Below are 57,671 nucleotides of genomic sequence, written 5' to 3'. Positions count from 1 at the left end.
AACCGTGAGTACACCGACCCGCGCACCGGTCAGCCGGGCAGTGGTCCGTACTACGACGGCACCATCTCGCACCGGGTGATCAGCGGTTTCATGGTCCAGATGGGCGACCCGACCGGCACCGGCCGGGGCGGACCGGGCTACAAGTTCGCCGACGAGTTCCACCCGGAGCTGCGGTTCGACCGTCCGTACCTGTTGGCGATGGCGAACGCCGGGCCGGGCACCAACGGCTCGCAGTTCTTCATCACCGTGTCCCCGACGCCGCACCTCAACAACCGGCACACCATCTTCGGCCAGGTTGCCGACGAGGAGTCGGTGAAGGTAGTGGATTCGATCGCGAGCACCCCGACCGGTCCGAGCGACCGTCCGCTCCAGGACGTCGTCATCGAGCGGGTCGAGATCGAGCGGTCCGCTTCCTGAGTGACTGGCGAGGTACCTTTGCTCGCATGATTGAGCGCTCCGGAGCACGGCCGGTGCCGGTGGACCGTGTGGTGGTGGCGGGAGGGTCGGCCCGGTGAGCGAATCTCCGCCGACCACCCCGGTCTGCTACCGGCACCCCGGCCGGGAGACCTACGTCCGGTGCACCCGCTGTGACCGGCCGATCTGCCCGGACTGCATGCGGGATGCCTCGGTCGGGCACCAGTGCCCGGAGTGCGTCGACGAGGGGCGTCGCAGTGTCCGGCCGGCGCGTACCGCCTTCGGCGGCGGTACGGCCGGCCGGCACGGCTATGTCACAAAGGCGCTGATCGCGCTGAACGTGCTGTTCCTGCTGGTCTCCATCGCCTCCGCCCGGGGCGGGGACGCGGCGGTGGGCGGCTCCGGCTTCGGCGGCCTGATGGGTGGCAGCACGCCGCTGACCGAGTGGGGTGCGGTGCTCGGCCGGGCCTACCTCTCCGACTACACGCTGGGAGGGATCGCCGAGGGCCAGTGGTACCGGCTGGTCACGGCGATGTTCCTGCACTACGGCGTGCTCCACCTGCTGCTCAACATGTGGGCACTGTGGATCCTCGGCCGGTCGCTGGAGGCCAACCTCGGGCGGGCGCGGTTCGCCGCGCTCTACCTGATCGCGGGCCTCGGCGGCAACGTGGCCGCCTACCTGTTCAGCAGCCCGCGGGCGGCCACCGTCGGCGCGTCGACGGCCGTGTTCGGTCTCTTCGCCGCGCTGATCATCATCGAGCGCAGGTTGGGCCGGGACATTTCCCGGATCATCCCGATCCTGGTGATCAACCTGGTGTTCACGCTGGCCGTGCCGGGCATCTCGATCCCCGGGCACCTGGGCGGGCTGGTGGTCGGCGCGTTGATGGCGTTGGTGCTCGCGTACGCGCCGCGTGGTCGGCGCACGCTGGTGCAGGTCACCGGTGGGGCGCTGATCCTGCTGATCCTGCTCGCGCTGGTGCTCTTCCGGACCGCCGCCCTGCTCACCTGACCGGGCGGGCGGCACCTCACCTGACCGGGCGGGCGGCGCGCAGGACGGTGGCCACCTCTTCCGGGGTGGCCCCCAGGTCGTACCGGCCGAACAGGTGCAGCGAGTTGCCCGCGTCGATCTCCAGGGTTTCGCTGGTCAGCCCCAGTCGGGGTCGCCGGTCGACGGCGATCGCCTCGACCGCCGACCACTGCAGCAGCCGCCGACCGGCGAAGCCGTGGATGACTGTGAGCCCGGCCGGATCCACCGCCAATCGGACCGGGGCGACCAGGTCACGTACCGCCCAGCCGGCCAGCGCGGCGGCGGCCAGGACGGCCAACGCCAGGCGGACGGCGTCGCCGTCGGCGAAGAGCAGACCGAGCGCGACGAGCAGGACGGCGCCGGCCAGCTTCGCCGCCGGCAGGCTCGACGGCACCCGCCACTCCTGTGCCGGGGAGGTCTCATTCACCCGCCCAGCATGCCAGCGGCCGTCGGATTCCGGCACCTCGTGCGGGTGTGGCCGGACGACCGGTCGATGGACGACGTAGGATCGGGGCAGCCCAAGTTACCGGGGAGTAAACATGAGTGACGCGGTCATCGTCGGCGCGGTACGTACCCCGGTCGGGCGGCGCAAGGGCAGCCTCGCCAGCGTCCACCCGGTCGACCTCTCGGCGCACGTGCTGCGCGCCCTCGCCGAGCGCACCGGGCTCGACCCGGCCCAGGTCGACGATGTCTTCTGGGGCTGTGTGTCCCAGGTCGGCGAGCAGTCGTGGAACATCGCCCGCAACGGCGTGCTCGCCGCCGGCTGGCCGGAGACGGTGCCCGGCACCACAGTCGACCGGCAGTGCGGCTCCAGCCAGCAGGCCCTGCACTTCGCCGCCGCGACGGTGCTCTCCGGTCAGGCCGACCTGGTGGTCGCCGGCGGCGTCGAGTCGATGACCCGGGTGCCGATGGGTTCCAGTGTGGCCGGCGGCATGCCGTTCAGTGACCAGTTGCGCGCCCGTTACCGGGGCGTCGAGGGCTTCGCCGACGACGCGCCGCTGCCGTTCAACCAGGGGGTCGGGGCCGAGCTGATCGCCCAGCGGTGGCGCCTCTCGCGCACCCAGCTCGACGAGTTCGCGCTTGCCAGCCACGAGAAGGCCGCCGCCGCGCAGGACGCCGGCGCGTTCGACCCGGAGCTGACCGCGGTGCCGCTCGCTGACGGTGGCAAGTTCGCCGCCGACGAGGGCATCCGCCGGGAGACCTCCCTGGAGAAGCTGGGTGAGCTGGCCACCCCGTTCCGGGCCGACGGCGTGGTGACCGCCGGTTCCGCGTCCCAGATCTCCGACGGTGCCGCGGCCCTCGCAGTGACCACCTCCGACTGGGCCAGCCGCCACGGCCTGCGCCCGTTGGCCCGGATCCACACCGCGGTGGTCGCCGCCGACGACCCGGTCACCATGCTCACCGCGCCCATCCCGGCCACCGCGAAGGCGCTGCGCCGCGCGGGGCTGGGCATCGAGGAGATCGGCGTGTACGAGGTGAACGAGGCGTTCGCCCCGGTGCCGCTTGCCTGGCTGGCGGAGACCGAGGCGGACCCGGAGCGGCTCAACCCGCGCGGCGGGGCGATCGCCCTCGGCCACCCGCTCGGCGGCTCCGGTGCCCGGATCATGACCACCATGCTCCAGCACATGCGGGACAACGGCATCCGCTACGGCCTGCAGACCATGTGCGAGGGCGGCGGCATGGCCAATGCCACAATCGTCGAGCTGATCTGACCCGGGGCGGGAAACGCCTCGCCTCGACGCGGAACGGCCGCCTAAGGTGCCCAGCGTGACGACGATCGCCGATGAGCGCACCCCCGACTGGTCCAACGAGCAGTGGCAGGTGCGGGCCCGATCCTGGGTCGACGCGCAACTGAGCCGGGCCGGCCGACGGGTGACCGGGCTGGTGGAGCCGAGGCTGCGACCCTGGTCGCTGGTGTGGCGGGTGCCCACCGACGACGGCCCGGTCTGGTTCAAGGCCAACAACCCGGGCACCGTGCACGAGGCGGTCCTGATCGCGGCGCTCGCCGAGTTGACGCCCGACCGGGTGCTGACGCCGATCGCTGTGGACCCGACGCAGGGCTGGTCGCTGCTGCCCGACGGCGGCGAGTCGTTGCGTGACGTGCTGGCGCGTGACCCCGATCTGACGCACTGGGAGCGGGCGCTGCCCGGGTACGCGGCACTGCAACTGGCGAGCGCGCCGCGCGCTGACGAGCTGGTCGCCCTGGGCGTGCCGGATCAGCGTCCGGAGGTGCTGGCCGACCTCTTGGTCGAACTGCTCGACGATCGCGAGGCGCTGCTGATCGGCGCCGAGGGCGGGCTCAGTCCGGAGGTGCACGAGCGGTTGCGGGCCGAGTTGCCGTCGTACGCGCAGCGGTGCCGCCGGCTCGCCGACATCGGCATTCCGGCCACCGTCCAACACGACGACCTGCACGACGGCAACGTCTTCGCCGGTGACGCCGGCTACCGCTACTTCGACTGGGGTGACGCCTCGGTGGCGCACCCGTTCGGCACGTTGCTGGTGACACTGCGTGCCGTCGGGCACGCGGGGAAGCTCGCCGCCGACGACGCCCAACTGGTCCGGTTGCGCGACGCCTACCTGGAGGCGTGGACCGACCGGTACGACCGGCGGACCCTCGTGGAGGCCGCCGACCTCGCGATCGGTCTGGGGCCGGTGAGCCGGTCGCTGTCCTGGCGTCGGGTACTGGACACCCCCGAGAAGTCCCGCGCCGAGTACGCCGACGCGGTCCCGGGTTGGCTGGAGGAGCTGTTCGCCGCCAGTCCACTTCAGCCGAACTCCTGACCATGATCCGTCCGAGTCGGAAGTCGGACAGGCAGTGCGACAGGCGGCGTGGAACTTCCAAAAAACGCGCGTGACCCACGTCACCCTGCTGGGGACGTCGTTGGGCAGGTCATGGACGTCTTCTCCCGAACGTTCCTCCCGGCCGCCGCTGAGGCTGGCCTGGCCGTGCAGACGGTGAGCCGGCACATGCCGGTCTTCCGGCGCTGCGTCGGCTCCGGTGACGCCACCATCCTGGTCACCCGTTGCAGCCGCCCCGACCGCCCGGTCACCGGCGACTACCTGTTGCTACTCACGCACCGCCGCCTGGTGGTGACCCAGCAGACCCGGCTCCTGCACCGACTGCGTCTGCACCTCAACACCGAGCTTCGCGAGCTGAGCAACGTCACCTGGAGCCCGGACCCGCGGCTGCAGTCGGTGGAGATGGCGGCCACCGCGATCGACGGGATCCGTGAGCGGTTCCTGATCCGGACGACTCACCCGAAGCAGGTCTGGCAGCTCGACGCGTTGCTCAACCAGGCGTTCCGGACCCGCCTGCGGCCGCCCGGCGCGCGGGTCGTCGCCAGCATCGGCGACGCGCCGGCCGCCGCCCGGCCCGGGATGTTCGCGCCGTCCTGGTGAGCTGACCCTCATCGGGCGTCGCACCGCCTTTACCGAACCCGAACACGCGCCGATCGCGCCGAGCCCACCGGGTCGGCAATCATGGGCCGGTGACAGTCGAACCACCGCATCGCGGGCTCGTCCTCGTCGTGGAGGACGAGCCGGCCATCGCCGACCTGGTCCGGCTCTACCTGACCAGGGACGGGTTCGGCGTCCACCTGGAACGTGACGGCGAGGCCGGTCTGAGCGCGGCCCGCCGGTTGCGTCCGGTGGCCTGCGTCCTGGACATCGCGCTGCCGGGTCTGCCCGGCACCGAGATCTGCCGCCGGCTGCGCGAGGCCGGCGACTGGACCCCGGTCATCTTCCTCACCGCCCGCGACGACGAGGTGGATCGGATCGTCGGCCTGGAGCTGGGCGCCGACGACTACGTCACCAAGCCGTTCAGCCCCCGGGAGTTGGTTGCCCGGGTCCGCGCGGTGCTGCGCCGATCCGCCGGCGGCCCGGAGGGCGCTGACCGCCAACGTGTCGTCGGCCCGGTGACGCTCGACCCGGCCCGCCGCACTGTCACCGCCGCCGGTGCCCCGGTGCAGCTCACCTCCACCGAGTTCGACCTGCTGGCCCACCTGATGGCCCGGCCCGGCCGGGTCTTCACCCGGGAGGAGTTGCTGGCCGGAGTGTGGGGCTACGCGGCGCACGCCGGCACCCGGACGGTGGACGTGCACGTTGCCCAGGTGCGGGCGAAACTCGGCCCGGCGAGCGTGATCCGGACCCACCGCGGCGTCGGGTACGCGGTAGATGCCTGACCACACCGGGCACGTCGAGTCGCCGACCATGGCCCTGCCGGTGGTCGGCGCCGTCAGACCCACAGCACCCCGACGAGGCCGACCCGGCCGTACGTTGACCGCCCGCGCGGTGCTCGTCACCTGCGCGGTGGCGCTGGTGTCGGTGCTGGTCACCGCCATCGTCGCGGTGCCGTTGGCGATCCGTGGCGCGGAGCGGAGCGAGCAGGAGGCGCTCGCCGCCCAGGCCCGACTCGCCGCCGAGGTGTTGCGGACACGCCTCGACCGGGGTCGCAGCGCCGACGAGGAACGGCTCATCCAGCAACTGCGCGACCAGGGCATCGACGCGTACCTGATCCGCCGTGGCGCTGTCGACCGGGCGGGTCTGCCACAGCGGGTGGTGCAGCGGATCGGGCAGGGCCGCAACGTGTCGGCCCGCCGCTCGGTGAACGGCGAGCGGGCCCTGGTCGAGGGTCGGGCCCTGCCCGGCGGCAACGGGGTGGTGCTCTCCCGTCCGCTGGCCGACGGGCTGTGGGCCCGGGTGCTGCTCAGTTTGTGGTTGCCGCTGCTGGCCGGGTTGACAGCCGGTGTGGTGGCCGGGCTGCTGCTGGCCCGTCGGCTGGCCCGGCCGATCCGGGTCGCGGCCACCGCCGCCGCCCGGCTGCGCGCCGGTGACCGCAACGTCCGGGTGCCGGTCGAGCCGCCGGACGAGGTCGCCGACCTGGCCGAGGCGTTGAACGGGCTGGCTGCCGCGTTGGCCACCAGCGAGGGCCGACAGCGGGAGTTCCTGCTCTCCGTCTCGCACGAGCTGCGCACCCCGCTGACCGCGATCCGGGGGTACGCCGAGGCGCTCGCCGACGGGGTGCTCGGCGCCGACGACACTGTCGACACCGGTCGGACGATGCTGGCCGAGGCGCAACACCTGGACCGGCTGATCGGCGACCTGTTGGCACTGGCCCGGCTGGAGGCCGCCGACTTTCCCCTCGAACCGGTGCCGGTGGACCTCACCCGACTGGCAGTGGACGCGGAGCCGACCTGGTCCGGTCGGTGTGCGGCGGTGGGCGTGCCGTTCCGGGTGGAGACGCCCGGTCAGCCGGTGCCCGCGTACACCGATCCGGGGAGGATCCGGCAGGTGCTGGACGGGCTGCTGGAGAACGCGCTGCGGGTCGTACCCCCGGGGTCGCCGGTGGTGCTCGCGGTCCGGGCGGCCGGCGCGGACCCGGCGCACGGCGGCGTGTTGGAGGTTCGCGACGGCGGGCCCGGCTTCACCGACGACGACCTTGGTGTGGCCTTCGAACGCGGTGCGCTGCACGAGCGTTACCGGGGGGTGCGCAAGGTGGGCAGCGGACTGGGGTTGGCGCTGGCCGCCGGGCTGGTCCGCCGGTTGGGCGGGGAGATCGCCGCGGGGCACGCGCCGGAGGGCGGTGCCGCGTTCACCGTCCGGCTGCCCGGTGATCCTTACCTGACCCGAACATCGGCCTGACGCTCCGCTCGTCGTTCCCGGGAAGGCTGGGGGCTCCACTCCACTGACAGAGAGGGAGAGTCATGCCACGTTGGGGTATCGCCACCGGCACCACGGCACTGCTCGCGGCGGTCGCGCTCGGCGTCAGCGGGTGCGGCGCGGCCGAGGTGGCCAGCCAGCCCGCCCGGGATGTCGCCGTCGAGGTCGCCGCCGCCATGGGAGTCGAGGGTCAGGCGCTGGCCGCGATGGGTTTCGACGCCGACGACCTGGACGTGCTGACGGTCGCGGCACCGGCCACGCCGACGCCCGGTGCGTCCCCCGGCGCGCAGGAGAAGGCCCGGGAGAAGCGCGGTGAGGAGTGGCGCAAGCGCCGCCAGGCCCGCGTGCTGCTGCGCAAGAACACCCTGCACGGTGAGGCGGTGGTGAAGACGAAGGACGGCGGTACGCAGACCGTCGCCGTGCAGCGCGGCGAGGTGACAGCGATCGACGGCGACTCGATGACAGTCAAGTCCACCGACGGCTTCACGATGACCTGGACCTTCGGTGACGACCTGCGGGTGGTCGAGCGGCGGGCCACAGTGCAGCCGAGCGAGGTCACTGTCGGCGCGACGCTCGGCGTCGCCGGCGCGAAGGACGGCGACAAGGGCGTGGCCCGGCTGATCCTGATTCCCCGTGCCAAGTGAGCGCAGGGGCCCTGGCGTCAACCAGGGCCCCTGCCCTCGTCAGCGGCCGCGTTCTCGTCAGTAGACGCGGGAGCCGATGAAGTCGTCGTGACCGTAGCCGACCGGGTTGGCGGCGGTACGGGCCTCGAACGACCACTGCTGCCGGGTGCTGCTGGAGCAGTTCGCCAACCGCAGGCGGGAGCTGCCCAGCAGCGGGTTGTCGAACGCCACACAGAGGTTGGTGGCGGCGGCCGGCTTGATCTGGTTACCGACGAAGACGAACTGCTGCGCTCCGGTGCCGTTGCAGTCGTAGATGTTGACAGCGGTGCCGGCGGTCATCGAGCTGTTCGCGACGTCCAGGCACCGGTCGTGGGACAGCTCCGAGTGCAACGACCGTCGAGCCGAGTCGTACCAGAAGCCCTGGTTACGCCCACCGTGGCAGGAGTACGGCTGCTGCGCGGTGCCGTTGCGGGAGTCGTACCCCTTGCCGTCGACGCAGGTGCCGGTGGCGAGGTTGCGCAGTTGCTTGAACTGCATCAGGCCGGAGTAGAGCACGCCGCTGCCGGTGCTGGCCGGGTCGACGCAGCTGGCCCGCGTCTGGCCGGAGTTCCAGAACTGGGTGATGCACTGGGCGAACATGCCGTGCCCGCGGGCGTTGGGGTGGAACGACTGTCGGGCGGCGTTCTCGTTCCAGATGCCGACCTCGATGAAGAGGCCACGGACCGAGGTGTTGTCGGTGCACACCTCGTGCCCGTGGAAGAGCCGGCTGGCGTCCAGGTAGCGGGTACCGGTGTTCGCCGCGGCCGAGCGCAGCGCCGACTCGAACATCGGCACCGCCTTGTTCCGGGCGAAGGCCGCGTCGGCCAGGTAGAGCAGACAACCGCCGGAGTACCAGCCGGGGAAGTTGGGGTTGTCCTCCACGTCCGGGCTGCCGGGGCTCGGGTACGACATCAGCACCAGTTCGTAGTCCGACAGCAGGTAGCCGGCGTTGGTCATGGTCTGCCGGATGTCGGTCAGCGCCGACTCCACCGCCTGCCGGCTGCCGTCGGTGCGAATGGTCCACTGGTCGGTGTAGGTGGGGTAGCAGGCGCCCTGGAAGAAGACCCGGCGGACGGCGCAGTCGGTGGCGACCGGACCGAACTGGATGGTGCCGTCACCGTTCGCGCCGACCACCACCCAGATCAGCTTCACGTGCGTGTTGCGTGCCTTGATGCCCAGGTAGTCGCCCTGGTTCAGCTCGTTGTGCTGGGTCGGGCCGCCGGCGATCAGGTTCCAGGGGGTGGCACCGGAGCAGGCGATGTTGTACTGCGCGTCCGACGCGATGCCGGTGCGGAACACCGCCTGGTCGTAGGAGCGGTCGCACCAGTTGCCGTCCTGGTGGGTGCCGGGGACGTAGTTGCCGACCCCCTCACCGGAGATCTCGCTGTCACCCATGGTGATCAACGAGGTGCGGCGTTGTTCGATCGGGCGGATCGCCGCGCTGCCGTAGAGGGCTGTCGCCTCGGCGGCCCGGATGGCTTCGAGGTTGGCGGGCAGTGGTTGGACGGCTGGTCGATCGGCGGCGGTGGCGGGGGTGGCCGGTCCGGCGAGCATCGGTAGGACGAGAGCGGCGACGGCGACGGCGACGGTGATGGCCCGTCGTCGGGTCGCGCGTTCGGGCCTGGCGGGGATTGCAGGCATCGACGCACTCCTTTCGGCTCAATCGCGGGACGTCGATTGAGTTACCAGACGGTAACGTGCGGATCAACGGATGTGAATGCTCCTCAGGTCCTTGCGCGCGGGATGCAGAACCGCCCGGATCGGACTATCCGGGCCCGCGCGCCGGGCCGGCTTCTGGTTCAGCGGCCCGGCCCGCTGTGGTTCAGCGGCCCGGCGGCAGGGCGTAGCCGACGTAGCCGCGGAACTCCAGCCGCCAGCCGGCCGGGACGAGTTTGGCGCAGGCCGCCTTGTTGCCGGTGCAGACGATCGCGTCGACCGAGGAGGGGTCGGCCGGCGGTCGTTCCGGCAGCACCGACTGCAACGCCACCAGGTCCGGTGAACCGCCGTCGGGCTGCCGCAGCAGCAGCCACCACGGGTACTCCCAGTTGTCGTTCTGCTGCGCCAGCCCGATCCGCTGCGCACCGCTGTCCTGGACCGCGGTCGCCGCCCAGCGGAACTCGTCGGCCCACTGCGGGCGGCGCAGGAACCGGGTGTCCCAGTCCGAGGTGGTGAAGACCGAGCCGGAGCCGACCAGCCGGCGGGGGAAGCCGTACGACAGCGCGAGCACCCCGGCCAGCGCCGAGGTGGCCAGCACGGTGACGGCCGCCACGGTGGCAACCGTTCGACGCCCACCCGCGCGGTTGCGCAGGACAGCGTCCAGCCAGAGGCCGGCGAGGGGCACGGCGAGCACCACGGCGTAGAGCAGCAGCCGGTTGCCCCACGGCTGCCACTTGATCATCGCGGTGTGCAGAAGCACGGCGGTCAGCACCACCACGGCGTACGCCCGTAGCGACCCGGCCCGCTCGGGGGCGATCCGCCGTGGTCGGGCGAGCGCGATCACCGTACCGATCACCGCCAACGCTCCGGCCAGCGGAAACGCCACCCGGTCCTCGTCCGGATACCAGGCTGGCTCCGGGAACAGTTCTCGCCCGAAGGTGATCGCGCGGTCCTGCGGGTCGACCCCGATCGCCTTGGCGCCACTGATGATCAACTCAGCCCCGGCCCGACGCAGCGGCGCCAGCGGCGTGTCGAACGCGGTGTGCCCGATCCGCAGCGCGTTGACCACTGTCGACGCCGGGTCGTGCCGTTCCATGGGGATGGATTCGCGCAGCCGGGGCGGCCCCAGCGGGTGCCCGAACTCGGCGGTCACCCGGGCCAGGAACGGGCCGACCACCACGGCGGCGACCACCAGGATCAGCACCGAACCGCCGACAGTGCGGGCCAGCCCGCCGACCGGCCGGGACCGTCGAGCCGCGCCCCCCGCTGCCGGGTCGGTCGACGCGGCGTTCCCGCTCCGGGCCAGCCGCAACTGGGCCAGTCCCCAGAGCACCAGCAGCGGGCCGACAGCGATCAGGCCGCTGGTCTTTGTCACAGCGGTCAGCCCGGTGGCCGCCCCCAGCCCGAGCAGCGTGCCCCAGCCGGTCCGTCGACTCAGCCCGTCCAGCGTCACTGTCGCCGCGCAGGCCACCCACGCCGCACAGATCAGGTCGGTCTGCGTGCTGGTCGCCTGGAGCACCACCATCGGCGTGGTCGCCAGAACGAACGCGGTGAGCAACTGGGCGCGCCGGCCGCCGCCGAGCTGTGCGGTGATCCGAGCGGCCACCAGAAGGCAGACCACCCCGGCCGCCCACTGCACAAGGTTGTACAGGTGATCCCCGCCGGTGAGCAGGCGCAGGTGCAGCAGCAGGTACTCGGCCCCGGGCGGGATGGTCACCTGCCGGTGGATCGCTGTGGGCCAGAAGTCCAGGTCGCCCTGGGCCATCCAGTGCTCCACCTTCGGCAGGTGGTACGTCTGTGAGTCGAAGTTGTTCGGCTCGGCCAGCAGCGCGACAAGCAACTCCACCAGGCCCAGCCCGCCGACAGTGCCGGCGAGGAGCCGCTCACCCGGTCGGGCCGTACGCCACGCGTCGACAGCCACGGCACGAACGTCAGCGAACCCCCGACCAGCCCGGGTCGGCGCGGGGGCGGGTTCACTGCGCTCCGCGGCCGGGGCGGACACGTCGGGTCCGCCACCGGACGCCGCCGCGCCGACCGGCACCGGACGCTGTGCGGCGCTGACTGCCGGCGCAGCGCTGACCGGCACCGGTGCAGCGGCTGGTGGCGGCCCGAGGCGGGTCGCCCGTCGCCAGCGCAGACCGGCCGCCACCGAGGCCGCGACCAGGAAGAGCAGCCAGGCGACGGTGAACGCGCCTCGGGCCAGCGCGTGTGTCGCGCCGAGCACCTCGACGACGAGCACCGCGTACGCCCCGGTGAGCAGGACGGCGCGCACCACGGCGAGCCGCAGCGGTGCCACCGCGCCAGCCTCGCGTGGCATCGCCGCGACGATGAGCAGGACCACCGCGGCGACGGGAATCACCGCGAGCAGGGAGCCGGCAGCCGACATGGCGGAAGTAAACACCATTGATCTGAGGCCGCCGCGCCGACTGCCCAGCGGTAGCGGTACGCGGTAAACAAACTAACCAGGCTAGGCTATGGCCGACGTGTTGCCGCCACCGTGGAGATCCCCGTGAAGCTCTCGATCCTCATGCCGGTCTACAACGAGGAAGAACGCATCGCGGATGCCCTCAAGCAGGCATTGGCGGTTGACTATCCCTGCGAGATCGAATTGGTAGTCGTCGACGACGGCAGCCGCGACGGCACCGGCGAGGTCCTCGGTCGCGCCGACGACGCGCGCCTTCGGGTCATCACCCACCAGCGCAACGCCGGCAAGGGTGCCGCCATCAAGACGGCTGTCGACAGCGCGGAGGGTGACTACATGGTCATCCTCGACGCCGACCTGGAGTACGACCCGCAGGACATCCCCAAGCTGCTCGACCCGGTGCTCGACGGCCGGGCCACCGTGGTCTACGGCAATCGCACCTTCGGCAGCCACAGCGCCTACAGCTTCTGGTACGTGATGGGCAACAAGGGCGTCACGATGGCGGCCAACGTGCTGTTCAACTCGTACATCGGCGACCTGGAGACCTGCTTCAAGCTGATGCCGGTGGCGCTCTACCGGTCGCTTCAGGTGCGCTCGCGTGGCTTCGGCATGGAGGCCGAGGTGACCGGCAAGCTGCTGCGTCGCCGGATCCGGCCGTACGAGGTGCCGATCAGCTACCGGGCGCGCGGCCGGGAAGAGGGCAAGAAGATCACCTGGAAGGACGGCGTCGAGGCGATCTGGATCCTCGGGCGCGAGCGCGCTCGCCGCCGCCCTGCCGTCTCAGCCGCCAACTGACCCCAGGAACGCGCTGATCGACCGCCGCAGGCCGTCGGCGTCCAGCCCATGCCACCGGGCGTGGTCGGCCGGATCGCCGTACCGTCGCAGGTCGGTCTGACCCACCCCGAGGGCGAGCAGCCGGTGCGGTACGTCCGCCAGGGCCCGGCTGACGAGCGCGCTCGACGTTCCCGCCAGGTACGGCTCGACAAGCACCACGTCGGTGTTGGCGAGCGCCCGCAGCCCGGGCGTGTCGAGCGGCCGGGGCGTGTGGGTGTACGCCACTGTCACGTCAATTCCCTCTGTCGCCGCCAGCGTGGGGTCGAGCATCGGTCCGACAGCCACCACGAGGGGCGCGTTCGTCAGGCCCCGCCGGAGCACCCGTAGCCGGGTGGCGTCCGGGTACGCCTCGGCGTTGCGCTGCTCGCAGAGCCGCAGGTAGATCGGATCGTCAGTGGTCACGGCGTGGCGCATGAGCGGCGCCACCTCGTCCGGGTGGCCGGGCACCCGGACCGTCCAGCCGTCACCGAGGGAGTCGAAGAGCGCCACGTCTCCGGGCGACTGGTGGGTGCGGCCCTCCGCCGACCCGTCGTACGACGCGCCGATGCTGACCAGGACAGCGCCCACGCCCTGGTGGTCCAGATCCAACTTGATCTGCTCGTACGCCCGGTCCACCAGGAACGTCGCGTACGAGTGCGCGATCGGACGCAGCCCGGTCAGGGCGAGCCCGCCGGCCACCCCGATCATCAGTTGCTCCCGGATCCCGACGTTGAGCACCCGGTCCGGGTGGCGGTGGCCGGCTGAGGCGAACTGGCTCGCCGAGATGTCGGCCAGCACCAGTGCGGTACGCGGATCCTCGTCGAGGAGCGCAGTGGTGGTGTCGATGAAGGCGGTACGCATGTCGGTCATCCCTTGCTCTCGATGCGGGCGACCACCAGGTGGGGGTGTCCTGGTCGGTGCCCGGTCAACGCCGCGTACAGGGCTTCGTGGTCCCGGCCGTCGACGGTGTCGGCGGTCCACCCGTTGACCGTGAACCGGCTGGCGATGCCACCGGCCCACCCGTGGCTGGCCGAATCGTTGTCGACCACCACCGCGGTGAGGCTGTCCAGACCTGTCGCTCCCGCGTACGCGATCGCCTCGTGGTTGGATCCCTCGTCCAGTTCGGCGTCGCCGAGCAGCACGTACACCCGGGCTTTGCGCAGCCCCTGGGCGCGTAGGCCGAGCGCGGTGCCGGCGGCCAGCCCGAGCCCGTGCCCGAGGGAGCCGGAACCGATCTCGACCCCGGGCACCAGGAGCCGGTCCGGGTGGTGGCCGAGCCGGCTCTCCGGCCCGGCCAGGTCGTCGAGCCAGGCGTCCGGGATGAAGCCGTGCGCGGCGAGCACCGCGTAGTAGGCGGCCGGTCCGTGGCCCTTGGAGAGCAGGAACCGGTCCCGCTCCGGGTCGTCGGCGGTGTCGGGGGTGACCCGCAGCACCCGGTCGTAGAGCACCTGGAGCACGTCGACGGTGGAGTGCGCGCTCGGCGCGTGTTTCTCGTCGCCGGTCAGTCGTCGGATCAGCCCGGGCAGTCGGGCGCTGCTGTCGGTGGGCAGTGTGGTGGTCATGCCACTACTGTGTGAGTTGAAGTGGACTTCAACTCAAGGACCTTGTGATGCCGGATCTACTGACGATCGGTGAGCTGTCCGCCCGCTCCGGGGTGGCACCGTCGGCGCTGCGCTACTACGAGCGACTCGGGCTGATCCGCGCCGACCGCACCGGCGGCAACCAGCGCCGCTACGCCCGCGTCGAGCTGCGTCGGGTCGCCTTCATCCGGATCTCCCAGCAGGTCGGCGTCTCGCTCGACGAGATCCGGGAGGCACTCGACTCGCTCCCCGAGGCCCGCACCCCGAGCCCGCAGGACTGGGCGCGGCTGTCGGCGAGCTGGCGCAGCCGGCTGAACGAGCGGATCCGGCTGCTCACCAAGCTCCGCGACGACCTGGACGGCTGCATCGGCTGCGGCTGCCTGTCCTTGCAGCGCTGCACGCTCAACAACCCGGAGGACACGCTGGCCGGCGAGGGCCCGGGCGCCCGGCTGGTGCTGCCCCGACCGACCGACGATCCGACGCTGGCAGGCTCGCTCAGCTGACGGCGACCCGGCAGGCTCACTCAGCTGACGCCCGACCCGCCGCCCGGCGGGCGGGTGAGCAGCACCTTGCCGAAGTGCTCGTTCGACTCGACGAGCCGGTGCGCCTGCGCAGCCTCGGTCATCGGCAGCCGCCGGTCCACGATCGGCCGGATGCGGCCCGCCTCGACCAACGGCCACACCTCGTCCCGTACGCGATGGACGATCTCCGCCTTCTCGGCGAGCGGACGGGACCGTAGCGACGTCGCGGTGACACTCGCCCGCTTGGTCAGCAGCGCGCCGAGATCCAACTCGGCCTTGCGCCCACCCTGCATCCCGATCACCACGAGCCGACCGCCGGTGGCCAGCGCGGAGACGTTCCGCCCCAGGTAGGACCCACCCATGATGTCGAGAATGACGTCCACACCGCGCCCGTCGGTGACCCGCCGGACCTCCTCGACGAAATCCTGCTCCCGATAGTCGATCAGGTGTGCCGCGCCAAGCTCACGCAGCCGATCGTGCTTGGTCTCCCGCGCGGTGGTCAGCACTGTCACGCCGAGGGCCGCCCCGAACTGCACGGCGAAGGTGCCGATCCCGCTGCCGCCGCCGTGCACCAGCAGCGTGTCGCCCGCGCCCAGCCGCGCCACCCGGATCAGGTTCGACCAGACAGTGCAGGCCACCTCGGGCAGTGCCGCCGCGTCGACCGGGTCGCACGCTGGCACCGGCAGCAACTGCCCGGCGGGGACCGCCACCCGCTCCGCGTACCCGCCGCCGGCCAGCAGCGCGCAGACCTGCTGCCCGACCGCCCACCCGGCGACCTCCGCGCCAACCTCCGTGATCACCCCAGAGCATTCCAACCCTGGGTACGCTGGCGCGCCCGGCGGCGGCGGGTAGTGCCCCTGCCGTTGCAGCAGGTCAGCGCGGTTGACCCCAGTTGCCCGCACGTCCACGACCACCTCGTTGGGGCCCGGCTCCGGATCGGGCACCTCGGCCCAGACCAGCGCGTCGGGTCCACCGGGCTGCGGAATCGTGATGGCTCGCATGGGCCCAGTCTTCCCGATCCCACCGGGTGCCGCAGGCGCACCCTCCAGCCCACTGTGGACCGAGCAGACGGCCTGGCCGGCGCGCCGGGGAGGGACGCCGGGCCGTCCGAAGCGAGCCGTGGCAGACTATGCGTGGCCGTACGCCCACGGGTGGCGGCCCAGGAGGGTTCGCCTAGTGGCCGATGGCGCTGGTCTTGAAAACCGGTAAGGCAGCGATGTCTTCGTGGGTTCGAATCCCACACCCTCCGCCCCCTTGATCCACTCGACTTCCCGGAAGTCGGGGTGTTCGGGCCACACGGATACCGCGATTTCCTGAATGTCGAGTGGATCTGGCGCCGGTGACGGCCCCCGTCCAGTGCCCCGCCTCCCGGGTCACTCCGGCGGGTCGGTGGCCCGCCGCTCCCGGCGGATCGTCTCGTCGGCCAGTCGCTCGACGGCGCGTCGGCGTTCGTCGGCGATGGCTCGTTCGTCCCGGCGGCGGAACGCGGTGAGGACGGCTACCGCGAAGTCTCGCCAGATGCCGGCCACGATGTCCCCCTGCGGAACTTTGCCCGAACTCAAACGTAGCTCCCCGAAACCACAGTCGGTCAGCGCGCGCTTCCGGTCGTCGGGAGGGCCGTGGCGGGGTAAGAAGGGGCTGGTATCTCCGCACATCGGAAGGACGCGTCCCCATGACCCTGGAACGACCGATCGCCCCGGACCCGTACGAGCTGCTGCCGACGGTGCCGTCGTTCACGCTGACGAGTGACGACGTGCAGAACGGCGAGCCGATGGACGCCCGGCACGCGCATGGCAGCACCGGGGGCGACAACGTCTCGCCGCAGCTGACCTGGTCGGATTTCCCCGCCGAGACGAAGAGCTTCACGGTGACCTGTTACGACCCGGACGCACCGACCGGCAGCGGTTTCTGGCACTGGGTGCTGGTGAACGTGCCGGTCAGCGTCACCCAGTTGCCCACCGGGGCTGGTGGCGCGGCGGGCACCGACCTCGGCGGGGCGTTCTCGGTCCGCAACGACTACGGCGAGCAGGGCTACGGCGGGGCGGCGCCGCCGCCCGGCGACCGCCCGCACCGGTACGTCTTCGCCGTGCACGCCCTGGACGTCGACCGCCTGGACCTGACCCCGGACGCCAGCCCTGCCTACGTCGGCTTCAACCTGACGTTCCACACAGTGGCAAGAGCGGTAATCCGCCCCACCTACCAGATCAAGGACTAACCCGGACCCCTCAGCTCCCGCGATCTTGCACTTACTGTCCCGACATTCCTGACATACCAGGGCATAACGACGACAGGAAGTGCAAGATCGCCGGGGCGGGCCGGGCCGGGGCGGGCCGGGGCGGGCCGGGGCGGGGCGGGCCGGGGCGGGGCGGGGCGGGGCGGGACGGGGTCAGGCTGGGACGCGGGCTACGGCGAAGACGGACTGGCCGAAGGGCGGGAGGACCAACTGCTCGGCGGCCTTGGTGGCGGGCAGGACCAGGGTGTCGTACACCTTGACCATGGGGCCCTCCTTCGGCATCAGCCGGAAGACCTTGGTGGCCATGAAGTAGCCGATCAGCCCGAGCGCGTTGGCGTAGTGCATCTTCTCGATGGTCAGGCCGGCTTCGGTCATCGCCGCCCCGAGCGTCTTCTTCGTGTAGCGGCGGACGTGCCCGGTGGCGATGTCGGCGGGGCCCATCGCGAACTGGAACGCGGGCACGATGATGATCACGGCGCCGCCGGGTCGGACCAGGTCGCGCATGCTCTGAAGCGCGCCCACGTGGTCCTCGATGTGCTCCAGCACGTTGTACGAGACGGCCGCGCTGTAGTCGCCCCGGTCGTTGTGCGGCAGCAGCATCTGCCGGACGTCGATGTTCGGACGGTCGGCGAGGCGCTCCTTGAGCTGCACCAGCCGGTCCGGGTCGGCCTCGGTCGCGGTGAACCGCGGCAGCCGCTCGGACCATTCCAGCGCGTAGTCACCGAGGCCGCTGCCGATCTCGATCGGGTCGTCGCCGAGGTACGGCACGGCCAGTTCGATGAACCAGCGACGGTGGTTGACAGCGGTTGCCAGGCCTTCCAGCACCTCGGACTGCACGCGCTGATCCCCAGTGATTTCTGCCATGCGTCGATTCCTCACGATATGAACTCGACCCGAGCCTGGACCGACAGAGTGAATCATCCGCTGAGACGGCGAAAGAATCGAGGCATCGGGGTGGCCGAATTGTGGTCGGGGGGTGGGTTCGTGATCGGCGGTCGGCGAACCCGGCACATAGTACGGCAGTACCCCGAAACATGTCACGGCGGTGCCATACGCTGACTACCCTATGAATTGTCATGACTACTCCTGAACCGGACGTGCCCAGCGACAGTGGCGGCCCGGCCGCCGCGTCGTCGGCGGAGGGGGCCTCCGGCGCTGTTCGGCCTTCCCGCAGGGGGATGTGGGCCGATCTGGCCGCCGTGCTGAGCTTCGTGCTGCTCGGCTTCTGGGTCACCTGTCGACTCTGGCTGGACCCGGGCAGCGATGTGCGGGACAACCAGTCGGATCAGTCGCAGTTCGAATGGATGATGGCTCACGGTACGCGAGTCGTCACGCACTTTGCGTACCCGTTCCATTCCAATCAGATGAACGTCCCCGACGGCGTCAATCTGATGGCCAATACGTCCGTATTATCCATTTCATTGCCAATGACGCCGATCACAGTGCTGTTTGGGCCGCGGGCGTCATTTCTGATCTTTCTCACCGCCGGCATGATTGCCACAGCCACGGCCTGGTATTTCCTGCTCTCCCGGGTCCTGATCGGCAGTCGGGGGCCGGCGTGGCTGGGCGCCGGCTTCTGCGCGTTCGCGCCGGCCATGGTGTCGCACGCCAATGGGCACCCGAACATCGTGTCGCAGTTCGTCGTCCCGTTGATCATTTGGCGCACGCTGCGACTCGCTGAACCGGGCCGCTGGCTGCGCAACGGGGTCCTCCTCGCGCTGGTCATCGTCTGGCAGGCGTTCCTCAACCTGGAGATCCTGCTGATGACCGCGATCGGGCTCGGCGTGATCGTCGGGGTGCTCGCCCTCAGGCGCGCGGATCTACGGTCGAGGGCCCGATCCTTTCTCGCCGGGCTGGCCGTCGCCGCCGGGGTCGCCGGGCTCCTGCTCGCGTACCCCCTGTACGTCCAGTTCTTCGGACCTGGCGCGTACTCCGGGCTGTCCCGCCTGATCCGCGGCTACTCCAGCGACGTGGCCTCGTTCGTCGCGTACTCCAGGGAATCGTTGGCCGGTAGCGCGCGCACCGCCGCGGGCCTGGCCAAGAACCCGACCGAGGAGAACAGCTTCTTCGGTTGGGCGCTGGTGGTGCTGGTGATCGCAGTGGTCTGGTGGTTGCGCCGCTCGATCGTGGTGCTCGCGTTGGCCGCGCTCGGGTTGCTCTTCGCGGTGCTCTCGCTGGGTCGGGAGGTCCGCTTCGACAATCGGGGTACGGGTGTGCCGGGCCCGTGGGCGGCGCTGGAGAACCTGCCCATCCTGCACTCGGTGGTGCCGACACGCTGGGCGTTGGCGATCACCCCGATCATCGGGCTGCTGCTCGCCTACGCCGCCGAACGGGCCCGCGAGTTGGCCGAGGCCCACCCGGCCGCTCGGGGGCAGGTCCGCTTCGTCACCGCCACCGTGCTCACGATGGCCCTGTTGCCGATCCTCCCCACCCCGCTGCCCGTGGCCCACCTCGACCCGGTCCCCAGCTTCGTGACCAGTGGGGCGTGGCGGCCGTACGTGGCCGGTGGGCGCAGTGTGGTGACCCTGCCGTTGCCGGACACCACCTACGCCGAGCCGCTGCGCTGGTCTGCGTCGACCCGGCTGGACATGCCGCTGGCCCGTGGTTACTTCCTCGGCCCGGACACCCGCCCGAACGCCGATCCGCCGAAGGTCGCGTTGTTCGGTGCGACTCCTCGACCCACAAGCAGCTTCTTCGCCACCATCAGGCGCACCGGGGCGGTGCCGCCGATCACCCCGCAGAGCCGGGTCCGAGCGGTCGACGACCTGCGCTACTGGCGGGCCGGGGTGGTCATCCTCGGGCCACACGAGCACGAGGAAGCGCTGCGCCGGGGCATGACGGAGCTGACCGGGATCCAACCGGTCTTCACCGGCGGCGTGTGGGTGTGGGATGTCCGGTCGTTCACCGACTGAGCGAGCAGTATGGCCCAGCCTGCCCGGGCCCTAGCGGACGCAGCAGCCCTGGCAGACCTTCGGGCGGGGGAGGGTGAAGGCGAGGCAGCAGGTGCGGCGCTGCACTGTCGGCTCACCGGTCGGCCCCGGCACCAGCTCGATCAGGTCGGCCAGGTCGAGTGCGCCGAGCAGTGTGTCGATGCTCTGCACAGTGGAGCCGGGCAGGGCGTCCGCAGCCCGCAGGATGCCGTGCGCGATGCCGGAGGCTACCGAGCCGAGCAGCGTCCGGGTGCCCACCCGGACCTCGGACTGGATCGCCGTGATGAGCGGCGCCAGGTGGGCGTCGAGCAGGGACGCGCGTAGCGCGGCCAGCAGCTCCGCCTCGTCGGCGACGACCCGCACCTCCGGCAGGCCGGCCAGCGCCAGCGGGTCGTTCGGCAGCACCGCCACCGTGGTGCCCCGGCGAATGCCCATTGTGAGCAGCTGCCGATGGTCCTCGAAGTGGATCAGCAGGTCGGCCGGAGCGAGCAGCGGCACCCGCCGGGCGGAGGCCCAGCCGAGCACCACCGGCAGCGCGGCCCAGTAGCTGTAGGACTTCCAGGCCAGCGCCGCGCAGGCGTGCGGGGTGCCGCCCCAGCGGACGGCGGCGCCGTTCAGCAACTCCGGCAGTCGGCTGCCGTCGACCAGGGTGGTGGCGGGCGTCCAGCCGAGCTCGTCGTCGACCAGCAGGCCCCGGGCGAGGCCGGGGAGGTCGTCGGTGCCGAACATGGCCCGGAGCGCCGCGGTGACGGGGGCGAGCGGCGTGGTGGCGGCCTCCCGCCGTGGCATCACCGCTGTCACCCGAATCGTCCCCTGTCTGTGTGACCGAGGAGTGCGCCCCGGCGGACGAACCAGTGCCGTCCTGAGCTAAGGCTAGCCTAACCACGCCCGCGGCCGTAAGGGAAGGCTCACCTTGGTCACATCTCGGAGGCCCAGGTCACCCAGTGTTCGACGGGAGTAGCGCTCCGCGTACTACCCGGAGTCAGTGCTGGGAAACGCCGCCGCACGATCGATGGCCGTCGGTGAATTGTCAAGCGGTGTGTCGAAAACATGCCACTTGCGTGTGTGCTCGCGCACGGAACGTGAAACTTATAGCCCCGGCCACGAGGAAGCTGATGACTACCTCACCCCTCGAACGGGCTGCCGACTCCTTCGCGGCCGAACTCGCCCGGCAACGGACCGGGCGCGGGCTGTCCAAGAAGCAACTGGCCGTCCTGATGGGGTTCGACCCGTCCTACGTGAGTCACGTCGAGGGGCGCCGGCACCGCCCAACCGAGGACTTCGCCCGCCGCGCGGAGGCAGTCCTGGAGGCGAGCGGCGCGATCTGGCAGCGTTTCCGGGAGTACGACGACCTACGGCACGCCCGGGCGGGTCAGCCGCACCGCGAGCCGTACCTGCCGGGCCAGTGGCTGCCACCCGGCACCGGCCTGGTCGTGGAACGGGAACTGGCCACCCTCACCCACGCCGACGACGGCTACCGGTGCGTCATCCACCGTGAGCTGTACAACGCCGGCACCGAGCCGGTCACCCGCTACCTGGTCCGGGTCGCCGTCGACCGCTACCCGAACGACCCCGGCCGCTCCAACCGGCACCATCGGGAGCACCCCCTCACCTTCGCCGAGCTGCAGATACAGGCCCGTCGAGACGACGGTGGCGGAGACCCGGAGCCGATGCACTGGCGAGCCAAGCACGATCGGGACGCGTTCAAGGAGATCTGGCTGCTCTTCGAGAACGGGGAGCGACGCTTCCCCCTCTACCCGGGCGACCGGGCCACCATCGAGTACGCGTACAGCGTCGGGCACGAGAAGTGGGGCCCCTGGTTCCAGCGAGCCGTCCGACTGCCCACCCGGCAGCTCGCCGTACGCCTGGACCTGCCCGTGGCCCTCGACCCGCAGGTCTGGGGCGTGGAGACCTCGCTCAGCGCGGAGGAGGGCCCGCTGCGGACGGCGCCGCAGCGTCACGACGAGGGCGAACGGGTGATCTACGACTGGCAGACCGACGACCCCCCGTTGAACGCCCGCTACCGGATGCAGTGGCGGTTCCGTGCCCGACCGGACACCGAACCGGACATCGGCCCCGGCGGCGCCCGGGTCCGACCCAGCGACCGGATGCGCGGCCTCGGCATCGTGCAACGCGGGGACGACCTGCTCCGCCAGCGGGCCCGCCCGTTCGACCTGCCCGGGGAGGAACACGTCGCCCGGGACGTGGTCGACCGGCTCACCATGGCCCTGGCCCGGCTCGACGAGCTACACCCGTTCAGCAAGGGGGTGGGCGTCGCCGCCCCGCAGTTCGGCATCGGCCGGGCGGCGACCGTGGTGCGGCCCCCCGACCGGTCGGCGGAGCCGGTCGTGCTGCTCAACCCCCGGGTGGTCGACGCCGACCCGGAGACCGACGAGCAGTACGAGGGCTGCCTCTCCTTCTTCGACCACCGAGGTCTGGTGCCCCGGCCGCTGCGACTGGACGTGGAACACGCCCAGTGGGACGGCAGCCGGATCATCACGTCGTTCGAATTCGGCATGGCCCGGCTGGTCGCACACGAGATCGACCACCTGGAGGGCCGGCTGTACGTCGACCGGATGGCACCCGGCGTGCCACTGGTGCCGGTGGAGGAGTACCGCGAGACCGGGCACCCCTGGCGCTACTGACCAGGAAGGGCCGGGGCGCGTGCCCCAGGGGGCAGGGGCACGCGCCCCGGTGTGGGGGGAGGAACGTCTAGAGGTCACCGAAGGTGTCGTAACGGATGTGCGGCGGCGGCACATCGTCCGCAGCGAGCACCCGCAGGGTGGACCGGACCATCCGGGCGGCACCGGAGACGAAGCAGTCGTGCGTGGTCCACGGGCCGTACCGGGCCACGACCTCCGGGATCTCGCCCTGCTCGCCGTCGAAGTCCGGATCCTCACTGCACGCGGCGGTGACCGACAACCACGGGTGTACTGCCACCAACTCCTGCAACCCGTCCAGGCCGTACAGGTCGGCCGCCTGCCGGGCACCGTAGAAGACGTGCACCCACCGGGTCCGGTTGAAGGTGGCCAGCTCCTCCACCAGCGCCTTGATCGGCGCCAGCCCGACGCCGCCGGCCACGCAGAGGATGTCCCGTTCCGAGGCGCGGTCCAGGGTCATCGACCCCATCGGCGCCGCCAGGCGGAGCAGGTCACCCGGCCGCACCCGCCGCACCAGGGCACCGGACACCCAGCCGGCCCCCGGAGACCGCACGTGGAACTCCAGCACGTTGTCGTCGTTCGGGGCGTTCGCCACCGAGTAGTTGCGCCACACCCGGGGGTGGAAGCGCGGCACCTCCAGGCTCACGTACTGCCCCGCCTGCCAGCGCAGCGGATGCTGCAACGCCCGGCAGGTCAGCACGGCGGTGTCCGGGCCGTACCGCTCGTGGGTCAGCACTTCGGCGTGCCAGAACGGCGGATCGTCGTCGGAGGCCGCGCCAGCCACCATCACGGCGGCGATCGCCGCGTACGCCTCCCGCCACGCCTGGTCGTACTCCAGGTTCCAGCCGTCGCCGGCGGTACTGCGCAGCGCGTCCAGCAGCGCGACGCCCATCGTGGCGTAGTGCCGCTCGTCGACGTGGTACTTGCGATGGTCGCGGCCCAGCGCCCGGAGGAACTCGTCGAAGCTCTCCGGGTCGTCGACAGTGTGGATCGCCGTGATGATCGCTTCGAGTAGACGGTCGCCCTGGCCGGTCATCTGTACCGGGAAGAGTTGCCGCAGGGCGGGGTCGAGCAGGAACAGCCGAGCGTAGAAGTGACCGCTCAGCCGGACCCGGTCGTCCTCAACCAGGGTCCAGCTCTCCTTCAGCAACCGCGCGAGGTTGTCCACTGACGCTCCTTCTCCAGACGGCAACGGATCGGGCGCCCATAGAATCTCCACGGAGCGTGTCGACTGGTCGCACAGAATGTGCGATCGGCTCATGGTGGCCGGTCGGCCATGTCACGGATGCCGCACGTCGGGCAGAGTGGTGCGGTGACAGTTGAGCTGACCCGCCCGGTGTCCCGCCGACTGCTGGGCACCGAGACGCTGCTGGTCCTCGGCCTGTCCCTCGGCCAGTCCGCGATCTACGCGGTGGTCTCGATCATCGCGAAGTTGACCGCCGACGGTCCGCTCTCCAAGCAGACCGCCTCGCTGAACACCTCGGCGTCGGCCCGCCCCTGGCTGGACCTCACGTACCAACTGCTCGGCATCGTGTTCGCGCTGCTGCCGGTGCTGCTCGCCGTACACCTGCTCAGCCGTGACCCCGGCGACCCGGCGCGGACCCTCGGCCTGGACGCCCGGCGGCCCGGTCAGGACGTGGCGCGCGGCGCCGGCCTGGCGGCGCTCATCGGCCTACCCGGGCTGGCGCTGTTCTGGGTGGCGGCCCACCTGGGCCTCAACGCCACGCTGGTGCCAGCCGCGCTGCCGGACGTCTGGTGGACGGTTCCGGTGCTGATCCTCGCCGCCGTGCAGAACGCCGTGCTGGAAGAGGTGATCGTGGTCGGTTACCTGGTCACCCGGCTGCGTCAGCTCCAGTGGCGGCTGGCCGCGATCATCGCGGCCAGTGCGCTGCTGCGTGGCTCGTACCACCTCTACCAGGGCTTCGGCGCGTTCGTCGGCAACGCGATCATGGGCGTCGTGTTCAGCCTCTTCTACCTGCGCACCCGGCGGGTGATGCCGCTGATCATCGCGCACACGGTGCTCGACGTGTTCGCCTTCGTCGGCTACGCGCTGCTGCCCCGGGAGTGGTTCGACTGGCTCTGACCCGTCAACGCCGGTCAGGTCGGTAAACCGCCACCGTGCGGGCCGCGAGCCGGTCGGCCGCCGCCGCGTCACCCAACGCCGCTGCGAGCACCGCCGCGCCCGGCAGCAACCGGGCCACCAGCCGCAGCGCCACCCAACCACCGGCCTGCGCCGTGAGCGGCGCGGCCAACCGCCAAGCCGCCTCCGCCGCCCGCGGCCACGCCCCCTCGACCGGGTCACCAGCCGTCTCGGCGGCGGCCAGAGCCGCCGCCGCGCTCGCCCGATCCGGGTGCACCTGGGTCAGCACCAGCAGGTCGACGGCCCGGTCCGGATGCGTCGGATCCTTGCCGTACGCCGCGGCCAGGTGCAGCACCAGCTCCGAGTGCGTCCACAGCACCGCCACCAACTCGGCCAGCGGCGCGAAGAAGCCGGCCAACGCGGAGGCCGCCCCACCCGCACCCGCCGAGCGGACGAACCGCCGGGCCGCCAACCGGGCCAGGCCGTCCGCCGAGGCGTCCGGATAGCGGTCGCGCAACCCAGCGGCCCACCCGGCCGCGCCGGGCCCGAACGTCCGCACCGCAGCCAGAGCCAACAGCTCCGGTGCGAAGCCAGGGTGGTCGAGCACGCGCGCGGCGACCGCGCGCAGCTCCGATTCCGGGGTACGCCCCAGAGCCGGCTCAGCCTGCCGCACGGCGGGTGCCGCCGGTGCCAACTGGGGCTCGGCGGGCGCCGTCTGTTGCTCGGATGGTGCCGTCTGCTGTGCGTGCACGGGTTCGGGGGCGGGCTCTGTCGGCGTGGTGCTAGTGCGTGGGGTGACCGCGCGTTTGGTGGTCTTCGCGGCGCGCTTGCGCGGCGCCGGCGTGGTCGGGGTCACCTCTGCGGGCGTCCCGGCTGCCGTCCGAGGGGCAGCCTTGCGAACGGGAGCGGTCCGGGCCTTCGGCGGTGTCCGCGCGACGCCTGCTGCGGGGGCTGTTGCGGGGCCTGCTTGATCGCCGTCCGGCTGTTGCGGCTGTTCCGCGCTCGCCTCGGTGGTCAGCTCGGTCGGTGCGCGCCGAGGCTGTCGAGGCAGGGGGCGGTCCGGCTCCGGAGGCTGAAAGAGCACCAGCGGGGCAGCCTTGGCCCGTCGAGGACGCTGGCCCGCCGGGGCGGCTGACGGCGGTGCCGGCGTCTCAGCCGACTCCACCGTTTCGGTGGGCTCCTCAGCCACTGTCGGCGGCCGGAAGGTGGCCCGTGGGGAGCGCTGACGTGCTCGTTCAGCAGGCTCTCGACGGGTCGACTCGCTGGGCGGCTGCTCCTGCATATCGATGGAGCGTAGTCCCGATCACGCCGGCGCACAGCGTGGAAACACGGAGGGCCGACGGGTCGCGGTGGGCGTACCCCGGAAGTCGTTTTGCTCCCGGTGGGTGGCGACCTGTATCCTCGGGCGCGGTGGTCTGAGGATCACCAGGGAGACTTCGCCTAGTCTGGTCTATGGCGCCGCACTGCTAATGCGGTTGGGGTCTTAAAGCCCCTCCCGGGTTCGAATCCCGGAGTCTCCGCGCGAAAGCCGGGTGTGTAGACTGGCTGAGCACAAGCGCCCGTAGCTCAATGGATAGAGCATCTGACTACGGATCAGAAGGTTAGGGGTTCGAGTCCCTTCGGGCGCACAGAGCAGGGAAAGCCCCCGACCAGCCAAACGGCAGGGTCGGGGGTTTTTTCGTATCCGGCCAAGGTCAGCGCCTGGACGCTCGTGGGAGCCGTGCTGGGAGCAGCGGGGTGCCCTGAGCCAGCATCAATGACGCCCCGGATCCTTGCATCTGCGCGCCGCGCAACCGTGCCGCATCGGCAGTGAACAACCGGTGGGGTGTGACAGCTGCCCCCGCTTCCCCCGGACGGGGACCGCCGATGCCAACGAGGTGGCCTACGACGCCTCGGCCGGCCGACGGACGGGTGGCCGCCCAGCGTGTGCCACCGACCGTTGCGGATGGTGAGAGCTACTTCACAGCCGTGCTGTGGGACATCCATTGTCGCCGCTGCGCCGTCGATCTAGGATCCGAACACGGATCGCTGTGGGTCAATCAGACCGTTGCCTTGGACTGTTTCCCGCGAGCGTTGTGGTGCCGAACATCGGGGGAAGGGTCGGCGAATGATTCGACATGCGCACTTGACGATGCGAATGGACGCCCGTGAGGATCGCCATGCGGGCTCAATTCGGGGTAGCGCCGATATCGCGGCCCAATGGAATATGCCCGCCACGATTGTTCGCGGCCGACGGCGTTGAACCGGTTACTCGGACTCGACCTGCATCTGATCCGCCGGCTGTCCCGTGGCAGAGCCGCCCGGGCCTTCCTGCTGGCGGTCTTCATCGACGCGGCGGGTCGGGGGATCTTCCTCACCGGGTCGATCCTCTTCTACACGCAGGTCATCGGACTGACCAGCACGCAGGTGGGCACCGGCCTGTCGATCGCGGCGCTCTGCGGGCTGGTCTGCGTCGTACCCATCAGCCGGCTCGCCGATCGGGTCGGAGCGCCCCGGATGCTCATCGTGCTCCAGTTGTGGCGCGCTGCCGGCTTCTTCGCCTATCCGCTGGTCGACGATTTCAGCGGATTCCTGATAGCGGCGTGTTTCATCGGCATGGCCGAGAACGCGGCCACCCCCCTGCTGCAATCCATTGCCGGTTCGATCGCCGAGGACGACACGCCGGTCGGGACGATGGCAGCCGTTTCGGTGGTGCGCAACACGGCCTACTCCCTCGCTACGCTGGCAGCCACACTCTTTATCACCCTGGCCGACGCGTCGGCGTACATCGGATTTGTACTGGTCAACGCAGCGGCTTTCTTGATCACCGCATTCTTGCTGCTGCGGGTGCGCTCGGAGCTACCGCGGGGTGTCGCGGTACGCGAGCGCGGTGCCAGTGTCGGGGCACTTCCCTGGCGGGACCTGCGATTCGTGTCGCTGACCCTGCTCAACGGCATTCTGTTCCTGCACGCTGCGATCCTGGGTGTCGCGCTGCCGCTGTGGATCGTGACGCAGACGTCGGCACCCAAGCCGGTCGTCGGAGTCGTGTTGCTCATCAACACCGTCCTCGCCGTTGCGCTGCAGGTCCGATTCAGCCGTGGTGGTGACGACCTCGGTCATGCCGGTCGGCTTCAGCGCCGCGCGGGTGTGGCCCTCGCGGTGTTCTGCGTCCTGGCCGCGGTGTCGGGCGGGTTGGGCGACGTGGGCGCGACGGTTGTTCTGCTCCTCGCCGCGGTGGCGTTGACCTTCGGGGAGCTGTGGCAGTCGGCCGGAGGATGGGGCGTGTCCTTCGGGCTGTCCCCGGTTGATCGACGCAATTTCTATCTCGGTCTCTACAACCTTGGCGCGGGTGGCTTCGCGGTCATCGGCCCAGGGCTGCTCACCGTTGCCGTCGTCGGTCGCGGGCCGGTCGGCTGGCTGGTCCTGGGAGCCGTCCTTCTCGTCGCCGGGGTGCTCACATCGGTGCTCACACAGCGTCCGCCGCGTTCCCGGGAACCCGGTGACGCCGGGGTGCCCAGCCGGGCCGGAGGGGCCTGACCCGAGCGTGGAGTACCGCCACGAAGGAAGGAAGTGCCATGCCGCCCGTGCAATTCGGTGTCGTCTCGCTGGGTGCCGCGTTGGGGGAACCGCAGGATGTCGCTGAGGTGGCACCGAGCTACGTGAAGGATCCCGAGCGTGTGATGGCGTGGGGCTATCGCACGTTCCATCGGGTCGTCGACGGAACCACGTCGGCGCACCTCGGCGCCCGAGCGGCCACCCAGGCGTTGGAGCGGGCGCGGATCGAGGTCGGCGAGATCGATCTGCTCGTGGTGGCCGCCAGCGACGTCCCTGACTACCTGCAGTGGGACGTCTCCTCGGCGGTGGCCCGGGAGTTGGGGATGGTCGGGACGCCGACCCTGCTGCTCACTCAGGCCTGCGCCGCCACGGTGACGGCGTTCCAGCAGATCGCGGGGACCTTCGCCGTCCGTGACGACGTGCGGACCGTCCTCCTCGTCGCGATCAACCAGGTCAGTGAGGGGCACGCCAACCGGATGAACACCAACACGTGTGTCTCCAGCGACGGGGCCGCCGCCGCGGTGTTGAGGCGGAACCACGCGACGTTGCGGTGGCTGGCGACCGACCAGTTCACTGATCCCGAATGCGTCGACTTCTTCCGGGTGGAGTACGGCGGGGCGGCGGCACCGATCGCCCCGGAGGGCCTCGGCAACCTCGAATTTGACCGGCTCGCCGCCGTCTACCGGCAGTTCCGCCGTGACCCCGACCACTTCACACGGTTCACCCGCGAGTTGAACCAGCGGGTCGCCCTGGTCGTGGACAACGCCTTCGCGCGCTCCGGTGTCGACCGGGCCCGGCTGACCCGGCTGATCTACCTCAACGACAACTACAAGGCGATGGTCGACGTGGCCGAGGCGGTCGGCTTGCCGCTCGATCGGACCAACTTCGAGCTGGGGGCGTCAATCGGCCACTGTGGCGCCGCTGACCAGCTGATCTGCCTGGACACCTATGTCGAGCGCGGCGATCTGCAGAAGGGCGACGTGGTGGCACTGGCCGGCATCGGGTACGGCATGCACTGGTTCTGTACCCTCCTGGAGGTCTGACCGCCTCCGCTCATCGCGGCAGAGAGGCCGCGATGAGGTGCATCTCCTTCTCCGGCTCCAGGTACTCGGCCCGAATCTCGATGGAACGCAGCTGCCCGAGGCTGCTGACATGTGTGCCGCCACACGGCATCGTCGCCACCGGCGAGATCTCACAGCGCCAGACCCGTTCCGCAGTGAAGCTGTCCGACGATCCGACGAGATGAACCGGGGCATCGGCGGCGACCCAGGAGGCCAGCAGATCGTTGGCGCGAGCGAGGTACGTGTCGAGGCCGGCGAGCATCCGGGCGTGGTCGAAACCCTTGCGTCGCAGAGACTTGCCCAGGCGATAACGGTCCACGCTGCTGCCCAGGTCGTGCCGGCTGTCGATCAGCGCGGCGGCGTCGAAGTTGCGGCTTCCCCGGGAATCCCGGGGCGCGTCCTTGCTCCACAGTTCTTCGGTGGCCTCGTTGAACGCGTACGCCACCAGATGGCACCCGGTGTGGGCGGCGCTCAACCACCGACGCCGATGATCGTCCACCGTCAGCTGGGCGGTCCGACCGACCCAGGACTCCTCCGGTTGCTTGACGATGAGGTGAGCGACAGCGAACACGTGCTCGATGTCGCCACGGCGTGCGGTCACCTCAGGCCCGATGGACACGGCACCGTCGGCCGGCCGGAACGTGACGATCTGCGTGTCGACGACCGGGGTGACCTGATCGCCCACTGTCAGGTTGCCGTGATCTCCCGGTTGGTCCGGCCAGGCGGCGTCGACCGGGTGGAACGGGGTCGCGTCGGTGACGACGGCCCAGCGCCCGGAGCCGGCCGGCAGGACCGCCTCGATCCGCGCTTCAGCGGCAGTGTCACCCCGGTGATAGGAGATCCGGGTCTCGGTGATCTCGTACAAAGCTTCTCCATCGAGCAACATGTGCGCAGTGCCTTCGACAGTGGGGCGTTCAGCTGGCGTCGGTGCGGCCGACGGCCGCACGCACGGCATCGGCCAGGTCGATACGGTAATGCTTGGCGAGCTCGGCGCAGAGCTGTTCGACAGTCACGTCGTATTGTTGACCACCTTCGTGTTGCAGGGCGTACCAGGCGAGCTGACATCCGATCGCGGCGGCGTCGATGTGCGACAGGCCCCAGTCGATGCCGGCGAAGAATCCGGCTCGGAAGGCGTCGCCACCGCCGGTGGGGTCGACCACCACCGGGACCGACGCGGCGGGCACCGTGGCGTCGCCGTTTTCGTCGCGGATCCGTACGCCTCGCGGGCCGAGTGTGGTCACCACGGTGCCGACCAGTCCGAGCAGACCCTTCTCGGTCAGTTCGCACTTCTCCAGAAGCAGGTCGAACTCGTATTCGTTGGTCAACAGGTAGCGGGCCCCCGTGATGAAGGCACGCAGTTGCTCACCCGGCATCCCGGCGATCTGCTGCGACGGGTCGGCCGCGAAGGGCCAGCCGGCCTGCCGGCAGCAGGCTGCGTGTCTCAGCATGGCGGCCGGCGAGTCGGGCGAGATGATCACCAGGTCCGGTGCGGCTCGGTCGGCACCGACGACGGCGGCCAGGTCCAGGCGATGGGCCTCGGCCATCGCGCCGGGATAGAAGGACGCGATCTGGCACTGCTGCTCGTCAGTGGTGCAGATGAAACGGGCCGTGTGCTCGCCATCGACGAGGAGCACTGGCGAGCAATCGACGCCGTGCCGTTCCAGGAACGATCGGTAGTCGGCGAAGTCGCGCCCGACCGCGCCGACCAGGCTCGGCCGGAGACCGAGCCTGCTCATGCCGTACGCGATGTTGGCGGCAACGCCACCACGACGGATCACCAGTTCGTCGACCAGGAAGGACAGCGACACCGCGTGCAGGCGGTCCGCGAGGAACTGATCGGAGAAGCGGCCGGGGAAACGCATCAGGTGATCCGTGGCGATCGATCCGGTGACGTAGAGCCGCCCCATATCAGCTGGTCGCCGCGCTCTTCAGGTCGGCGGCGCGGTCAGTGCGCTCCCACGTCAGGTCCGGCAGCTCACGGCCGAAGTGGCCGTACGCGGCGGTCTGCTGGTAGATCGGACGCAGCAGGTCCAGGTCGCGGATGATCGCGGCCGGACGCAGGTCGAACACCTCCTTGATCGCCTTTTCGATCCGCTCGGCCGGCACGTTCTCGGTCCCGAACGTCTCCACGAACAAGCTCACCGGGTGGGCCTTACCGATCGCGTAGGCCACCTGCACCTCGCACCGCTCGGCCAAGCCGGCCGCAACCACGTTCTTGGCGACCCAGCGGGTCGCGTACGCCGCCGAACGATCCACCTTCGACGGGTCCTTGCCGGAGAACGCGCCACCACCGTGACGGGCGTAACCGCCGTACGTGTCGACGATGATCTTTCGGCCGGTCAGGCCCGCGTCACCCATCGGACCGCCGATCTCGAACCGGCCCGTGGGGTTCACCAGCAGCCGGTAACCCTCGACGTCCAGGCCGAGGGCCTCCAGCTCGGGAGCGATGACGTGGTCGCTGACGTCCGGCGTCAGCAGCGACTCCAACGAGATGTCGGCGGCGTGCTGCGACGACACCACCACCGTGTCCAGGCGCACCGGACGCAGACCGTCGTACTCGATGGTGACCTGCGTCTTGCCGTCGGGACGCAGGTAGGGGATCGTCCCGTCCTTGCGGGTGGCCGACAGCCGGCGGGCCAGGCGGTGCGCCAGCGCGATCGGCAGTGGCATCAGCTCTGGCGTCTCCGAGCAGGCGAACCCGAACATCATGCCCTGGTCCCCGGCGCCCTGGCTGTCCAGCGAGTCGGCGGTCCCACCCTCGCGCTTCTCGATGGCGGCATCGACACCCTGCGCGATGTCGGGCGACTGCGAGCCGATGGAGACGCTCACGCCGCAGGAGGCGCCGTCGAAGCCCTTCTTCGACGAGTCGTAACCGATCCGCAGGATCGTGTCGCGAACGATGCCGGGAATGTTGGCGTAGGCCTGCGTGGTGACCTCACCCGCCACGTGCACCTGGCCCGTGGTGATCAGGGTTTCCACCGCGACGCGGCTCCGCGGGTCCTGTGCGAGCAGGGCGTCGAGAATTCCGTCGCTGATCTGGTCAGCGATCTTGTCCGGGTGGCCTTCCGTGACCGACTCGGAGGTGAACAGGCGGCGTGCCACGACGTTTTCCTTTCGATATCGACGCGTTCCAGGGTCAGGCGCGCCGGCGGAGGGGCAAAGGTCTTCAGTGGATCGGGCGCTGCGTGGCGGTGCCGGCGATTGCTGCCTGCCACGCCTCCACCGGCGGCGGATTGTCCATGTGCTCGGGAACCCGGACGTGGATGACGGACGGACCACTCCCGGTGGCCGCCTCCTTGATCATCACGCTGAGCTGTTCCGGGTCGAACGCTCGTGCCGCGGGCAGTCCCATGCCGTTGGCGAGCAGGACGGGGTCGATACGTCCGGGGTCGACCGCGAAGTAGCGCCCGCCGGCGTAAAGGTGCTGGATCATCTTGATCCAGCCGAGGGAGGTGTTGTCCAGGACCACGTAGGTGATCGGCAGCCCGAGCCGGCCGGCCGTCTCCCAGTCGCCGAGACCCATCGCCACGCTGCCCTCTGTGGTGAGGCAGAGGATCCGCTCGCCGGGGTGCGCTACGGCAACGCCGATCGCGGCCGAGATGGCGAAGCCCAGTGGCCCGTGACCGCGAGGGATGACGACTCGCCACCCGTCGCCGGACGATTCCCAGAACGAGGCGAGGAACGGCGTGGGAGTTCCGGCGTCCGCCACGACCCAGGTGGACCCGCCGAATTCGGCATGCAGCGCACGAACCACGTCCCGCGGCTGAAGCCGCTGGTCACCGGGGTCCGGCAGTGGCGACGAGTTCGCCGTGACCCACAGTTGCCGGGCGGTGGCGAGAGCCTGGATCCGATCGGCGCGCGTCTGCTCGTCGGCGGCGGGCAGCGCCTGGCGGAGCTGGTCGAGAGCCGTCCCGACGTCCGCGATCAGGGGCGTGCTTCCGGGGTAGTTGCGTCCGGCCCGCTGCGGAGAGAGGTCGATGTGCGCGATCCGGGTGCCGGAGCGTGGGGGTGCCGTGAAACTGGCCGTGTCGGTGGCGTTCGCGCGGGTTCCCGCGAAGAGGACGAAGTCGGAGTTGCGTAGATAGTCGTTGGCGTACTCCCGGGCGCCGTTGGCGCCGACGACGCCGAGGGCGAGTGGGTGGTCCTCGGCGAGGGCGCCCTTGCCGTGGATGGAGGTGCCGACCGGAATGGCCGCGTGCTCCGCGAGGTCGGTGAGGGCGCGCCAGGCACCGGACAGGTGTACGCCGCCGCCGACGACGATCGCGGGGCGTGCGGCCTGTGCGATCTGTCCGGCCACCGTGTTCACCGCCTCGGTCGGGGCGAGGGGGCGTGCGGCGGGAACTGTGCTGCTGCCGGTGGCGACGGGCAGGTCGGCGGTCTCCTCCAGAACGTTCTCCGGGATGATCAGCACTACCGGGCCGGGACGACCGCTCGTAGCTGCGGCGACGGCCTCCGCGACCGCGCCGGGCAGGTCAGCTGCCTGGTCCACGGTTCGCCGCCACTTCGTCACGCCGCTGAACAGTGCCATCTGGTCGATCTCACTGATGGCGCTGGTGCCCCGGCTGCCATGCGGGTTGTCGGTGCTGATCGCCAGGATCGGGATGCCGGAAGCGAATGCCTCGCCCAGGCCGCTGGCCAGATAGACGGCGCCCGCGCCGCTGGGCGCTTCGCAGACCCCGAGGCGGCGGAGGGTACGGGCGTAGCCGTCAGCCATGTACGCCGCGTGGCGTTCGTCGCGGGCGAGCACGTGCCGGACGTCCTGCGGACGCCTCGCGATGACGTCGTAGAAGTGGATGCTGGTGTCTCCGGGGAAGCCGAAGATCGTGTTGACACCGTGCCGCACCAGCGCTTCGACCAGAAGTTCCGCGCCGGCGCGCGCCGCACCCTCAGCTGCGCTCATTGATCTCTCCATGGGAGTCGCTAGGCGAATGGGACGAAGAAGAAGGTCCGGCGGTAAGAGAACCGGCCGGATCCGGAAACGGTGAAGAAGTCGGCGAAGCCGATTGTCGAGTGCTGCCCGTCCAGGGTGATCCGGTCCGCAGTGCCGTGCACTGCCACCTCCGGCCCTTCTATGATCAAGGAAGAAAGGTTGTGCCGGCGGCTACGGATAGGTGGCTGGGAACGGTAGAACGCAGATATGGCCGATCGCCCGACAATGGACTTCTGGCCTGGTCTGTCGTAAATGGAGTCAGGTTCGAAGAGAAGCATCATCCCGTCGATGTCATCGGCGTCGACCCGACGGTAGTAGGTGCGCACCACGTCGTCGAGGTGAATCCGATTCATCATTTGCGGCACGGACATCTCCGGCAATTATTCGCGGCTCACCACAGAGCGGCTCCGGTCGTGGTGATCACCGGTCAGGGAGGGGTGACGGGCTGACGCGTTAGTGGACGAAATGCATGATCCGACATCATCCACACATTCGTTGCCCCGCTACGTGTGGCGCTCGTCACAGACGGTGCTCGTCAGAGGTGGCGGTGGCGTGGGGCGAGGTGACGCGGTGCCTCCATTGGCATCGATGCAAGTGATCTTAAAAGGTGGCGTTTCGTGTGCTGGGACGACATGTGTACGCGGCGGCCAAGGAGCTGCGACTTTGCAGGAATGTCACCCGCCGGACCTTCGGCACGATAGCTCATCGCGCGTCCGGTGTGGGGTACGTGGAGCGCTCTCCAGTCGCTGATCGGCATTTAGCCTGGGCGTCGAGTCGCCGTTCCCACATATTAGGAAACATTGCTTGCACAGCTTGGGGTGCATGTGCTTGCATCGATCTCTGTCGGGCTGGGGTCCGAACTGGCGAGAGTGGCCTGGTGCTTCCTGGTCGTCTCGATGCATACGGGGATTCTGACTAATCACTTGAACCGTCAAGGCGATGCGACGCGTCGATGTGTGCCACTGTGCACGCGTTCGTACTCGTCACGTGATTCTGTGAACAACCGGTAGCAAACGGGGGGAAAATGAGCACGGAAAGTCGGCAGAACACGGAACTTCTGGATTTTTATCGCCCGCAGGGCGACGGAGAGCCGAATCTCTTCGAGATCTGGGAGAAGGGCGGAGCCCGTGGCGACTCGGTGACGCCGTCGACCTACTCCAGCGAGTACCGCCGCTGGATGACGGGCGTCCTGGTGAACCAGTTGCGGAGCAACAAGGCCACCGGCCTGCTCAGCCTCGGCTGCGGAAACGCCGTGGTGGAGGCGGACACCGCCAAGGCCGGCTTCCGCGTGTATGCGGTGGACGCGCTGGAGGAGGCGGTCGATCTCGCTCGGGCCAAGGGCCTCGAGGCGCAGCAGGCGGACCTGAACACCTGGACGCCTGACGAGAAATGGTCGGTCATCTACATGGACGGCGTGCTCGGGCATCTGTACGACCCCGAGAACGGACTTCAGCCGATCCTGAAGCGCATCCACTCGTGGCTCGAACCGGGACCTGCCGGCGTGGCGTCGTTCGTGGCGTCCAACGACGACACCCAGAACGACTCCTGGGTGCAGGCGGCCTCGAACGTCAAGGGCTTCTACTGGCTGTCCACCGGCTACCTCGGCGAGCAGGCGCTCGCTGCGGGCTTCGACCGAGTCGAGATCCAGCACTTCCACTACCAGCGCCCGCAGTCGGGTCCGCGCCGGCGGTCCGTGGTCGTAGCACAGCTGCACGCCTGATCGGGAAGCGTGTGATGAGCGTTCTTGAGCTGTGGTTACGCGAAGAGATCAACCCGGACGAGCACCGTACCGTCCTGACCCCTGATGACGCCCGGGTGCTGATCGCCGACGGCGTGCGGCTGACCGTCGAGGAGTCGGCGCACCGAATCTTCGACACCGGGGAGTACGCGGCGGCCGGTGCCCGGATCGTCGCGGCCGGCACCTGGCCGGAGGCGTCGGCCGAGACCGTCATCGTGGGGCTCAAGGCCCCTGCCGACGAGCCGGAGCCGCTGCGTCACCGGCACATCTTCTTCGGGCACGCCTACAAGGGGCAGCGTGACGGGGCGGCGCTGCTGCGCCGCTTCCGGGCCGGTGGAACTCTGCTGGACCTGGAATACCTGACCGACGACTCGGGCCGCCGGGTCGCCGCGTTCGGCTACTGGGCCGGTTACGTTGGCGCGGCGTTGGCGCTCCTGCATTTCCGGGGCCGGCTCGTCCCGCCCCTACGGACGATGAGCCGCCCGGAACTGGACGAGGCTCTCGTCGCGTCCGGGAACGCCCGTGTACGGGCCTTGGTGATCGGTGCGCTGGGCCGGTGCGGCCGGGGCGCGCGAGACGCGCTGTCAGTGGGCGGAGTCGAGCCCACGGCGTGGGACGTCGCCGAGACCCGCGATCTCGACCGCCGGGCGATCCTCGACCACGATGTGCTGGTCAACACCGTGCTGTCGAACGAACTCGCGCCTCCGTTCGTGCGCCCGGAGGATCTCGACGACCCGGCTCGCACGTTGTCAGTGATCAGCGATGTGACCTGCGACGTGACGTCCGAGTTCAACCTCCTGCCGATCTACCGGAACCCGACCGACTGGGCCCGGCCGGTGCACCACCTGCGTGCCGAGCCCGCGCTCGACCTGCTCGCCATCGACAACCTGCCCTCGTTGCTGCCGCGTGAGGCGAGTGCGGCCTTCTCCGCCGACCTGCTGCCGCACCTGCGCACCCTGCCGGACGACACGCCGGTCTGGCGACGGGCGTACGACCGGTTCGCCGCCGCGACATCTGAACTCGATCTGATGGGAAGCCCGTCGTGACATCCACCCTCACTGAGCCGACCGGACGGGTTCACTGGCTCGGCACCGGTCTGTCGACCGGGAGCGGGCTCGCCCTGGTCTGCGCCACCGCTACCGGCACCACGGTCTGGGGACGCAGCCGCGAGAAGGCGCAGGCCTGTCTCGACCGGCTCGGGCTCACCGGCCAGGCCGACGCGCGGGAACTCGGCTGGGAAGCCCTCGCCGACGCCGTACGCCCTGGTGATCTCGTGGTCTCCATGCTGCCGGCCGCGGAGCACCCGACAGTGCTGCGGCTCTGCCTGCGCCAGTCGGCGCACTTCGCCAGTTCCAGTTACGTCTCCGCGGAGGTCGCCGAGTTGGCCGCCGACGCGCGACGAGCCGGGCTCGTGGTGCTGACCGACGCGGGGCTCGACCCCGGCATCGATCATCTGCTGGCTCATCGGCTCGTTCAGGCCGCAGAGAAGGCCCTCGGCGATACTCCGGCGACTGTGTCGTTCACGTCGTACTGCGGGAGCTTCCCCGCGGTGCCGAACGACTTCCGCTACCGGTTCAGCTGGGCGCCGCGGGGTGTCCTGACCGCCCTCGGCACCCCCGCCCGCTTCGTGGAGGGTGGCCGCGAGCTGACCGTCGACCGGCCGTACCGCGCCGCGGAGAAGCTTGTCCTGGGTGGCGAACCGTTCGAGGTCTACGCGAACAGGGACAGTATCCCCTACATCACCACATATCAGTTCCCTAAGTCCTGGGAGGTTGACACCTTCGTTCGCGGCACGGTCCGGCTCGACGGATGGACCGACGCCTGGCAGCCGGTCTTCGCTCAGCTGGAGAACGGCACCGCCGACGAGATCACCGCCCTGGCCGCGCGGCTGGCCGAGCAGTACCCGGCCACCAGCGAGGACCATGACCGGGTGGTCATGTTCGTACGGCTGGAGGCGGTCACCGGCGACGGAGCACGCTGGGCCGGCGAATACACGATGGACGTCCAGGGGGATGCCACCGAGAACGCGACACCTCGCCTGGTCTCCGTGGCCCTCGCCGGCGGGCTCGCCGAGTTGCTGGCCGGACGGTTGTCTCCCGGTCTGCACCAGGCGACCTCCGACCCCGGGTCGATCGACAGCTGGTTGGACTTCCTGTCCGCCAACGGCGTCGCCTGCCAGGAATATCTGCCATAGGCCGATGATCTGGTACATGGTTGGAATTCGATCGCCTCATGGTGTTCCGAAGTAAGTACACTTCGGACGGTCTGGCGCGGTTCACAGCCAGTTACGGGGAGGCCAGGACATGGCGCAGCAGTCGGAGACCGGGCAATCGGCGACGATTCGGCGTGGCATTCTGCCGCTGCTGATCTTCGCCGCGTTGACCGCCGCGATGGACGTGTACGGCAGCAACCGACTGCAGGTGGTCAGCCCGGAAAGCCTCACAGCGGTCTCCTTCACGCTGACGGCGGTCTTCTTCCTCGTCCTGGAGGTCGTGCGTAACGGCACAGCGTTCCTGACCATGCTGCGTGATTCACGCCACGACGTCATCGCCATCAACATCACCACCGCCGTGACGTGGCTCGCCACCTTCTACGCCCTCCGCAACCTGGAGCCCGCGGTAGTGAACGTGGTCGGCCTGGCCCTCGGTCCGGTGTTCATCCTCCTGACCGGCGCGATCCTGCGCCGGGGGGCGTCCGTCATCGCTGCGGAGGTCGTGGTCGCGTTGGGGATCTGCGTGTTCCTCAGCGTCCTGGTGTGGGGCTCCTTCACCGGTGAGACCGCCGTCGGGGACATCGGTGAGAGCACCGCCGCCTGGGGACTCTTCTTCTCGGTGGTGTGCGCGATCGGATCGGCGGCCAACATCACCTACATGAAGCGGCTCAGCGATCGCGGTCGCAGCCCGCAGGAGGTGCTGGCGGTGCGGTTCTTCCTGATGATCGCGATCGGGTGGGCGATGACCGCGACGAGTTCGCTGGACGAGGTGCGGGCCGCGCTCGTGCCCGGCGCCGTGGTGGCCGTCATCGGCATCGGGCTCCCGATCTACGTACTGCAGATCGGGATCAGGCACACCGAGCCCATCACCACGGCACTGATCGTCTCGCTGTCACCGATCTTCGCCTACTTCATGCAGTTCCTGGACGGCCGGCTGCAGCCCTCCCCACTGACCATCGTGGGAATCGTGGGCATCGTGGCACTCGCGACCGCCGGGACCCTGGCCCGGGCCCGCCACGACGGCCGATTGGTAACTGCGACCGTGCCGTCGGCGTACGACACCGACGGAGTCCGCCGATGAAGGAGTCCTCCATGAAATGCGCCATCGTCGACGCGTACGGCGCGGGCCGGCACCTGCCGGCAGCGCTGCGGCGTCGCGGCATTGAATTCATCCACATCCGCTCTGACGCTCCCGACTGGCGGCTCAGCTACCGGCCCGAGGAATTCACAGTCGACCTGAAGCACGAGGGTGACCTCGACGCCACAGTCGCCCGGCTCCGGGAGCACGACGTCGGCATCGTCGTGGCCGGCGCCGAGTCCGGGGTGTTGCTGGCCGACCAGATGTCCGCCGCCCTGGGCACGTCGGGCAACGGCATGCGGAATCCCCTGGCGCGGCGCGACAAGTTCGCCATGCACGAGGCGATCCGCGACGCCGGCCTGGCCGCCGCCGACGGCTTCCGGGCCGAGTCGGTCGACGAGATCCTCGGCTGGGCGGGTGACCGGGGGCAATGGCCGGTGGTTCTCAAGCCGCCGTCCAGTGCGGGCGGGGACAACGTCTACGTCTGCCACTCCCCTGACGAGATCAGGGACGCGTACGCGCGGATCACCGGCAACATCGACCGGTACGGCCGCCAGAACCGCCTCGTTCTGGTGCAACAGTTCCTGGCCGGCACCGAGTACTACGTCAACTCGGTCAGCCGGGCCGGTGTGCACCGGATCGTGGAGGTGTGGCGCTATCACAAGCGCTCCACCGGCGGTCGGACCATCTACGACTACGAGGACCTGCTGGCCTGGGATGACAGTGCGGCCCGGCAGATCGCCGACTACACCCTGGCGGTGCTGGACGCGCTTGAGATCCGTACCGGCGCAGGGCACACGGAGGTCATGCTGACCGCGTCAGGACCGGTTCTGGTCGAGTGCGGCGCCCGCCTGGGCGGCGGCCAGATGCCTGAGCTGTTGACCCGGTGCACCGGCACCAACCAGGTCGACAGCCTCGCCCTGGCGATCGCCGACCCTGAGGTCTTCACGCGTCAGGGGACCAGCGGTTATCGGCTCGACGCCAATTTGCGCTGCGTCAACCTGATCACCGAGCGCGACGGCGTCATGCCGGGCGCCGACGCCTGGGCGGCCGTCCGGGCGCTCCCGTCCTTCGACAGCCTGGTGCTCAACATCCCGGAGGGCACCCTCCTGTCGCCCACCACCGACATGGCCACCTGCCCGGGCACGCTCTACCTGTGTGCCCCCGACCGGCAGCAGGTCATCGCCGACTACGACCGGCTGCGCTCGCTGGAACTCGCCGGCCTCTACGGCAACTGATCAACACGTCTTCGCCTCGCCGCGGCACAGCACGACGCCGCGGTGAGGTACGGGGGTGCCCGCTGGCCTGATCCGGCACCGCCGTCCACTCGGGAAGGAGCGACAGAGTGCCCACCGGAACCGCCGACCGCGCCGCAGTTGCGGCCACCGTCAAGCGGGTCGTCATCGCACAGTCCCAGCTGACGATCAGCGCCGGTCGGATCACCGAGACAGAGCCGCTCACCGGGCCGCTGCTGGACGTGACCTCGCTGGGCCTGCTCGCCGTAATGCTCAAGATCGAAGAAGAGCTCGGTGTCACGCTGCCCGACGATCTGTTCTCCGCCCCCCTACCGCGCACCGTGGGCGACCTGGTCGACCTCGTGCAGCGGGCCGCCCGATGAGCGGCTCCGCCGCCGAGTTCGGCGCGGCCCTCGATGCGCTGCCCGCCGACCTGTTCGACTGCGTGCAGGTCAACCTCGCGCTGCTGGCCGACGTGCGGCATGGACCCGGCACCCATCTGCGGCTCGGCGCGCGGCTCGCCTTCCGGCCCCGGCTCGACGACGGTTGGTGGACAGTCGAACCCGTTCCTGCCGACCAGGTGGATCACTCGGCCGGGCTCCTCGGCCTCGCAGTCGCCGAGCGCTGGGACGCCTGCCCGGCGGACCGGGTGCCCGAGTTGATCGCCGGGCGCGAGCCGCTCTACGTCGTCGCCGACGCCTACCACCTGCCGTGGCTTCCCTACGCCGGGCAGGAGCACATGCGGCACAGCTTCCTCGTGCACTCCCACGATGACGGCGTACGTGTCTGGGACGCCTACCGCAACGACACCCGATGGGGGCCGGCAGTACCGGGACACTGGGACCTGAACGTGAAGGACCTGGTCACGGCACTCGGCGACACCGCCGACGTGATCAGCTTCGGCACGGCGGCGCTGCCCGACCCGCGGCCGACGGTCGAGCTCGACGACCCGACCGAATACCTGGCCGCGTACGCCGACGCCCCGGACCCGGCTGCCGCGCTCGCCCGCCTGACCCTGCAGACCTGGCTGCTCGCACGGTCCCGGCTGCTGCACGCCACCAGCCGCGGAATGGAACTCCAGGAACATCTCGGGGCCTGGCAGGGGCTGGTTCAGCAGACCTACGTCGCGTGGCGGATGGCGCAGCGCGGCCGGCCGGCGTCGGAGGCCCCGCTGCGGCGACTCGGTGAGCTGCTGCACCGGGACCAGGCGCTCTTCGCCGTACCGGCGGCCGGCGGGCAGCAGTGGCGGCAGCACGTCGCCGAGGCTGCCGCGTCCGTCCTCCGCCTGCCCGTGCCAGTGGTGCTGGGTGGCGCCCGGTTCGACACCTCCCCCGAGTACGGCTCGTTGCGGATCGTCGAGATCGTCGAGCTGGTGGAACGGGTGGTCGGTGTGGAGTTGTCCGCCGACGATCTCGTGCCGGAGAACCTGCAGGACCTCGACGGCCTGTGCCGGATCGTCGCCCGCGCCGGGACCGGCGCCTAATGACCCTTCTGCACGAGCTCTTCGACACGGCGGCCCGGCGTGCCCCCGACGACGTGGCAGTCACCGCGGGCCCGGACCGAACCACCTTCGCCGAGGTGGTGACATCGGGTCGCCGGATCGCGGCCGGGCTGCTCGGGGCGGGGCTGCGCCGCGGTGACCGGCTGGTGATGGTGTCACCGCCGTCGGTGGTCCTGCCCGCCGTCCTGTACGCCGCGGCCCGCGTCGGTGTCATCTTCGTCGTCCTGCACGAACAGCTCCGGGGTGATCCGCTGCGACATGTGCTCGATGACTGTGAGCCGGCCCTGGTCCTCAGCGATGACGCGGAGGTCAGAGTCCTGGCGGCCGAGGCCGGGTCCGCGGCGGGCGACCTCAGCGGACTGGTGGCGCGGGCACCGCTGGACGGGCTGCCGCCGGGTGGTGAACCGCTGACAGTGGACCCGGTGTGTCTTGTCTACACCTCCGGTTCCACGGCTCGACCCAACGCGGTGGTCTCCACCCACCAGCAGATGCTGTTCGCTGTCGCGGCCATCCAGGACGCCGTCGGCTATCGCCGCGACGACGTGGTGTTCTGCCCGTCACCGGTCTCCTTCGACTACGGGCTGTACCAGCTCTTCCTCGGTGCGCTCAGCGGCGCTCGGATACACCTGGCCGGTCTGACCGTCACCGGGCCCGGCCTGACGGCGGCGCTCACCGCGACCGGCGCGACTGTGCTCGCGGCAGTCCCGTCGACGGCCGAGATGCTGGCCCGGCTGCTGGGCCGTGGTGGTGAGCCGCCGGAACTGCGGCTGCTCACCACCACCGGCGCGGCGATGCCCGCGGACCTGCTGCAGACGCTGCGGGCCCGGATGCCGACCCTGCGGACCCAGGTGATGTACGGCCTGACCGAATGCAAGCGGGTCGCCATCATGCCCCCGGACGGTGATCGGGAGCGGCCCGGGTCGAGCGGCCGGCCGCTGGCCGGGACGGAAGTGTTCGCCGTCGACAGTAAGGGACGTCGTCTGCCCGACGGTGCCGTCGGCGAGCTGGTGGTCCGCGGCCCGCATGTGATGTCCGGCTATTGGCGGCGTCCGGAGCTGACCGCCGACCGGTTCCGGGTGGAGGAGGGCCTCACCACCCAGCTGCGCACCGGCGACCAGGGCCGGGTGGAGACCGGGGGATGGGTCTACGTCGACGGTCGTACCGACGACATCTACAAGGAACGCGGATACCGGGTGAGCGCCACCGAGGTGGAGGCCGCGGCTCGCCGGATACCGCGGGTCACGTCCGTCGCGGTCCTGCCACCGCGCGACGGCGTGCGGTCGGTGCTGGTCGCCGTCACGGAGCTGGCGGCGGAGACGGTGCTGGACCAGCTGCGTGACCATCTCGAGGTTTTCAAGATCCCGCAACGGTGCGTGGTGGTCGACGGTCTGCCGCTGACCCACAACGGCAAGATCGACCGCAAGGCCCTGACCACCCTGGTGGCCGACAGTGCTTGACCACGAGCTGGCCCGCCACGTCGCGGCCACTGCCGGAACCCCGGCTTACGTGTACGACCTGGCAGCCGCGCGGGACAACCTCGCCGCCCTGCGCATCGCCCTGCCCGAGGGGACCGACACGTACTACTCGGTGAAGGCCAACCGGCACCCGGAACTGCTGCGCGCGCTGCGCGATGCCGGCAGTCGTGCCGAGGTCAGCTCGCCGGGCGAACTCAGCGCCGCTCTGGCGGCCGGCTGGGATCCCGGCACCATCCTGTACGCCGGTCCCGGCAAACGTGACGTCGATCTGCGCACCGCGCTCGCCGGGGGCGTGCGGCACTTCTCGGTGGACTCGCCGAACGCCCTGGACCAGCTGAACCGGTGTGCGGAAGCGGCTGGCGTGCCGGTGTGGTGCCTGCTGCGGATCAACGCCGACGCGCCCGCGTCCCGGCCCGGCCTGACCATGACCGGGGTGTCGTCGCCGTTCGGTGCCGACGCCCGCTGGGTGGCGACCGCCCCGGAGCGGTTCGGGCACCGGCCGCACGTGACAGTGACCGGGCTGCACCTCTACATGGGCACCAACCTGACCACCGTCGACGATCTGCTCGCCCAGTTCACCAGCAGCCTGCGCACCGCCGCCGACCTGCGCGAGGTGCTGCGCGCCCAAGGGGTACGCCTGGACGTGCTCGACCTCGGCGGCGGGTTCGGTGCGCCGTTCGCCCGGGCCGGCGGTCGCCTCGACCTGTCCGGGCTGCGTGAGCCGCTCACCGCCCTGATGGACGCGGAGGTACCGGACTGGCGGGACGGCCGACCCCGGATCGCCTTTGAATCGGGCCGCTACCTCGTCGGTACCGCCGGCACCCTGCTCACCCGGGTACTCGACGCGAAATCGTCGCACGGCAGCTACCTGGTCGTCCTCGAGTCAGGCATCAACCACCTCGGCGGCCTGTCGGGGCTGCGCCGCCTCCCACCGCTGGTGCCGAGCCTGATCCCGGTCGACGCTGCGGCACCCACAGCGGTCACGGTGCCGACCACCGTGTGCGGCCCGCTGTGCACTCCGCTGGACGTATGGGCGCGGGGCGTCGAACTGCCCCGGCTCGAACCCGGCGACCTGCTGGCTGTACCCAACGTCGGCGCCTATGGCCTGGACGCGAGCCTGCTCGCCTTCCTGGGCCACCCGCTGCCGGCCGAGGTGGTTCTCGACTCCACCGCCCCGGAACCGGCCACCTGGCACGTGTCCCGGATGGACCTGGTCCGTACCCCGATCTCCCTGGGAGAGCCGCTGTGAATCCGGAGTTCGTCGCGCTGCTGTCGCGTTTCCTCAAGTACGCCACCCCCGACCAGATCACCGCCGACGCCTCACTGCACGATCTGGGCCTGGACTCGATGCAGTCGATCGAGCTGCTCTTCGCCATCGAGGACGACTGTGGTGTCAGCCTTCCCGACGAGGCGTTGACCGAGAGCACGTTCGCCACTGCCGGAAGCCTCTGGGCGGCCGTGCGCAACGCTCGCGGTGACGCCTGATGACGGCGGTGGCGGCTACGGTCGTCGACCTGGCCGGGCGGGTGGAACGGGTCGCGGCGGTGGCCCGGGAACACGCCCGGCGTACCGACGATGAGGCGGTCTTCCCCACCGAGGCGCTGGCCGAACTGCGCGCATCCGGGCTGCTGGCGCTGGTCGTGCCGGCCGCGTACGGCGGGCTGGGCGGCGGCCCGGCGGAACTGATCGACTGCGCCGAGTCGCTGGCCCGCGCCGATCTGTCGGTGGCTCTGATCTTCGCGATGCACTGCCAGCAGGTCGCCACCGTCGCCAGGTACGGCGGCGATGAGCTGCGGGCGACTCTTCTGCCGCGCATCGCCGCTGGCGAACGCTATCTGGCGTCGGTGACCACCGCCGCGGGCACCGGTGGTCACCTGTTGTCCGCGAGCGCGCCGCTGCGGGACACCGGGGAAGGGCTGCTGATCGAGCGGTTCGCGCCGATCGTCACCGGCGGTGCCCACGCCGACGGCTTCCTCATCACCATGGGCAGCCCCGGCGCCGACGTACCCGGACAGGTCTGCCTCGTCTATGCCGAGCGCGAGCAGTTGGAGATCACCGAGTCGGGCCAGTGGCAACCGATGGGCATGCGGGCCAGCCACAGTGTGGCGCTACGGCTCACCGGTACGGTCCCCCGCCACCAGTTGGTCGGCGCGGAGCACGGGTTCCGGGAGATCTCGCTGGCCCTCTTCTCGCCGCTGGCCCACCTCGGCTGGGCCGCCTGCTGGCTGGGTGCCGCCGCCGGGGCGCTGTCCCGGGTGGCGACCCTGCTGCGCAGCCCCGACGGCCGGCGCCGATTCGACCATCAGTCCGAGTTGCTCCTGACCCGTCTGGGTCGGGCCCGCCATCGGATCGACGCCGTCCACGCGCTGCTGCGGCACACCCAGCGCATCGTCGAGGACGGCGGTGACCTGTCGACCGCGCCGGTGCAGATGCTGCTCAACGGCCTGAAGGTGACCGCTGCGGAGTCGTGCCGGCAGGCCGTCGAGGAACTCGTCGACGCGGTCGGGTTGCGGCACGGCTACTTCAAGGACTCGGACACCTACCTGGAACGGGTCCTGCGGGATCTGCGGTCGGCGTCGCTCAACTACCACAACGACCGGCTCGACCTCGCCGACGGACGGCACGTGCTGCTCGACCGGAAAGTCACCCATGTTGGTGGGTGAGCGAACGACAGGGTCCGGCGACGCGCTGGCCCGGGCCCTCACCGGTGACCGTCCGGTGTGGCCCGCTCTGGGGGCGTCCGGCGTCATCGCGTCCCTCTACGAGCCGGACGGACGCGTCAGTCCGGAACGGCTCGGCCGGCTGCTGGCCGCGGTGGACGCGTCCCAGCCGATCGGGGTCACACTGGGCGTCTGTGTGCAGGTCGCGGCGGCACTTCCGCTCCTGCGTACAGCCCTGCCGGATCATCCGCTGACCGCCGAGGTGACCGCCGGGCGGGCGGTGCTGGCGCTTGCCGCCACCGACAGCGGCCGTGGTTCGCAGCTGAGCTCGCTCGGCAGCGGCTACCGGATCGACGGCGACCGGCTCACCCTGACCGGCGCGAAACGGTGGATTACCAACGCGCGTACCGCCGACGCGTTTCTCGTGCTGGCCCGGCACGAGGAGGGCAGGCACTTCACCAGCTTCAGCTTCGTGCTGGTCCCGGCCGGCGCTCCCGGTGTAACGGTGACCCCGGCCCGCACCGAGTTGTTCGACGGGGCCGGGCTCGGCGACGTGACGTTCACCGGCGTACAGCTCCCCGCCACCGCCGTAGTCGGCGGCCGTGGCCGGGGGATGGCACTGTTCGCCCGGCACATCGCCACCGAACGGCTGGCCGGTGGTCTGTGGGCGGTCGCCCTGTGCCGGCGTGTGCTGACCGACACCGTGGAACGCCTGCGCCGGCTCGACGACGGCGGCACCTCTCTCTGGCACGACCCGGGCGTACGGCGGCACGTGGCCGGATGCCTGGCCCGCGTTCACGAACTCCGCGCGGTGTGCGTGACCGCCGGCCCGCTGGTCGCCACGCGGCACGATCCCGCAGCCGCGGCCCGGGTGAAGATCGCCACCGCCGACACCGTCGACCACGTGCTCGGTGAATGCGCCCGCCTGCACGGCGCGGACGGGTTCGTCGACGACGGCGTCCAGCGCCTGCGCACGGAGGCGGCGGTGTTCGGCATCGGTGGCGGTGTCGGCGAGGTGGCCCGTGAGCTGCTCGCCGACCGGGCCGACGACCTCCTGCACGGTCTCGCATGGTGACGGTGGTCCGGGAAGGGGGAACGATGACGAACTGGGCGGATCTGAGCTGCTACACCAGCAACCTGGCCGCCTACCTGGCCCCCGGGCGGCCGCACCTGCGGTCCGAACTGGCCGACGCGGTTCGTCTCGCGGTCCTCCCCGCGACGACGGCACTGTCGCACCACACCCGTATCGACGGTGGCAGCCTGGGATATGTCGGGACGGGCCGGTGGGCGGAGGCCACGGCCGGGATCGCCGCTGAGCTGGAGACCCACGGCAAGGTCCTGGCGGTCGCAAACACCGAACAGCTGCAGTGGTCTCCCGAGTACCAGCGCCGCGCGACGCCGCACTGGGTGCTGCTGACCGGCCGGCCCGGAGGCGGTTGGCAGGTGGAGGACCACTTCGCCGCGACGACCCCGCACGGCGATCATCGGCCGTACCACGGGCAGGTCACCGAGGACGAGCTGAAGGTGCTGCTCACGCCGGTCACCACGGCGTCCGGTGAGGTAGCCAACCGCGATCGGCACGCCCTCGGCGAGCCCGTCGAGGTGCCACCGCCATCGCAGTATCGCTGGCTGGCTCGTACCGCTGCGGTGCGTACTCCCGTGGAGCCGGGATGGCTCACCGGCTCGGACGCGGTGACGCATCTCGCCGCGGTGGTCGAGGACCGGGCAAGGCTCGCCGCTCTGGCCGACGACCTGTGGGCGGCCAGCCGGCACCAGCTCTTCCGCCACCGGGTCCGGTCGGCCGCCGGGCTGACCGACCCGACGGCCGCCGCTGCCGCTGTCTCCGCGTGGGAGGAACTCCCACGGGCTCTGCGGTTCGCCGTGGAGTCGGCCGACCGTGGGCGGCCCCGGCCGGGTGTGGTCCGTGCCGCGTTCGACCGGATCATCACCGAGGGGGCGACCGCGTGAACACGCTGTACGACTGGTTCGCCGAGTCCGCCGCCCAGCATCGGGATCGGATCGCGCTGGACCTGGGCGTCAACCGGCTCCGGTACGGGGAACTCGACGATCTCGCCGGCCGGGTCGCCGCCGCGGTGGTGCGCCGGCTCGGACAGCCCCCGAACCGGCTGGGGCTGCTCGCGGCTCGCAGCGCCGGTGCGTACGCCGGATATCTCGCCGCGTACCGGCTGGGCGCCACGGTCGTGCCGCTCAATCCGGCGTATCCGCCCGCGCGGACCGCGGCCGTCGCCACGGCGGCCGAGCTGGACCTGGTCCTCGCCGACGCCGGTGGCAGCGCCGGTGCGGTGCCGGTGCTACCTGTCGACGACAGTGCTCTCGCCGCGCTCCCACCTGCCAACGGGGTGGCCGCACATTGGGCGGACGCGGCCCGTCCGGCGTACATCATGTTCACCTCCGGATCGACCGGGACGCCGAAAGGCGTGCCGGTGACCCATGCCAACGTGCTCGCCTTCCTGCGGGCCGTGGCCGGACGCGCGGAGCTGACCAGCGACGCCCGGGTGTCCCAGATGTTCGACCTCACCTTCGACCCGTCGATCTTCGACCTGTTCGCCACCTGGGGCGCCGGCGCGACGGTGGTGGTGCCGCAACCGGCCGACCTGATGGCGGCGGTCCGGTTCGTCCGGCAACGCGAGATCACCCATTGGAGTTCGGTGCCGTCGGTGATCGCCATCGCGCGGCGGCTACGGCAGTTGGGCCCGGACCGGATGCCGACGTTGCGATGGAGCATGTTCTGCGGCGAGCCGCTGTCCGTCGACGCTGCGGCCGCCTGGCGGGCTGCCGCGCCGAACAGCGTCATCGAGAACATGTACGGACCCACCGAACTCACGGTCACCTGCACCGGCTACCGCCTGCCGGCATCGCCCGCCGAATGGCCGGCCACCACCAACGGCACCGTGCCCATCGGGGAGCCCTACCCGGCGGTCGACTGGCTGCTGCTCGACGAGGACCTGCGCCCCGCAGCCGAGGGAGAGCTGTGCGTCCGGGGCCCGCAGCGGTTCCCGGGTTATCTCGACCCGGCGGACGACAGCGAGCGGTTCGTCACCGAAGCCTCCGGCAGTTACCGGCTCCGCCATGGCACGCCGTCCGGATCGGACTGGTACCGGACCGGAGACCGGGTCCGCCACGAGAACGGCCGGTTGATCCACCTCGGCCGGCTGGACCACCAGGTGAAGGTGTCCGGATACCGCGTCGAGCTCGGCGAGATCGAGGCGGTCGCCCGGCAACACCCGGAGGTGGCGCAGGCTGTCGCCCTGGCCCTCGCCGTGCCGACGGGCGGTGTGGAGCTGCACCTCGCCTACGAGGGGCCGGTGGTCGACGAGGAGCGGCTGCTGGCCATGCTGCGGGCCACGCTTGCTCCGTTCATGGTGCCCCGCCGGCTCACGCGGTTCGCGGCCCTGCCGCTCACCGCCAACGGCAAGATCGACCGGGGCCTGCTCGGCCGTGTCCTGCGGTCAGTTCAACTTCCGGGACAGGGCCCGGGTGGCGCGTCGCATCAGCTGCCGAACGGCGGGGGACCGGTCGCCGGCCCGGACGGTGGCGCGGATCTGTCGGTTCGGGCATCCATTGTCCCGAGTGTGGGCGGCATGCCAACCTGACTGGGTGCCACTGGATCCGCGGCTGCTCGCCGCGTTCACGCTCGCCACTGTCGTCGCTACGCTGGCGCCGGGCCCGGACATGCTGTTCGTACTCGGTTCCGGGATGCGTGGTGGCCCGCGTACCGGGCTGCTCGCCACGGCCGGCATCGCGACCGGCGAGGCCATCCACGTCATCGCCGCGGCCGCCGGGCTCAGCGCGCTGTTCACGGCGGTGCCCGAGGCGTTCACCGCGTTGCGCCTCGCTGGTGCCGTCTACCTGGCCTACCTGGGCATCCAGATGATCCGGCAGTCCGGTGACCTGGTGGTGTCCACCGGTGACGGCGTGCCCATCTCGGCTCGCCGTGCCTACCTCACGGGCTTCCTCACGAATCTGTCCAACCCGAAGATGATCATCTTCTCGGTCGCGTTTCTTCCCCAGTTCGTCGATCCGTCGCTGGGGTCGGTGTGGATCCAGTTCGCTGTGCTCGGCGCCATCCTGATCTGCCTGGAGTTCCTGATCGACGGTGGGGTGGGCGTCTTCGCCGGTCGGGTCGGAGGTTGGCTGAGACGCCGTCGTACCGTGCGCCGTTGGGTCGACACCGGTACCGGCGGCATCCTGATCGCGCTGGGACTGCGGCTGGCGGTGGAGTAGCAGCGCGTCGTCGCGCGTTCGTCCGCTGGAAGGCATCCGGTCCCGCAACGGGTCCGGTCTGCGTGACCGAACCAGTGCGGGACCGGATGCCTGTCTCCTGTTACCCGGGTGCCGGGGCGAGCGGGTGATCAGCCGAAGCAGTTGGGCACCGGCGGTGAGCTGGGTGTGCAGTTGGTGGGCCGGTTGCCGGTGATGGCCGTCTTCTGGTCCACAGTGACCTGGCCGCCGTCGTTGAAGATCCCGCCGGGTGCCAGGGTGGAGATGTTGTCGGTGACCTTGCTTTCGGTGAGGGTGAGCGTGGCGTTGTTGTAGATGCCGCCGCCCTGCGAGCTGGAGCCGATGGCCCTGTTCCGGTCGACGTGCGTGCGGCGCAGTACGACGGTGCCGCTGCCGTTGTAGACGCCACCGCCGTGTTCGATGGTGCTGTTCGTGCTGGCGACGTTCTCGCTGATCCGGCTCTCTTCGGCCACGAACTGGTTGATCTGGTTGAACACGCCGCCGCCGCGTTGGCCGGCCTCGTTGTGGTGGACGTTGCCGTGCTTGAGGCGGAAGTCGCCGTCGGTGAAGATTCCGCCGCCCTCACTGCCGGCTCGGTTGTCGTTGATCTCGACGTTCCTGGCCTCGGTGGTGGAGTTGATGCCGCCGCGGATGCCACCGCCGCGGAAGCCCGCGGTGTTGTTGTCCAGGTGGACGTTGTCGAGCACCGCGACCTGGCTGTTCGACAACCCGCCGCCAGCGCCGCCGATCGGCACGATGTTGAAGGTGCCGATCGTGTTGTTGTAGCTCAGTCGGGTGTTCTGCACTGTGAGGTTGCCGTTGTTGTAGATGCCTCCGCCGTCGAACACGGCGCTGTTGTTGCTGATGGTGCTGCCTCGGTCCTTCTTCCCGTCCTTGTCCTTGCTGTCCCAGTCCTTGCCGTTGCCGTGGTCGTTCCCGCCGAGGATCTTCGTGACGCCGTAGTTGGCGATGCCGCCACCCGGGCCGTTGGTGTGGTTGTAGACCACCTCGGTGTTCTCGATGACGGCCCTGCCGCCGATGTCGATCCGGATGCCACCGCCGCCCTGGCCGATCCCACCCTCGGCCAGGCCGCCCTTGATGGTGGCGTCGCGCAGCGTCAGGTCGCCGCCGGTTCCGACTTCGAGGATCCGGAACGGGGTGGCATTGGCCGCGCGGACGATTGTGGATCCGTTTCCGTCGATCACGACGTGCTGGGTGATGATCGGCAGGCCGACCGCGCCGAAGGGCACCGGCGGCTGGGGTGCGGACCTGTTGAGCGTGTAGGTGCACTTCTCGGCGAGGCGGAGCTTCGCCCCGGAGTCGGCGTTCGCGCGGACGATCGCCGCGATCAGCTCGTCGGCGTTGCAGGGTACGGACCGGAAGTCGTCGCGATGGTCGTCCTCTTTCTTGTGGTCCCTGCCGTCGCGGCCACCCGGGTCCTGGCCTCCGTGGTCGTCGCCGCTGCCCCGGCTGCCGTCGGCGAGGACCTGCGCTCCGGCGTTCGACGGGCTGCCGTCGTTCTTCCCGGCTGCCCCGCTCACTCCCGCCGAGGTGAAGGCGGCCAGACCGAGCACTCCGGTCAACCCGGCCGCCCCGGCGACGAGCCAACGCGCCCGGCGCCTCTTCGGCAGCGGGGCCTGGTCGGCCGCCACTTCGCTCATCTTCGGGTGTAGATAGTTGGACATCGAGCTACCCAGCCCTTCTCGGTACACCATGTTTCCGCACGTCGCAGTCGGTGCAGAAGGCGACAAATCGGCTATCGCCACCAAGGCGAAAGTAGTCGAGCGAAGCTCACATCAACCGGGCTTATGCGAAAAAGACCTACATTCGACCTAAGCGCCACAATCGTTCCGCTGGCCTCACCCGATCCCACCTGCCCCACTGGTGTCGAAGGCGGCCCGCTCGGCGTGCATCACCGCCTCCAACTCGTCCTTCATGAAGCCGGAGCATCCCTGGCGTCGGGACACGCCGACTTCGCGAAAACGGAGTGGATCACTCGCTCGGCCCAGCGAGGCGGGCATCGCGCTGGTTCGGCGCCGCGACCCGGGTTGCTGGCACGCTTGACGTGGGCGAGGTCAGCGACAAGAATTTACATGAATCGTTGTTAGCGTTAACAGACCGTCTCAGTGCTGCGACGGCATCGTCATGCCGATGTCGCGTCGGTCGCGATGGCCTGATTCCTCGGTCAGCACTACCACTGCAGGGGAGAAATCTATGCGAACGAGGGCAAGATGGCTCGCGGCGACTGCCGCACTCGGTGTTGTCCTCGCCGGGGTGCTGACCTCGACCGGACCGGCCAACGCGGAATCCAACGGCGGGGTGCGGGTCATGCCCCTCGGCGACTCCATCACCGAAGGCACCCAGGTGCCGGGCGGGTACCGCATCGGGCTCTGGCAGCGGCTCGTCAACGGTCGGTACACTGTGGACTTCGTCGGGTCGCAGTTCAACGGGCCTGCCAGCCTGGGTGACCACGACCACCAGGGTCATCCCGGCTGGCGCATCGACCAGATCGACGCGAACATCGTCGGCTGGCTGAACACCCAGCGGCCGCAGACCGTTCTGCTGCACATCGGCACCAACGACATCCTGCAGAACTACAACGTGAGCACCGCGCCGAACCGGCTCTCCACCCTGATCGACCGGATCACCACAACGGCTCCCACCGCAGAGGTGTTCGTCGCGCAGATCATCCCGCTCTCCAACAGCAACCAGGAGGCGGCCGCACGCACGTTCAACGCGGCGATCCCCGGCATCGTGCAGAGCAAGGTGAACGCCGGCAAGAAGGTACGCCTGGTCGACATGCACAGCGCACTCACCACCGCTGACCTGATCGACGGCGTCCACCCCACCGCCGGCGGTTACGACAAGATGGCCGCCCGCTGGTACAGCGCGTTGCAGTCGGTGCCCGGCAGCATCGGCAACCCGGGCAGCGGCACCGGGCAGACCACCGCGATCGTGGGTACCTTGTCCGGTCGCTGCGTCGACGTCCCCGGCTCCTCCACCACGAACGGCACCCAGGTGCAGTTGTGGGACTGTCACGGCCGCACCAACCAGCAGTGGACCTACACGAGCAGCAAGACGCTGACCGTGTACGGCAACAAGTGCCTCGATGCAGCCGGCTACGGCACCTCGCCAGGCACCCTGGTCACCATCTACGACTGCCACGGCGGAACGAACCAGCAGTGGAACGTCAACGCCAACGGCACCATCACCGGCGTGCAGTCCGGCCTCTGCCTGGACCCGTACAACGTGGGTACCGGCAACGGCACGAAGCTCGTCCTCTGGACCTGCACCGGTCAGGCCAACCAGCAGTGGAGCCGCCGATAACCTGTGCGGCGGCGCCGGGTGGTCGGATCGCTGACGGTCCGACCACCGTCGTCCCCTCTGCTGCCCACTCTCCGGACGGCATCGACCGGGTTCGGTGGGCGGACGATAGGCTGCGGCCGGCATCGGAGTGACCTGAGGGGAACGGGTACGGGTGATGGGCGGAACGGCTCGCGCGGTGGTCGCGCTCTGCGGGCATCTGGCGTGAGCGACGGGTTGCGTCTCGGTGACCCGGCACGCCTCGGTGGGTACGAGGTGCTCGACCGGCTCGGCGACGGGGGCATGGGCAGTGTCTTCCTGGCCCGTTCACCGCAGGGTCGGCTGGTGGCGGTCAAGGTCGTCCGTGCCGAACTCTCCCACGACGAGGAGTTCCGGGGTCGGTTCCGTAGTGAGGTGAACCGCGCCCGCCAGGTTCCACCGTTCTGCACAGCCGAGGTCCTGGACGCCGACCCGGACCATGACCCGCCGTATCTGGTGGTGGAGTACGTCGATGGCCCCAGCCTGGCCGAGGTGGTTCGAACGCAGGGCCCGCTGGAGGCGGCGCGGCTGCACAGCATCGCGGTTGGGGTGGCCACCGCGCTCACCGCCATCCACGGCGCTGCGGTGATCCATCGCGACCTGAAGCCGGCGAACGTCCTGGTCGCACCGGGTGGGATCAAGGTCATCGACTTCGGCATCGCCCGAGCGTTCGAGGCGACGAGCCAGCACACCCGGACCAACCAGATGGTCGGGACCCTCTCGTACATGGCTCCGGAGCGGTTCGACACGACTTCCGGCCGTCCGGCGGGCCCGGCCGCGGACATCTTCGCCTGGGGTGCCCTGGTCGCCTACGCCGCGACCGGGCGCAGCCCGTTCGGGGGCGACTCACCTACCGCCACCGCCATGCGAATCCTCACTCAACCACCGGACCTGACCGGGCTCGATGGGCCGTTGCGGGAGTTGGTCTCCCGCGCGTTGGAGAAGGACCCGGCTGCCCGGCCCACCGCCCGGGAGTTGCTCGACGGGTTGTTGACGGCAGCGTCTCCGGTGGGCGCCGGCGGGCCGGCCGAGCTCCCGGGCGCGACGCCGTCGAGTGTGCCGCCCGCTCCCGGTGGTGATGATCAGGGCGCGGGGTCGATGCCATCGGGTCCGGCCACTGGCGGTCGCGGGGGTTCACGCGGGCGTGGCTGGCTCATCGCTCTGGGCGCGACCGCCGCGGTGATCGCCGTGCTGGTGCCCGCTGTCCTGTTCGGTCCGAAACTGTTCGACGGGCAGTCCAAAGCGGACCTGGCCGGCTCGCCGCCGAGCGGTGGCCCGGAGACGAGCGGTCCGGCGGCCACGGCGTCCACGCCCGCGTCGGGCAAGCCGTCCGCCTCAGCGTCGGCCAGCACGGACCCGACCCAGGCCATGCTGGCTGGTCAGCGGCGAATCCTGCTGCACGTGGTGGAGATCGACCGTGACCTGTCGCTGCCGTCTCACGGCGAGCTCGAGGTCGGCAACGGAACCGGCAAGGACGCGCTCTTCGTGCTTGAACCAGTCGGTGTCGACTACATGATCAAATCGGTGAATCCGGAGATCGCCCACCGACCCTGTCTCGGCGTCAAGGTCGATTCAGAAGGGTACTCGGCGCTGGTGGGAGCCGACTGCCGGCCGACCAAGGCAACTCTGTTCGCGATGAGCCGTGAGGGCAGGGACGACAAGGGGCGCCCCTCCTACGCCATCATCAGCGAAGAGTACGGCCCGGTGCAGTGGAGCCCGACCAAGAAGGAGATCTTCGTCGAGTTTCTCGGCGACGCGCCGCTGAACACCACGTTCAGCCTTGTCGATCGAGGCGCTGTCTGACTCGGACGTACCCCCCGGCCCCTGCGGACCAGCCGCCGGCCGGCTCTGATGCGCAGATGATCGCTTTCTGACCGTCGCCGCGCCAGCGCTCCCGCCGGTCGTCAGGCTGCGTTCATCGGCACCGCCAGCAAGCTGCGGGCGATGGGCAGTCGTCGATGTTAACGCGCTCGTGGGGCCTCCTCAAGGGCCCGGCGATGGTCCGTGCGGGGGATCTGGGTCGATGCCTGCGGGAATGCGGTTCAAGTCGTTTCACCCCAAGATCCGCAGCCCGGCAGCGGAAGATGTTCCCAGCGCATTACGTCTTGACGAACGGCATGTTATCGCTCACAGTCGATGCCTAAGGACGACGAGACCTCGGCTTTCCGGGCAAGCCCTGCTTCGTCGATCTCGAATCAGGCGTGCGCCACAGCTCGCCGGCGTCTTGTTAACGCTAACTATCTGACGTCTGCGCGCTCGGCCACGCGTCGCGGTACGCCCATCCTCGGGCAGGCCGTTCGGCTCTTGGTCACTGGAGGAGGATCATGTCTGCCCTCGATAGGTCTCCATCGATCGCAACGCCGTCACGGCGGCGACGGTGGTGGTTGCCCCGCATCCTCGCCGCCAGCGCTGCGGCGTTGATGGTCGGTGGTGCCGCCGTAACTGTGGTGTCGTCACCCGCCGCCGCGGCGACGGTCGACACGAACGCGTGGTACGTGTTGGTCAACCGCAACAGCGGCAAGGCCCTGGACGTCTACAACCTGGCCACGAATGACGGTGCCCGGATCACCCAGTGGGCCCGCAACAACGGCAACCAGCAGCAGTGGCAGTTCGTCGACTCCGGTGGTGGCTACTACCGGGTGAAGTCGCGGCTGTCCGGCAAGGTGCTGGACGTCTCGGGCTTCTCGACCGCCAACGGTGGCAGCATCGTGCAGTGGAGTGATCTCAACGGCACTAACCAGCAGTTCCGGCTGGCCGACTCGGACAGCGGCTACGTCCGGTTGATCAACCGGAACAGCAACAAGGTGATGGAGGTGCAGGGCGCCTCGACCGCCGACGGCGGAAACATCGTGCAGTACGACGACTGGAACGGCGCGAACCAGCAGTGGCAGTTCGTCCGCGTCGGCGGTGGGACCGACCCCACCACGCCGCCGCCGACCACCCCGCCGCCGGGCGGCACGTGTGACCTGCCCTCGACGTACCGGTGGTCCTCCACCGGAGTGTTGGCGAACCCGAAGTCGGGTTGGGTGTCGCTGAAGGACTTCACAGTCGCCCCGTACAACGGCCAGCAGCTGGTCTACGCCACCACGCACGACTTCGGTAGCAGCTGGGGCTCGATGAACTTCAGCCTCTTCTCGAACTACTCACAGATGGCCTCGGCCACCCAGAACACGATGAACTCCGGGACTGTCGCGCCGTCGCTGTTCTACTTCGCGCCGAAGAACATCTGGGTGCTCACCTACCAGTGGGGTGGCACGGCGTTCTCCTACCGGACCTCGACCAACCCCACCAACGCGAACGGTTGGTCCGCGGCGCAGCCGCTGTTCACCGGAAGCATCACCGGCTCCGGTACCGGTCCGATCGATCAGACGATCATCGGTGACGGTACGAACATGTACCTCTTCTTCGCCGGCGACAACGGCAAGATCTACCGGGCCAGCATGCCGATCGGGAACTTCCCGGGCAACTTCGGCAGTAGCTACACGACCATCATGAGCGACACCACCAACAACCTGTTCGAGGCCGTTCAGGTCTACAAGCTGCAGGGTCTGAACAAGTACCTCATGATCGTCGAGGCGATCGGCTCGACGGGCCGCTACTTCCGTTCGTTCACGGCGACCAGCCTGAACGGTTCGTGGACGCCGCAGGCCGCGTCCCAGAGCAACCCGTTCGCGGGCAAGGTCAACAGCGGTGCGACCTGGACCAACGACATCAGCCACGGTGAGCTGCTGCGCACCAACGCCGACCAGACGATGACCGTCGACGCCTGCAACCTGCAACTGCTCTACCAGGGTCGTTCCCCCAGCTCCGACGGCGTCGACTACGGCCTGCTGCCGTACCGGCCGGGCCTGCTGACCCTGCAACGCTGACCGATTTGAACAAGCTCGACTGACCCGGAACGGGGGGGGGCGGGGGGCCCCCCCCCCCCCCCCCCCCCCCCGCCCCGCCCCCCCCCCCCCCCCCCCCCCCCCCAGCAGCGCCCGGGGGACCGCCACCAGCCCGACCCA

The 57,671-nt window shown here is 70.1% G+C and carries 51 protein-coding genes and 3 tRNA genes (1 of these 54 running past the window's edge); 37 read left to right on the top strand and 17 right to left on the bottom strand.

Annotation, left to right across the window (positions count from 1 at the left end):
- Both AB0B98_RS03615 and AB0B98_RS03610 read left to right on the top strand, forming a co-directional pair.
- Positions 1-417, top strand: the 3' portion of a protein-coding gene (locus AB0B98_RS03615) for a peptidylprolyl isomerase (protein ID WP_124859782.1). Its footprint begins 114 nt before the window's first position; the window shows 417 of its 531 coding nt (coding positions 115-531); the start codon falls outside the window, past its left edge; the stop codon is at positions 415-417.
- 94 nt (positions 418-511) lie between these two features.
- Positions 512-1,423, top strand: coding sequence for a rhomboid family intramembrane serine protease (locus AB0B98_RS03610; RefSeq protein ID WP_238669975.1), 912 nt, complete (start codon positions 512-514; stop codon positions 1,421-1,423).
- 16 nt (positions 1,424-1,439) lie between these two features.
- Here the strand turns inward: AB0B98_RS03610 and AB0B98_RS03605 are convergent, their stop codons facing one another.
- Complete coding sequence (locus AB0B98_RS03605) at positions 1,440-1,868, bottom strand: PH domain-containing protein (RefSeq protein WP_357360667.1); 429 nt, start codon at positions 1,866-1,868, stop codon at positions 1,440-1,442.
- 112 nt (positions 1,869-1,980) lie between these two features.
- Here AB0B98_RS03605 and AB0B98_RS03600 point away from each other — a divergent pair, with 112 nt between their 5' ends.
- From AB0B98_RS03600 to AB0B98_RS03575, 6 genes are all read left to right on the top strand, one after another.
- Positions 1,981-3,153, top strand: a complete 1,173-nt coding sequence (locus AB0B98_RS03600) for an acetyl-CoA C-acyltransferase (RefSeq protein ID WP_357360664.1) — start codon at positions 1,981-1,983, stop codon at positions 3,151-3,153.
- 55 nt (positions 3,154-3,208) lie between these two features.
- A complete protein-coding gene (locus AB0B98_RS03595; protein ID WP_357360662.1) occupies positions 3,209-4,222 on the top strand; it encodes an aminoglycoside phosphotransferase family protein in 1,014 nt (337 codons plus the stop codon).
- A 111-nt stretch (positions 4,223-4,333) separates the two neighbouring features.
- Complete coding sequence (locus AB0B98_RS03590; protein WP_238669971.1) at positions 4,334-4,840, top strand: hypothetical protein; 507 nt, start codon at positions 4,334-4,336, stop codon at positions 4,838-4,840.
- Between the two features lie 89 nt (positions 4,841-4,929).
- A complete protein-coding gene (locus tag AB0B98_RS03585; protein ID WP_238669970.1) occupies positions 4,930-5,622 on the top strand; it encodes a response regulator transcription factor in 693 nt (230 codons plus the stop codon).
- A complete protein-coding gene (locus tag AB0B98_RS03580) occupies positions 5,615-7,081 on the top strand; it encodes a HAMP domain-containing sensor histidine kinase (protein ID WP_357360660.1) in 1,467 nt (488 codons plus the stop codon). The genes AB0B98_RS03585 and AB0B98_RS03580 overlap by 8 nt, the downstream gene beginning before the upstream one ends.
- 62 nt (positions 7,082-7,143) lie before the next feature.
- Positions 7,144-7,743 (top strand): hypothetical protein, encoded by a 600-nt coding sequence (locus AB0B98_RS03575; protein ID WP_357360658.1) that lies wholly within the window; start codon positions 7,144-7,146, stop codon positions 7,741-7,743.
- A 57-nt stretch (positions 7,744-7,800) separates the two neighbouring features.
- On the opposite strand, the gene AB0B98_RS03570 is transcribed toward AB0B98_RS03575, so the two are convergent.
- Positions 7,801-9,402, bottom strand: a complete 1,602-nt coding sequence (locus AB0B98_RS03570) for a ricin-type beta-trefoil lectin domain protein (RefSeq protein WP_357360656.1) — start codon at positions 9,400-9,402, stop codon at positions 7,801-7,803.
- Between the two features lie 181 nt (positions 9,403-9,583).
- Entirely contained in the window at positions 9,584-11,803 is a 2,220-nt protein-coding gene (locus AB0B98_RS03565; RefSeq protein WP_357360654.1) for a glycosyltransferase family 39 protein, read from the bottom strand.
- A gap of 123 nt (positions 11,804-11,926) precedes the next feature.
- On the opposite strand from AB0B98_RS03565, the gene AB0B98_RS03560 reads away from it, so the two are divergent.
- Positions 11,927-12,634 (top strand): glycosyltransferase family 2 protein, encoded by a 708-nt coding sequence (locus AB0B98_RS03560; protein ID WP_238669965.1) that lies wholly within the window; start codon positions 11,927-11,929, stop codon positions 12,632-12,634.
- On the opposite strand, the gene AB0B98_RS03555 is transcribed toward AB0B98_RS03560, so the two are convergent.
- Together AB0B98_RS03555 and AB0B98_RS03550 are read right to left on the bottom strand one after the other, a co-directional pair.
- Entirely contained in the window at positions 12,620-13,513 is an 894-nt protein-coding gene (locus AB0B98_RS03555; RefSeq protein ID WP_357360652.1) for a transketolase, read from the bottom strand. The two genes, AB0B98_RS03560 and AB0B98_RS03555, sit on opposite strands and share 15 nt — an antisense overlap.
- A gap of 5 nt (positions 13,514-13,518) precedes the next feature.
- The gene (locus AB0B98_RS03550) at positions 13,519-14,214 is read right to left on the bottom strand and encodes a transketolase (RefSeq protein WP_357360650.1); all 696 of its coding nucleotides are present in this window, start codon (positions 14,212-14,214) and stop codon (positions 13,519-13,521) included.
- A 47-nt stretch (positions 14,215-14,261) separates the two neighbouring features.
- On the opposite strand from AB0B98_RS03550, the gene soxR reads away from it, so the two are divergent.
- The gene (gene soxR, locus AB0B98_RS03545) at positions 14,262-14,735 is read left to right on the top strand and encodes a redox-sensitive transcriptional activator SoxR (RefSeq protein ID WP_238669962.1); all 474 of its coding nucleotides are present in this window, start codon (positions 14,262-14,264) and stop codon (positions 14,733-14,735) included.
- A gap of 20 nt (positions 14,736-14,755) precedes the next feature.
- On the opposite strand, the gene AB0B98_RS03540 is transcribed toward soxR, so the two are convergent.
- Positions 14,756-15,754 (bottom strand): NAD(P)H-quinone oxidoreductase, encoded by a 999-nt coding sequence (locus AB0B98_RS03540; protein WP_357360648.1) that lies wholly within the window; start codon positions 15,752-15,754, stop codon positions 14,756-14,758.
- A 161-nt stretch (positions 15,755-15,915) separates the two neighbouring features.
- On the opposite strand from AB0B98_RS03540, the gene AB0B98_RS03535 reads away from it, so the two are divergent.
- Positions 15,916-16,002 (top strand) — tRNA-Ser (locus AB0B98_RS03535).
- A gap of 124 nt (positions 16,003-16,126) precedes the next feature.
- On the opposite strand, the gene AB0B98_RS03530 is transcribed toward AB0B98_RS03535, so the two are convergent.
- Positions 16,127-16,315: a hypothetical protein gene (locus AB0B98_RS03530; RefSeq protein WP_238669958.1), complete on the bottom strand. Its 189-nt coding sequence runs from the start codon at positions 16,313-16,315 to the stop codon at positions 16,127-16,129.
- 110 nt (positions 16,316-16,425) lie between these two features.
- Between AB0B98_RS03530 and AB0B98_RS03525 the strand changes: the two genes are divergently transcribed.
- Entirely contained in the window at positions 16,426-16,968 is a 543-nt protein-coding gene (locus tag AB0B98_RS03525; protein WP_357268251.1) for a YbhB/YbcL family Raf kinase inhibitor-like protein, read from the top strand.
- Between the two features lie 171 nt (positions 16,969-17,139).
- Here AB0B98_RS03525 and AB0B98_RS03520 read toward each other — a convergent pair whose 3' ends face one another.
- Positions 17,140-17,850: a class I SAM-dependent methyltransferase gene (locus AB0B98_RS03520; protein WP_357360646.1), complete on the bottom strand. Its 711-nt coding sequence runs from the start codon at positions 17,848-17,850 to the stop codon at positions 17,140-17,142.
- A 314-nt stretch (positions 17,851-18,164) separates the two neighbouring features.
- Between AB0B98_RS03520 and AB0B98_RS03515 the strand changes: the two genes are divergently transcribed.
- Positions 18,165-19,898 carry a hypothetical protein gene (locus AB0B98_RS03515; protein ID WP_357361113.1) on the top strand — a complete coding sequence of 578 codons (1,734 nt, stop codon included), beginning with the start codon at positions 18,165-18,167 and terminating at the stop codon, positions 19,896-19,898.
- Positions 19,899-19,928: 30 nt separating this feature from the next.
- Here the strand turns inward: AB0B98_RS03515 and AB0B98_RS03510 are convergent, their stop codons facing one another.
- Entirely contained in the window at positions 19,929-20,705 is a 777-nt protein-coding gene (locus tag AB0B98_RS03510) for a hypothetical protein (protein WP_357360644.1), read from the bottom strand.
- Positions 20,706-21,031: 326 nt separating this feature from the next.
- Here AB0B98_RS03510 and AB0B98_RS03505 point away from each other — a divergent pair, with 326 nt between their 5' ends.
- Entirely contained in the window at positions 21,032-22,561 is a 1,530-nt protein-coding gene (locus AB0B98_RS03505) for a peptide deformylase (RefSeq protein WP_357360642.1), read from the top strand.
- Positions 22,562-22,628: 67 nt separating this feature from the next.
- Here AB0B98_RS03505 and AB0B98_RS03500 read toward each other — a convergent pair whose 3' ends face one another.
- Positions 22,629-23,744: a globin domain-containing protein gene (locus AB0B98_RS03500; RefSeq protein WP_357360640.1), complete on the bottom strand. Its 1,116-nt coding sequence runs from the start codon at positions 23,742-23,744 to the stop codon at positions 22,629-22,631.
- 144 nt (positions 23,745-23,888) lie between these two features.
- Here AB0B98_RS03500 and AB0B98_RS03495 point away from each other — a divergent pair, with 144 nt between their 5' ends.
- The gene (locus tag AB0B98_RS03495) at positions 23,889-24,659 is read left to right on the top strand and encodes a CPBP family intramembrane glutamic endopeptidase (protein WP_357268260.1); all 771 of its coding nucleotides are present in this window, start codon (positions 23,889-23,891) and stop codon (positions 24,657-24,659) included.
- Between the two features lie 4 nt (positions 24,660-24,663).
- Here the strand turns inward: AB0B98_RS03495 and AB0B98_RS03490 are convergent, their stop codons facing one another.
- Positions 24,664-25,512, bottom strand: coding sequence for a hypothetical protein (locus tag AB0B98_RS03490; protein WP_357360638.1), 849 nt, complete (start codon positions 25,510-25,512; stop codon positions 24,664-24,666).
- A gap of 573 nt (positions 25,513-26,085) precedes the next feature.
- Here AB0B98_RS03490 and AB0B98_RS03485 point away from each other — a divergent pair.
- The 4 genes from AB0B98_RS03485 (at position 26,086) to AB0B98_RS03470 (ending at position 29,233) form a co-directional block, all read left to right on the top strand.
- Positions 26,086-26,176, top strand: a tRNA-Ser gene (locus AB0B98_RS03485).
- A gap of 35 nt (positions 26,177-26,211) precedes the next feature.
- Positions 26,212-26,284: transfer RNA gene (locus tag AB0B98_RS03480), tRNA-Arg, on the top strand.
- 571 nt (positions 26,285-26,855) lie between these two features.
- Positions 26,856-28,172, top strand: coding sequence for an MFS transporter (locus AB0B98_RS03475; protein ID WP_238668921.1), 1,317 nt, complete (start codon positions 26,856-26,858; stop codon positions 28,170-28,172).
- A 38-nt stretch (positions 28,173-28,210) separates the two neighbouring features.
- Positions 28,211-29,233 (top strand): 3-oxoacyl-[acyl-carrier-protein] synthase III C-terminal domain-containing protein, encoded by a 1,023-nt coding sequence (locus tag AB0B98_RS03470; protein WP_357360636.1) that lies wholly within the window; start codon positions 28,211-28,213, stop codon positions 29,231-29,233.
- Positions 29,234-29,243: 10 nt separating this feature from the next.
- Here AB0B98_RS03470 and AB0B98_RS03465 read toward each other — a convergent pair whose 3' ends face one another.
- The 5 genes from AB0B98_RS03465 to AB0B98_RS03445 all read right to left on the bottom strand — a co-directional run bounded on the left by AB0B98_RS03465 (position 29,244) and on the right by AB0B98_RS03445 (position 34,552).
- On the bottom strand, positions 29,244-30,116 hold the full coding sequence (locus AB0B98_RS03465) for a hypothetical protein (RefSeq protein ID WP_357360634.1): 873 nt from the start codon (positions 30,114-30,116) through the stop codon (positions 29,244-29,246).
- A 49-nt stretch (positions 30,117-30,165) separates the two neighbouring features.
- Positions 30,166-31,113 carry a carbohydrate kinase family protein gene (locus tag AB0B98_RS03460; RefSeq protein WP_357360632.1) on the bottom strand — a complete coding sequence of 316 codons (948 nt, stop codon included), beginning with the start codon at positions 31,111-31,113 and terminating at the stop codon, positions 30,166-30,168.
- A gap of 46 nt (positions 31,114-31,159) precedes the next feature.
- A complete protein-coding gene (gene metK, locus AB0B98_RS03455; protein ID WP_357360630.1) occupies positions 31,160-32,353 on the bottom strand; it encodes a methionine adenosyltransferase in 1,194 nt (397 codons plus the stop codon).
- 64 nt (positions 32,354-32,417) lie between these two features.
- A complete protein-coding gene (locus AB0B98_RS03450) occupies positions 32,418-34,151 on the bottom strand; it encodes a thiamine pyrophosphate-binding protein (protein WP_357360628.1) in 1,734 nt (577 codons plus the stop codon).
- A 20-nt stretch (positions 34,152-34,171) separates the two neighbouring features.
- Entirely contained in the window at positions 34,172-34,552 is a 381-nt protein-coding gene (locus AB0B98_RS03445; protein WP_357360626.1) for a nuclear transport factor 2 family protein, read from the bottom strand.
- Between the two features lie 653 nt (positions 34,553-35,205).
- On the opposite strand from AB0B98_RS03445, the gene AB0B98_RS03440 reads away from it, so the two are divergent.
- From AB0B98_RS03440 to AB0B98_RS03370, 15 genes are all read left to right on the top strand, one after another.
- Positions 35,206-35,901 (top strand): methyltransferase domain-containing protein, encoded by a 696-nt coding sequence (locus AB0B98_RS03440; RefSeq protein WP_238668928.1) that lies wholly within the window; start codon positions 35,206-35,208, stop codon positions 35,899-35,901.
- A 14-nt stretch (positions 35,902-35,915) separates the two neighbouring features.
- Positions 35,916-36,965, top strand: coding sequence for a saccharopine dehydrogenase (locus AB0B98_RS03435; protein WP_357360624.1), 1,050 nt, complete (start codon positions 35,916-35,918; stop codon positions 36,963-36,965).
- Positions 36,962-38,113, top strand: coding sequence for a saccharopine dehydrogenase family protein (locus tag AB0B98_RS03430; RefSeq protein ID WP_357360622.1), 1,152 nt, complete (start codon positions 36,962-36,964; stop codon positions 38,111-38,113). Before AB0B98_RS03435 ends, AB0B98_RS03430 begins: the two co-directional genes overlap by 4 nt.
- Positions 38,114-38,222: 109 nt before the next feature.
- Positions 38,223-39,212 carry a DMT family transporter gene (locus AB0B98_RS03425; RefSeq protein WP_357360620.1) on the top strand — a complete coding sequence of 330 codons (990 nt, stop codon included), beginning with the start codon at positions 38,223-38,225 and terminating at the stop codon, positions 39,210-39,212.
- On the top strand, positions 39,209-40,447 hold the full coding sequence (locus tag AB0B98_RS03420) for an ATP-grasp domain-containing protein (protein ID WP_357360618.1): 1,239 nt from the start codon (positions 39,209-39,211) through the stop codon (positions 40,445-40,447). The genes AB0B98_RS03425 and AB0B98_RS03420 overlap by 4 nt, the downstream gene beginning before the upstream one ends.
- A 107-nt stretch (positions 40,448-40,554) precedes the next feature.
- The gene (locus AB0B98_RS03415) at positions 40,555-40,827 is read left to right on the top strand and encodes an acyl carrier protein (protein ID WP_238668933.1); all 273 of its coding nucleotides are present in this window, start codon (positions 40,555-40,557) and stop codon (positions 40,825-40,827) included.
- The gene (locus AB0B98_RS03410; protein ID WP_357360616.1) at positions 40,824-41,927 is read left to right on the top strand and encodes a hypothetical protein; all 1,104 of its coding nucleotides are present in this window, start codon (positions 40,824-40,826) and stop codon (positions 41,925-41,927) included. The genes AB0B98_RS03415 and AB0B98_RS03410 overlap by 4 nt, the downstream gene beginning before the upstream one ends.
- Positions 41,927-43,402, top strand: a complete 1,476-nt coding sequence (locus tag AB0B98_RS03405) for an AMP-binding protein (RefSeq protein WP_357360614.1) — start codon at positions 41,927-41,929, stop codon at positions 43,400-43,402. Before AB0B98_RS03410 ends, AB0B98_RS03405 begins: the two co-directional genes overlap by 1 nt.
- Positions 43,395-44,669, top strand: a complete 1,275-nt coding sequence (locus tag AB0B98_RS03400) for an alanine racemase (RefSeq protein ID WP_357360612.1) — start codon at positions 43,395-43,397, stop codon at positions 44,667-44,669. The genes AB0B98_RS03405 and AB0B98_RS03400 overlap by 8 nt, the downstream gene beginning before the upstream one ends.
- Positions 44,666-44,905 (top strand): phosphopantetheine-binding protein, encoded by a 240-nt coding sequence (locus AB0B98_RS03395; RefSeq protein ID WP_238668937.1) that lies wholly within the window; start codon positions 44,666-44,668, stop codon positions 44,903-44,905. The genes AB0B98_RS03400 and AB0B98_RS03395 overlap by 4 nt, the downstream gene beginning before the upstream one ends.
- Positions 44,905-46,083: an acyl-CoA dehydrogenase family protein gene (locus tag AB0B98_RS03390; protein WP_357360610.1), complete on the top strand. Its 1,179-nt coding sequence runs from the start codon at positions 44,905-44,907 to the stop codon at positions 46,081-46,083. Before AB0B98_RS03395 ends, AB0B98_RS03390 begins: the two co-directional genes overlap by 1 nt.
- Complete coding sequence (locus tag AB0B98_RS03385) at positions 46,076-47,155, top strand: acyl-CoA dehydrogenase (protein WP_357360608.1); 1,080 nt, start codon at positions 46,076-46,078, stop codon at positions 47,153-47,155. The genes AB0B98_RS03390 and AB0B98_RS03385 overlap by 8 nt, the downstream gene beginning before the upstream one ends.
- A gap of 23 nt (positions 47,156-47,178) precedes the next feature.
- Positions 47,179-48,048 carry a hypothetical protein gene (locus tag AB0B98_RS03380; protein ID WP_357360606.1) on the top strand — a complete coding sequence of 290 codons (870 nt, stop codon included), beginning with the start codon at positions 47,179-47,181 and terminating at the stop codon, positions 48,046-48,048.
- Complete coding sequence (locus tag AB0B98_RS03375) at positions 48,045-49,694, top strand: amino acid adenylation domain-containing protein (protein ID WP_357360604.1); 1,650 nt, start codon at positions 48,045-48,047, stop codon at positions 49,692-49,694. The genes AB0B98_RS03380 and AB0B98_RS03375 overlap by 4 nt, the downstream gene beginning before the upstream one ends.
- A 4-nt stretch (positions 49,695-49,698) precedes the next feature.
- Positions 49,699-50,325, top strand: a complete 627-nt coding sequence (locus AB0B98_RS03370; protein WP_357360602.1) for a LysE family translocator — start codon at positions 49,699-49,701, stop codon at positions 50,323-50,325.
- Positions 50,326-50,453: 128 nt separating this feature from the next.
- On the opposite strand, the gene AB0B98_RS03365 is transcribed toward AB0B98_RS03370, so the two are convergent.
- Positions 50,454-52,037, bottom strand: coding sequence for a hypothetical protein (locus tag AB0B98_RS03365; RefSeq protein WP_357360600.1), 1,584 nt, complete (start codon positions 52,035-52,037; stop codon positions 50,454-50,456).
- Between the two features lie 499 nt (positions 52,038-52,536).
- Between AB0B98_RS03365 and AB0B98_RS03360 the strand changes: the two genes are divergently transcribed.
- The 3 genes from AB0B98_RS03360 (at position 52,537) to AB0B98_RS03350 (ending at position 57,533) form a co-directional block, all read left to right on the top strand.
- Positions 52,537-53,649 carry a ricin-type beta-trefoil lectin domain protein gene (locus AB0B98_RS03360; protein ID WP_238668944.1) on the top strand — a complete coding sequence of 371 codons (1,113 nt, stop codon included), beginning with the start codon at positions 52,537-52,539 and terminating at the stop codon, positions 53,647-53,649.
- Between the two features lie 201 nt (positions 53,650-53,850).
- Complete coding sequence (locus AB0B98_RS03355; protein WP_357360598.1) at positions 53,851-55,467, top strand: protein kinase; 1,617 nt, start codon at positions 53,851-53,853, stop codon at positions 55,465-55,467.
- Positions 55,468-55,988: 521 nt separating this feature from the next.
- Entirely contained in the window at positions 55,989-57,533 is a 1,545-nt protein-coding gene (locus AB0B98_RS03350; RefSeq protein ID WP_238668946.1) for a non-reducing end alpha-L-arabinofuranosidase family hydrolase, read from the top strand.
- Positions 57,534-57,671: the final 138 nt, after the last annotated feature.

This window comes from Micromonospora sp. NPDC048947 (assembly GCF_040649495.1).
Lineage (GTDB): Bacteria > Actinomycetota > Actinomycetes > Mycobacteriales > Micromonosporaceae > Micromonospora > Micromonospora alfalfae.
The sequence above is the reverse complement of the archived record's forward strand: the minus strand, read 5'-3'. Positions and strand labels throughout refer to the sequence as shown.

Coding starts and splice junctions, on each gene's coding strand:
- AB0B98_RS03600 (WP_357360664.1), top strand. CDS start 1,981: ATGAGTGACGCGGTCATCGTCGGCGCGGTACGTACCCCGGTCGGGCGG.
- AB0B98_RS03590 (WP_238669971.1), top strand. CDS start 4,334: ATGGACGTCTTCTCCCGAACGTTCCTCCCGGCCGCCGCTGAGGCTGGC.
- AB0B98_RS03580 (WP_357360660.1), top strand. CDS start 5,615: ATGCCTGACCACACCGGGCACGTCGAGTCGCCGACCATGGCCCTGCCG.
- AB0B98_RS03575 (WP_357360658.1), top strand. CDS start 7,144: ATGCCACGTTGGGGTATCGCCACCGGCACCACGGCACTGCTCGCGGCG.
- AB0B98_RS03570 (WP_357360656.1), bottom strand. CDS start 9,402: ATGCCTGCAATCCCCGCCAGGCCCGAACGCGCGACCCGACGACGGGCC.
- AB0B98_RS03565 (WP_357360654.1), bottom strand. CDS start 11,803: ATGTCGGCTGCCGGCTCCCTGCTCGCGGTGATTCCCGTCGCCGCGGTG.
- AB0B98_RS03555 (WP_357360652.1), bottom strand. CDS start 13,513: ATGCGTACCGCCTTCATCGACACCACCACTGCGCTCCTCGACGAGGAT.
- AB0B98_RS03550 (WP_357360650.1), bottom strand. CDS start 14,214: ATGACCACCACACTGCCCACCGACAGCAGCGCCCGACTGCCCGGGCTG.
- soxR (WP_238669962.1), top strand. CDS start 14,262: ATGCCGGATCTACTGACGATCGGTGAGCTGTCCGCCCGCTCCGGGGTG.
- AB0B98_RS03540 (WP_357360648.1), bottom strand. CDS start 15,754: ATGCGAGCCATCACGATTCCGCAGCCCGGTGGACCCGACGCGCTGGTC.
- AB0B98_RS03525 (WP_357268251.1), top strand. CDS start 16,426: ATGACCCTGGAACGACCGATCGCCCCGGACCCGTACGAGCTGCTGCCG.
- AB0B98_RS03520 (WP_357360646.1), bottom strand. CDS start 17,850: ATGGCAGAAATCACTGGGGATCAGCGCGTGCAGTCCGAGGTGCTGGAA.
- AB0B98_RS03515 (WP_357361113.1), top strand. CDS start 18,165: ATGTGGGCCGATCTGGCCGCCGTGCTGAGCTTCGTGCTGCTCGGCTTC.
- AB0B98_RS03510 (WP_357360644.1), bottom strand. CDS start 20,705: ATGCCACGGCGGGAGGCCGCCACCACGCCGCTCGCCCCCGTCACCGCG.
- AB0B98_RS03505 (WP_357360642.1), top strand. CDS start 21,032: ATGACTACCTCACCCCTCGAACGGGCTGCCGACTCCTTCGCGGCCGAA.
- AB0B98_RS03475 (WP_238668921.1), top strand. CDS start 26,856: ATGGAATATGCCCGCCACGATTGTTCGCGGCCGACGGCGTTGAACCGG.
- AB0B98_RS03470 (WP_357360636.1), top strand. CDS start 28,211: ATGCCGCCCGTGCAATTCGGTGTCGTCTCGCTGGGTGCCGCGTTGGGG.
- AB0B98_RS03460 (WP_357360632.1), bottom strand. CDS start 31,113: ATGCGTTTCCCCGGCCGCTTCTCCGATCAGTTCCTCGCGGACCGCCTG.
- AB0B98_RS03450 (WP_357360628.1), bottom strand. CDS start 34,151: ATGAGCGCAGCTGAGGGTGCGGCGCGCGCCGGCGCGGAACTTCTGGTC.
- AB0B98_RS03445 (WP_357360626.1), bottom strand. CDS start 34,552: ATGTCCGTGCCGCAAATGATGAATCGGATTCACCTCGACGACGTGGTG.
- AB0B98_RS03440 (WP_238668928.1), top strand. CDS start 35,206: ATGAGCACGGAAAGTCGGCAGAACACGGAACTTCTGGATTTTTATCGC.
- AB0B98_RS03435 (WP_357360624.1), top strand. CDS start 35,916: ATGAGCGTTCTTGAGCTGTGGTTACGCGAAGAGATCAACCCGGACGAG.
- AB0B98_RS03425 (WP_357360620.1), top strand. CDS start 38,223: ATGGCGCAGCAGTCGGAGACCGGGCAATCGGCGACGATTCGGCGTGGC.
- AB0B98_RS03420 (WP_357360618.1), top strand. CDS start 39,209: ATGAAGGAGTCCTCCATGAAATGCGCCATCGTCGACGCGTACGGCGCG.
- AB0B98_RS03410 (WP_357360616.1), top strand. CDS start 40,824: ATGAGCGGCTCCGCCGCCGAGTTCGGCGCGGCCCTCGATGCGCTGCCC.
- AB0B98_RS03405 (WP_357360614.1), top strand. CDS start 41,927: ATGACCCTTCTGCACGAGCTCTTCGACACGGCGGCCCGGCGTGCCCCC.
- AB0B98_RS03390 (WP_357360610.1), top strand. CDS start 44,905: ATGACGGCGGTGGCGGCTACGGTCGTCGACCTGGCCGGGCGGGTGGAA.
- AB0B98_RS03380 (WP_357360606.1), top strand. CDS start 47,179: ATGACGAACTGGGCGGATCTGAGCTGCTACACCAGCAACCTGGCCGCC.
- AB0B98_RS03365 (WP_357360600.1), bottom strand. CDS start 52,037: ATGGTGTACCGAGAAGGGCTGGGTAGCTCGATGTCCAACTATCTACAC.
- AB0B98_RS03360 (WP_238668944.1), top strand. CDS start 52,537: ATGCGAACGAGGGCAAGATGGCTCGCGGCGACTGCCGCACTCGGTGTT.
- AB0B98_RS03350 (WP_238668946.1), top strand. CDS start 55,989: ATGTCTGCCCTCGATAGGTCTCCATCGATCGCAACGCCGTCACGGCGG.